Below are 57,671 nucleotides of genomic sequence, written 5' to 3'. Positions count from 1 at the left end.
ACGCGTGCGCTTCCGCCCATCGAAAAGGCAACTGCAACATCATCCAGTTTTTTGCCGCTTGCAACAATGTTCTTCATTTGATTTTGCAAGGCGGAATCGGCAGCATTTAAGGTAGTAAGCAATTGAATGCCTGCTGAATCTCCGGATGTCACTTGCGTGCCTTGCGGAATCAGGATCGAATTATTTCCTTTTACCGCTTCAATCCGCGGCAGCGCGGTGTTAAGCGGAAGACTAAGCTTTACATCGGATGTTTTGCCGCCAGGAATCGTAATGCCGATTTGTCTGCCGCTGTCTGCCGCCGTCACCGGTATTCGGTAAACTTCCGAATCATCCGGAACCGCTACTTGCGGCGTATTGCCTGCCGGAAGTATCAAATCACCGGGATTAGCCGGTTGTTCAGTAGACAGCGTGACATCCGTCATATCATAAAGCGATTTCTTCTGTTTCAGGAAACGGTCATAAGCAACAAGTGCATACGTACCTTGATCGGTCGCCAATCCATTGACGCCACCTGTCTTGGTATGACGGAAACCGCCATCAGGCAAAGCATAGAGTAAGAATGCATCAATCAGGGAATGGCCGTTCTTCACAAAACGGGGATCCGAGTTGGAATCGATTCCTAATGCGCTAAGCGCAACAATGACCTGCGCGATGCTCTCGCTCGAAGAATAACCGCCGTCAACGCTGCTTTGCGACTTGGACAACCATGCGACTGCACGGTCGGCAGCTGATTTGACATCAGGATTGCTGTTGTAATAAGGTGCCAAAGCTTGAAGCGCCATAGCCGTCAGATCCACATCAACAAAGCTGCCAAAGCCCCATCCGCCTGCATTTTCGGTACCTTTCTTAATTTCCATATCAACCATGTATTGAATAAGATTGGCTCTTGTAGACTGAACCGCTACGGCTGCTACGGCAGGAATATCGTAATTGTGGCTGTCCAGTGCAAGTAAGGCAAAGGTTGGCCCATTAATCCCTTGAGCAATAACTTTATTGAAATCTGCCAACTTCTCGAGCTGATTAAATCCACCGACATTCGTTACATCTTTGCCAATCGACGTCAGCGCCAGGATAACTCTGGAGTGCTCGGTATATTTATTTGGATCTAGAACGTTTTGTTTATCTTGAACAGCCGCTACGACCTTGTTGTAATAAGTGTCATAGTAGCCGTCCGGTACTTGGTAGTTGCCGCGTGCCAAGGTTAGGACCGACCATTCGCCGTTTAACGTTCCGAAGACGGGATTGCTTACCGTTGATAATAGATAAGCCAGATTGCGGTCAACGTATTGGTTGATTGTACCTGCAGCACTTGCCTTATATGTAACCGTATAAGTCTGCGTTGCCTGGTTGCCTGCACCGTCCGCTGCTTTGATAACAATCGTATTCAAGCCAGATACAAGACCAGCTGTATATTGTCCGCCGGATGGTTGCAGCAGGTTCCCGTTCAGCTTAACTTCAGGGTCAATTGTTTGCGGAACATTATCCGTAACCGATACCGAGAACGGAAGCTGTTGTTCCGTTACGATCTGATTGTTAACGAATCCGTTAACCGTTATGGAAGGAGAGGTCTTATCCTGAGCTCCTGCCAGCTCTGTCAAAGCCGAATTAACTTCCTCTTGCGTGCTTTCAATATTTTCCAATGTTGCGTATGCATGTTCGTACGCAGGTCCAATCTTCTCATCATTCAGTAATTCCTGTTTGTCAGGTGAGCTATTGATTTCGGCAACCGCTTCCGTTAAATCATCCTTGTTCGCAAGTCGGATATCTCCCCACTCGCTGCCAAGGTCAGTTCCATACCCGAAAACGGTAAATTGGACACGGATGACATCGCCGTTTTGCGGTTCATAATTCGAGAAGCCAACGGGAGGGAAGGCATTATTCACCGCATACATCCAACCGGACATAAAGGTATAATCGAATTCTCCAAGCCAATTCTCATCCACTTTGCCGCCAAACGCAGCATTGTTTTCTTCCATCATCTTTGTAAGATAGGATGGAAGCTGAACCGGACTGGAATCGTTATCTTTTACTTTGGATAAGTAAAAAGCGCTATCGATCGATCCCGAATGCTTGTAGTTCTCTTCCCCAAGGAGACGGTCGACCAAAGCCGCCCCATTGTCCCCTTCATAAAAAGGTACTTTTACGGGCTCTTTAATATAGCCCTGGCCAAGCGTAAATTTCTCCACATCCAGCGTGACGTATCCTTCCGGCGTGACTGCCGGGTCGGCGTAAGACACGCGGGCCGGCGTAGCCGCAACGGATAACGTTACCGCTATAACAAGCAGCCATACTAACCATTTATTCTTTTTCATTACAAGCTCCCTTTCTATAACTCTCTCATTCTCTCGGGCACAACTACTGATCAACACAGCAAAAAACCCTTCAACTCGTATAAGTTGAAGGGCTTGATCAAGTAGACATGTCAAAGTAAGCATGCATAATGAACACCCTCCTATCGCTCGTAGAATTGTGGTGTAAAAAAGAATCAGGCAGGTATTCTGGCTCGAGCGTCAATGCCTATGCACCCTTCCCGGTTGCCCAGTGGATATGCGCATAGACTCGTCTCTTACAGCGGCGGGACCGCGTGGGATTCTCACCCAACTTCCCTTTTAACCAATCCAATACCATCGCCCTAACCGGCGGAAGGTATCATTGGCACCTGATACTTATCTCGTATTCAATTTGCTTGCTCATCATAACGAATATTTTTCGTTTTGTCATGCTAAATTTTTCAATTCTATAGGCCTATTCTCTCAGCTGATCTCCGTGAAAGACTCGCAAAATAAACTCCCGGTCGGGTACATCCAGCTTTTCGTAGGAAGCAAGGAATGCCGAATTATCATATTCCGCCTCCTGCAGCTGCACCTCAAAACCCTGCTCGCACACCGTAACGATCGCGTACCTGGCAGTGGACTTATTGTTGCAGCCAAGGGAACCGGGATTAACAAATGCTTGTCTCTCGCTGCGGAAATAATGAACCGGATGATGATGGCCGAAACCGATCAATGCGTCTTCGTAACCGTCGAACAGCTTTTCCAGATTGGACAGGCTTGGCTCAACAATTGGGCTAAACGGATCTTTGCTTATCGGATCGCTGAACTTGTCCCGCGCAATATGATAATGGGTAAAAAGCATGCTTTTGCCGTACGCTTCGGTCCGGATCATGCGGGGCATTCGTTCCAGCAGCGGGACAAACGACTTGTCCATTCTATCCGCTATCCACTTATGATGCCGTTCCGAATGGAAATGGCTCTCCGGATAAGGTTCTCCGTTGATAATCGCGAGCACGGCTTCATCATGATTGCCGGACACAAAGGATATATCATCCCTGGAGAAAAGCGCATGAAGCACCTCATTCGTATCCGGCCCGATTCCGATCATATCTCCCAAGCAATAGATGGAGTCGACATCATGCAAAGTGTCGATCTCATGAAGGGCCGCTTTTAACGCAGGCATATTGCCATGGATATCCGTTATTAACGCAAACCTCATATTCATGCTTCTCTCCACCCTTCCTGCTTGTTAGGCTGGCTTATTCCTTCGTGATACTCCGGATCGAACCGTCTGCGGAGCCCACAATAACAAGACTTGCCATATGGATAAACAATCCGTTGTCTACAACTCCGGGAATCCGGTTCAGGTCGTCATGTAGCGCTTCCGGATCCGCAATGGCGCCAAACTCGCAATCCGCAATATAGTTGCCGTTATCGGTCACATACAGCTCTTCACCGTTCTTGCGGAGCTTCGGCTCGCAGCCCAGCTTGCGAAGCTTCCTCACCGTCAGCTCGAACGCAAACGGAACAATCTCGACAGGCAGCGGGAACTTGCCCAGCTGCTTCACGTCCTTGCTCTCGTCCACGATAATAATCAGCTGCTTGCTTGCAGCCGCTACAATTTTCTCGCGGAGCAGAGCGCCGCCGCCGCCTTTTATGAGGTGCAGGGCGGGATCAACCTCATCTGCTCCGTCAATTGTCAGATCAAGCACGTCCACGTCTGCGAATGGCATCATCGGAATGCCAAGTTCTTTCGCCAGCTGCTCGGATTGAACGGAGGTCGCGACCGCTTGAATGGTTAGCCCCTCTTCTTTCACCTTACGGCCAATGGCTTGGATCGCCCAATAAGCGGTAGAGCCGGTTCCAAGTCCTACTTTCATCCCGTCTTTGACGAGTTCAACTGCTTTTTCTGCTGCAATACGTTTCGATTCCATGAGATCACCTTATTTATTTAGAATTTGTACAAAGGATTTAATTTTTAGTATAACAAAGCTATGAATGTTAGGAAATATAGGGCAGTTTAAAAAATAAAAGGCACATCGCCACTCGATTTGAGCGGGAATGTGCCTTTAACCATTATTTCTTTAAATAAACCATGCCGATACCGGGCAAACTTTGTACATAGCCCTTCATTTATGAATCTTATACCGCGAAGATATGATTGCCAATGTGGACGGTTTGCTTGCGGGACCATATCCACTTCGATGTAGCCGTCTTCGGATTAAAATAGTACAACGCGCCTTGCGACGGATCGTTGCCGCCAAGCGCATCAAGCGCGGCTTTGTAGGCTGTAGAATCCGGCTTCATATAATATTGCCCGTCATCTACCGCCGTAAATGCGCCGGATTGTTCGATAACGCCTTTAATGGTTTTGGGGAAGCCGTCAGCATCCAGACGGTTCAATACAACCGCCGCAACGGCAACCTGGCCCTTGTAGGACTCTCCACGCGCTTCTGCATAAATGATACGTGCCAGAAGATCGAGCTCTTTCTGATTAGCAGAGACCTTTTTCAATTGGGTCCAAGTTTTCTCCTCCGCTACTCCATCCGATTTAAGTCCGTAATCCGCTTGGAATTTGCGAACGGCCTCTTCCGTCATTTTGCCATAAAACGTTGTAATCGCCGTATTATCGAAATAACCCAGCGTCTTCAGACGGAACTGCAAATCCGGAACATCCGGACCGTAGCTGCCGTAACTGAGCGTAGCTGGCGCCGCTGCTTTCGCAGCCTGAAGCGGCATGGCAACCGTCATCATAAATGCTAGAATAATGGAAATACTATATTTATAAATTTGATTATTAATCAACATTAATACTCCTCTCATTTTATTAATATTTGTATAAATCATTAATTGGAATAATTTTGTTATGCAACGGCAGGTTTTAAACGAGTTTAACATACATAAAAATTTATAGTAACCCAAATACATTAATTACATTTATTTGCTAATCTAACTTTTTCCTTACGCCGGAATCCTTTCGATTGTTCCCTTTCGCTTGAATTGGTACAATATAGGAAGATTCGAAGTGAGGTGAACAGCATTGAATGTGATCAAAATCAAGGATCGGCAGGAGCTTGACCGGGTGTTCCGATGATGCCCTGGTATGTGGAGAAATTTATCAACTATAAGCTTCCCGACCTCTCTCCCTCTTCATTGCTGGAGTATGTTAGAGATTATGAGACGTTTATGGGATGGCTGATTGCGGAAGGATTATCAAGCGCGGAAAAAGTAAAGGATGTCCAGCTTATCGAGCTTGAACGGCTGCATATGGACAGCATTGACACCTTCCGGATGTTCCTTGCGACGAACCCGAACCATAGCAATACCAGAACGACCATTACGCGTAAGCTGTCTTCTCTCCGATCGCTCTTTCATTACTTGAGCCAGATCGCCGAGGATGAGGAGTTCTATCCGTTATTGAAGCGGAACGTAATGGCCAAGGTATCCATCAAGCGGACGCATAAGCCAAAAGATACGGCGGCAAAGCTGGAAGGCAAGCTGTTGCAGGAAGAAGAAATTTATGAATTTCTGGCCTATATTCATGCCGATTACGAGAAGGATGTTGCCGAGAATAAGCAGGCGTTATATTCCTATCAGCTGAATCGAACCAGAGACAGCTGTATTATCAGTCTGATTCTTCATTCCGGCCTCCGCGTCTCCGAGATCGTAAATCTGAATACCGACGATATTGATGTGAAGAAGAAGCTCGCCTACGTTTACCGAAAAGGCAAGAACGATGACACCTTCAAGACTCCCGTCTATTTCCGTCAGGAAGCGGTTGATGATCTAACTGCCTATTTGCAAATGAGGGACTCTCATTATAAAGCGCCTAAACGCGAAAAAGCCCTCTTCCTTGCCATAGCTAACGGCAAAAAAGAAGGCTCTCGAATGACCAAACGCGCCATTCAGGAAATGGTAATCAAATATGCGAAACGGTTCGGCAAGCCTTACTTAAGCGTACATAAGCTCCGCCATTCGTTCGCAACCGATTATTACCTGCGTAACGATATTTATATGACACAGGAGCAGCTTGGGCACGCCTCTCCCGAGACGACCCAAATCTACGCCCATCTTACGGATAAAACGATGGCCGAAGCGATCGACCGGATTAAGAAAGCAAGCGAAGCCGCGAACTAAGCTTCAACTTGCGTTAACACAGCCTCTTGCATGTTAAGCTGCGTATTTACCAGCTTCGCATACAGGCCGCCCTGCTTCATCAATTCATTGTGAGAGCCTTGCTCCGCGATTCGTCCGTCCTGGACAACCAGAATAAGATCCGCGTCGCGTACCGTCGAGAGACGATGCGCGATGATAAAAGCGGTGCGTCCGTTCAGCAAAGTCTCCAGCGCTTCCTGGATATGCTGCTCCGTCTCGGTATCTACGCTTGAGGTTGCTTCATCCAGGATAAGAATCCGCGGATCGGACAGCAGCACCCTTCCGAATGCAAGCAGTTGCCGCTGGCCAACCGACAGCTTTGAACCCCGCTCCTCTACCTCCGTATCATAGCCCTCATTCATGGACGCAACGACACGGTCCAGACGTACGCTTTCCGAAGCTTGAATCATTTGCTCCATTGTTGCCCCGTCATTGCCGTAACGCAGGTTCTGTTCGATTGTTCCCGAGAAAATAAACGAATCCTGGAGTACGATTCCCATCTGTCTGCGTAGAGATTCCAGGGTTACGTCTTTGACATCTAGTCCGTCAATCGTAACTTTGCCCCCGGTTGCATCATAGAACCGCATAAGCAGATTAACGATTGTACTTTTCCCCGCCCCCGTTGGTCCAACAAGCGCAACACGCTGTCCCGGACGAACCTTAAAGCTGACGTTATGAAGCACATCCGGTTTCGATTCTTCATAGCGGAACGATACGTTTTCGAACGCCACTTCACCGCGGATCGCCGGCATACGGCGCGCATAGGCGGCATCTGTTACCTCTGCATCCGTATCCAGAATTTCAAAGATCCGTTCTGCGGAAGCCATCGCCGACAGCACTTGGCTGTACACCTTGGACAAAGCGCTGAGCGGTCCCCAGAAGCGCCACAAGTAATTGATAAAAGCCATAACAAAACCGATAGTAAGCGCACCGTCCATGACTTGTTTGGCTCCGAACCATACAACGATACAAGTACCGATCATTCCCACCAGCTCAACCAGCGGATATACGGTTGATTCCAGCATAATGGCGCGCATGAAAGCCTGCTTGTTCCGGAAGTTGATCCCTTCGAACCTTGCGCTGTTTTTATGTTGACGCGAGAATGCCTGAACGACGCGGATGCCTTGAATCGTTTCGTTCAAATGTCCGTTAATGGCCGACATCGTCTTGCGCGAACGGGTCCATGCCCCTTCAATTCTCGGGCGCAGCCGGTTCACGATAAGATACAGAAGCGGCATCATAATGAAGGACAGAAGCGCAAGCTTCCAGTCCATCCAGAGAAGAATCGCCACAATTCCGACCAGGTGCGTAACTTCCATAACGGTTGTGATCAGTCCGCCGTTTATCAGTTCGCCAATCGCGTTCGTATCATTGGTAATACGCGACATGATTTTCCCTGCCGGACGTCCGTCGAAGAAGCGGAAGGACAGCTTCTGCAAATGATTAAACAGCTGCTGGCGTAGATCGTACAAGATGCGCTGCCCGGTAAAGTTAATGTATTTGGTATGTACCCAGCCGCAGCCCCAGCCGATCAGCTTGATACCGAGCAAGGTAATACCGAACAGATGAATAGCGTGAAAATCCCCTTTTGTAATGCCATCGTCGATCAAATACCCAAGCAGCAGAGGTTCCGCCAGGCTTAAAATCATATTGACAAGGACAACGCCTATAATGATGGTCAGCGTCTTGCGATAAGGCTTTAAATATCCAAGAAGCCTCTTCATATACGCGGGATTAAAGGGTTTCTCCTCAATCTCGCTGTCGTCGTCCCATTCCACTTGACTCATGTGTTCCCCTCCTGTCCGTTAGCTTCCAGCCGCTAGCTTCTGCCGTTCAAACAGCTGGCGGAAGAATCCGTTCCGCTCGCTTAATTGTTTATGGGTACCCTGCTCGATCAGGCGCCCTTGCTCCAATACGAGAATGCGGTCGGCATGCTGAATCGAGGACAACCGCTGCGCAATAATGAATGTTGTTCTGCCTTTCATGACTTCAAGCAGTGCTTCGTGGATAGCTGATTCCGTTGCCGTATCCACGCTGGCTGTGGCTTCGTCGAGGACCAGAATCGGCGGATTCATCAGAATCGCTCTTGCAAGCGCTACCCTTTGTCTTTGACCGCCGGAAAGCCCAACTCCCCGCTCGCCAATCAAGGTATCGTAACCGTGAGGCATAGTCGTAATAAAATCATGGATTTGCGCTTTTTGAGCCGCATGCTCGATTTGCTCCATGGTCGCATCCGGGTAGCCGTATGCAATGTTATCCCGAATAGAAGCGGAGAATAGAAACGTCTCCTGCGGTACGATACCTACACTGCTCCGCAGGCCATCCAAGTCATAATCACGGACATCAATGCCGTCGATCTGAACCGTGCCGGACGACACATCGTAGAACCTGGACAAAAGCGCAATCAGGCTGCTTTTCCCTGAGCCGGTTGCACCTAATACGGCAATGACTTCACCCTGCTCCACCTCAAAGGAAATGTCGTTTAGAATCGGTTGATCCTTCGATTGATCCTGGTCATTAAAGAAAAAGCTTACATTGCGGAAGGAGACTTGGCCTCGCATTCGATCGGTTTGAATTCCGTTCTCCGGCGTTACGATATCGCAAGGCGTATCTAGAACCTCGAATACGCGCGGGGCTGCCTTAATCGCCTGCTGCATAATATTAATCTGCCAGCCCAGCATGTTGAGCGGCCAAATAATCCCCCATGTATACCATTGGAAAGCCATAAAGGTCCCGAGCGTCATCTCCCCGCGAGCCACGTATACCGCTCCCAGCCAGATCATCAGAACAAAGGTTAATCCCCCAAACAATCCCATCAGAGGGAATGCTTTCGCTTCCAATTTTGCGCGGTCCATATTGGTATCGAAGTTTTGTTTGTTCCTTTCGGCAAACTTTTGCTGCTCGACCGCTTCCGTCGCAAACGATTTCACAACTCGGATGCCTGCAATGTTTTCCTGAAGGGTTGTCGTTAGCCGTCCGGTCTGCTCCCGGATATTGGACCAGGCTGGACCAACCTTATTGCTGAACCACCATAAAATAAGCAGGATAAGCGGAATTGTAACCGTACTAATTAAGGTCACCTTCCAATTCATCCAGAGCATAAAGATCATCGTTCCCACAAAGGTCAATAAACCGGTCAGCAAGCCCATTGCGCCAAAGCCAACAAAGTTTTTGACGGCCTCGATATCACCGGTCATCCGGGACATCAGCTGCCCGGTCTGCGCCTTGTCGTAATACGAGAAAGATAACCGCTGCAGCTGTGCGTATAGCTGTTCTCTAAGCTTAAACACAACGTTTTGCCCGACAAGCTCCTGGGAATAGCCCTGCACGAACATCCCGGCGCTTTTTAACGCCTGGACACCGATCAAGAGCAAGGTTAGCCATAAAATAAGCGATACATTTTCCTTCTTGATTCCTTCGTCAAAGATCTCGCGCAAAATCCATGGCGCAACGAGGTCGAAGATCGTTGCGAACAGCATGACGACAATGGCTGCTGCCGCCCATTTCGCGCTAGGTCTCACGTACGCTAATACCCGCAATAATACTTTCACTCTTTTGTATGCCTCCCCTCTATGCTAAAAAGAACAAAAAAAGACCCCAAGCCGCAATTAGGCTCGGGATCCTTGCAAAGATGTAAACGCCATTAAACAGATAGTTATCCGCGTATTGACGTCACATCACGAAGGCGGCCTGTACGGCATGCATGGAAAAAACGAACCAGAACAATCATTGCCTGTTGTTGATTCCGCATACCGGACACCCCTTTCCCTTCGGATTTGTATTTCGTGTAATCTGTTCGTATCGTAACAGACGGACTCTCTCTCTTGCAATAGCTGATTTTGTCGAATCGCTATTAATTTTTCAGGAATCGCCGAACTGACTCGTATCCTTAATGGAGATGCCTTCTTCTACCGCAAACTCGAAATCTTCGATATCGTATACCTGGACAGGCACTCTTGCTTCGAGCAGCTTATCTTGAAATTCGAATTGATCGGACAACAGCGGAATTTGCAGCTTCGAGCTGGTCAGAAGCAGCTCAGTCTCGATCGGATCGAAATATTCGCCATAATGCGCGTTATCTACGGCATGTACAATCGTGAACTGAATCCTGTCGTTTAAGATTAGCGGAGAGCTTTCCCGCCAAGGCACCTGCATGGCGCGTTCGATTTTTTTCCGGTTGAGCGGATCCTCAAAGAACGTTATGAGCTCGCCGATTTTGCTCTTGACATGCGCGTCATCCTCCGGATCGTCCATTACCGGCTCTGCCCCGTCTCTCATATCGTACAACTCAAGAATGGATGAATAAGGCACGACGTAATCAATCGGACGGCTCGGAATAAGGAGATGTCCATACGTTGCCACCATAACCGCTTCTATAACAAATCGCCGTCGCATATTTGCCCCTCCTTCTCTAACCACGGTTCCACATTATTATACAATAATACCTCCCCTGTACAAGATAGCCATTAGCCAAATTTGCATAAAATCCGCGGGTAGCTGTACAATGAAAGTTAATGTTTACTAGCTTGAATAATAAGTAATACTCTTTTTTCGTTTAAGGAGGTTCCTGAGCAAGTGTTCAAAGAAGAAGCCATTATTATCGGAGCCGGTCCATGCGGTCTTGCCGCTGCCATTGAGCTTGAGAGGATCGGACTTCATCCCGTCATTATTGAGAAAAGCAACATCGCCCATTCCATTTCCATGTATCCTACATACATGCATTTCTTCAGTACGCCGGAACGGCTGGAAATCGGAGAAATCCCGTTTACGACGCCTAATGATAAGCCTTCCCGCCTTGAGGCGATTAATTATTACCGGACTGCTGCGCTGCGCAACAGCTTGCGCGTCAATGCATACGAAACGGTACTCCGTATTGAACGGCAGGACAACGGGCTATTCCATTTGACCAGTGCAGACCGCTACGGGGAAGAAAAACAATATGAGGCCCGCTACGTGGTTGTCGCGACCGGCTACTTCGATCATCCGAATTATCTCGGCATTCCAGGTGAAGAGATGGATAAAGTCACTCACTTCTTCCGCGAAGCCCATCCCTATACCGGCATGGAAGTCGCGATTATCGGCGGAAGCAACTCGGCAATCGATGCAGCACTGGAGCTGGAACGGGTAGGGGCAAAGGTAACGGTCATTTACCGCGGCGCTGGCTACTCATCGAGCATTAAACCATGGGTGAGGCCCGGCTTTGAAGCCAAAGTCAATAACGGCATCATTCGTATGTTATTTGAGTCTCGTGTTGTTGAAATTGATAAGCGTCATGTCATCGTCGAATCTCCGGAGGGGCGCCATCCGGTCGCCAATGATTTTGTGCTTGCCCTTACCGGGTTCCATCCTGACCGTGATTTCCTGACAAGCTCCGGTGTACGCATCGAGGAGGAAGGCTTCCCGTACTTTGATGAAACAACAATGGAGACAAACGTACCCGGCCTGTATCTGGCCGGTGTCGTTGCCTCCAAGCATGAAGCGAATGAAATTTTCATCGAATCCGGCCGCTTCCACGGCAACAAGATTGCTGAACATATTGTTTCGCTTCGTTAATTATTTACGCTGCTCGTCCAACTTCTTCTTAAGAGATTGGACGAGTTCTTCTTTTGGCTCCTGTCCTCCATAACGAACCTCGTCATATAGACGGGCAAGAGTATCGGCGTCTGCCTGTGAGCCGGATTTTCTGCCCCAGGCTCCAATATCCGATGTTGTTTCTCTAACCGTGTAGTGAGTCTTATAATCATACCCCCGGCCTACCGCCGCAGCAACATATCTCCGGTATAGATAACGGATTTTCTCCCCGGCTGTCGACAGCTCTTCCCAGCGTGCTTCCTTTTTCCGGCTTGATTTGCCAAGCCTTACGCTCCATTTGGTCCGGTCAACCAGACTCTCAACCTCATCCGTGTAACCAACGGCACCTTCCTTGCTGTCCGCTGCCCGTTCCCATATTCTGCCCAACACCTTGTTTAAGAGCCGATATAGCTTCCGGCCAATAAAGAACAAAAGTACGGCGACGCCAATAATCAGAAGCACGATGCCAATATATTTCGCAACCAGCTCCAATCTTTCCAGCCATGCCGGCGGATTATGAGCCTCAACGGGAGGCAGTCCGCTTGGAGGCGGCTGCGTATCGGAAGGCGGTTCTTCAATCGGTTCGCCCGAACCGTCCATCCAGCCCAAAATTTTGTTCAAAACCGCATGGAAAAACGATTCAATGGAAGACTGAAGCTGGCGGAACAATCCGGCTATAAGCAGTAGCACGGCTATTATCGTCAACATATAACGGTTTTGCCGTTTGAACACTTTTGTCGTCGAGGATTGGATAGCTCCTCCGGATTGCGTCTCATAGGACAGTAACCGTTCATTAACGATGTAAAGCATCAGAATAAGTGCAACAATGCCGCAAAGGGTCAGAAACGTAAAATAGGGCTGCAGCTTTTCCTGAAGATGGGCAACAATCGTTAATATCGTATACAAAATAATGCTGGCAAACATAAGCGTATTCGGAAAAGAAACATACCAGCTTTTTGTGCTTGCTCCCATTCCTCTAACCGCTGTAAAGGCTCCTAGCAGTACCGGAAGAATAGCCGCTGCTCCCGGCAGATCCGTCTGAAAGGAAAATAACACGGCGTAGATCACGCCCGTATGAAGCGCGCCAAGCAGAATCCCTAATAGCAGCCGGTATATTCTGCGGTTATTCTTCAACTTCCCGATCCACACTGCCCCCGCCATATATATGAACGGAACGGTTAGAAGCCATAACACCATAAACGCATCGGTTGACGTATAAAAAAGTGCGATAAACCATATAGGCAAAGCGAATAACGTTTCTATGCTCCCATGAAGCAAATGCAGCATTGGCTGATGCTTTTTCAATTGGTTCATCCTGCCTCACCTGCCTGCTCTTGAACCGGATTGGGAGTGAGCTTCCAATGAACTACCGCATTCCCGTTACGGCGAAGCCTGTCCGCCTGAAGCTCAAGCTGATCGTTCCAGAAGCTAGAGATCACAAGCACATCACGCTGGGAGTAACCGCTGTCCGCTTCACGCGTTAATAGGTCCGCAAATGGCTCCGTCCGGACAAGCTCGAGTTTTGCCATGACCTCGAAAATATCCGTCAGATGCCCTCCGCCGCTGCGCGGTTCAACGAAAGTACTTCCGAACTCCCCGATAATCGGCATGTTCGTGCAGAAGCCCGCTTCCATACCGCCTTGTATAACCGCTTGGGCTGCGCCGGCCGCCCATTCGATTCCGTGCTCAATCAACTCCTCGTCATTAATGGAACGCCACATGCTTTCGTTGTCTTCCGCATTCAGATAGACCATCAGCCTGCGGTCCGCCGTATAGTCGTACTGATGAACCTGAAGATTGCCGGCTCTGGCCGTTGCTTTCCAATTGACCATTTTGTACGTATCGCCGGAACGGTATTCGCGGGTCCCCATCACAACAAACGGATCCTCGACAATCCAGCGTCTGACCGACAGCTCCCCTTGCCAGCTATGGGAAGGCAGCTCGTGAACCGGCACCTCGGCAGGCGTCGGGTAGACGATTAACTCGCCATTTAATGCAATCTGCTTCGTCTGATGCAGAAAGCCCAGAAGATCGCCTGCCGTCATGGTCACCGACTGCAGCTTATACCAGCCCCGCTTCTGGCATACGATGCGGTGCCTTCTCGTAATTTTCGTATAAGGCATAAGGGTGAAAAAGCTTTTATGATTTTGCAGCAGCTTGCCGCTGCTTACTTCCAGATTATCCTGACGGTGGAACCTTAAATCCGACGATAACTGGGATTCGACCCGCATCCAGGGAACGGGCAGCCATTTGGCATTGGTCAACTGCTCGACCAGCTCGATTGTTTCGCCGCGAAAGCTTACTCTTTTTTGAAATTTCCGTTCATACCCGATTTGACGCAAGCCATACTTATGAAAGATTTTGGCCTGCAGGAAAAAGACAATGATTGCCGCAAATGCTACCCAGAATATAATCATCGATTGCCCCCCTATCGGGAGCCGATTCCAGCTTCCGCAGGCACCGCGGTTTGCCGGATAATATCTTCAATGATGTCTTCCGCATGCTTATGAGACCTCTGCATTCCCCTTAGAGACAAACGATGCGCCAGAACCGGCTTCGCCATCGCCTTCACGTCATCCGGCGTCACATAATCCCGGCCGCGCAGAATCGCGTGGACCTGCGAAGCTCTCAGGAGCGCTTGGCTGCCGCGGGGGCTAACGCCCACAAGAATATCGTCACGCGTACGGGTCCGTTCGATCAGCTGCAGCAGATAATACAGCACTTCGTCTTCTATGCGGACTTCCGCATAATGACGCTGTGCTTCCGCAATATCGGAAGCGGCTGCAACCGCATCCAAATGCGATAACGGATCGGCATTATTAAAGCGTTTAAGGATTTGAAGCGCTTCCTCCGTTGTTGGATAGCCCATCTGGATCTTGAATAAGAACCGATCAAGCTGTGCTTCCGGCAGCGGGAACGTTCCCTGATGCTCGACCGGATTTTGCGTAGCGATGACCATAAACGGCTTGTCCAGACGTTTCGTCTCTCCGTCAACGCTAATCTGCCGCTCTTCCATACATTCAAGCAGGCTGGATTGCGTCCTCGGAGTCGCCCGGTTAATCTCGTCTGCTAGCAACAGATTCGTAAAGAGCGGTCCCGGACGAAACTCGAAACCGCCCTCTTTCTGATTGTAATACTGGATACCGCTAAGATCGGAAGGCAGCAGGTCCGGCGTGAACTGTACCCGGCGGAATTGAAGCTTCAGCGATTGCGCCAGCGATTTGGCGAGCAGCGTCTTACCCGTGCCTGGCACATCCTCGAGCAGGACATGACCCGAAGTAATTAAGGCGATAAACAACAATTCGGTAACGCTTTCTTTTCCAACAATAACCTGGCCGATATTTGACTTCAGTCTCTCCGCTAATTGGTTAATCGATTGAAATGACATAAGTGCGTCTCCTTTGTCCGGTTATCGGATGACTCCCGTTGTGATAGGATGATGGCTTTGAACGATCTTGCGGAATATTTGTTCCTGCTCGGCATTCCGAAACGACTCTTTCGGGATGATCCAATACTGTCTCTTATTATGGAATAAAAAATAGTAGTGTTCGTTCTCCCAGATCTTCGCGAAATTACCCCAATTCACTTTGGATGTACCGTCCGCCACCGTTAATTCGAGATTATCGGAATTGAAGCTGTACTCGAACTCTCCGTTAAGCTTTCTGTCTTTGACGATTCTTCTTGGATGAACAATACAATGGGTTACATAGTTTAATAACGCTAATACAACGACCGCCGCCGCAATGACCGCAAGCAGCCTAGAATTCGTAACGGCGGCAAGCGAAACACAAGTTATAACCAATAAAACTTCGAAAACCCATGTTAGTCGAATTCGTAAGGTTTGAAAATATAGACTTTTCATCGCTCTAGCGACATGCTGGCCATATTGAAATCGTACGGTATCCAATGATTCTCCCCCGATAAAACAATTCCTGTTTCTATATTACGGTCTCCCATATACCGTGCTTTGGAGCTGCTGCAAATCTCTCCATCTGATCAGGCGAATCCCTTCCGACCGAAGTGCCTGCTGGACGTCCGGATCGCGGAACAATTGGAACTCCATGCCGCGCTTCTCCGGCTGGCCGTGGAAAGCTAGCAGCTCATCCGTCACGAGGGATGGATGGAATATGAGTTCGGTTACGCCCGGCTGCAGCTGCTTCAACTGCTGCTTCAGGTCCGTTTTTACCGTATCATAGGTATCTCCCGCCTTAAGCGGAAACGGAAGTCCTATCAGATAATCAAGTACGACAACTCCCATAGCATGGGCCAGCAAACCAAGCTGCCGGGCCTGCTCCTCCAGCTCGGGCGGAACCATCTGACCGCTTACCGCCGCTACCTTGCGCGGCATCCGAAACGGCAGTCCGTAAGCCGCGCATACCTCGAAAACTTCCTTCAGAAAATTTTTGCCCGTCTCCAGCCCATATAAGCTTCCCATGTGGTTATCCGCATGCGTAGGATTCATTCCCAATTGAAGCGCGGCTTCGATCTGGGCAATCATTTCCTTCTTCACCTGCTGCGGTTCAGCCTGAAGCTCGAAGCTTCTGCAATCCTTCGGGAAATACCCTTCAGCGGTTACCAGCGACTGCGTATCGCTGCCATTCAGAACCGGACCCCAACGGTAAGAATCCCATTCGCTTGTAAACGTAAAATGGATGCCTACATCGAATTGCGGACGGTTGGCACTCCAAAGAGCCGCTTCGCGAGAGGACTTGCACGGCATCATTAGGGTTGCCGAGCTTACCGCCTGTTCCTGAAGCAGCTGCTGTATTCCTTTATTGGTTGACTGACACAGTCCGTAATCATCCGCATTAATAATCAACAATCGTTCCTGGCTGCCATATCCAAGCGATGCTGCAACGTTCATCTCGGGCACATCCCCTCTCTAATTAGCAACATTAAGAATTGGGTTTTGACCTCTTATAAAAGCTGATGCCGGAATAATGCCAGCAGCTGCTCTTCGCTCCGGTCCACCCATTCGCAAATTTGATACGTCTGGTCGATAAAGCCTGCCACTAGCCCCGCATCATCCAGTCCTTCGTTATAGCGGCCCGCGAAGTGAAGAAACACATCAAGCATTCTCAGCTTTATAAGAAGCGGCAGTACCTCCACCTCTTCAGGCGTAAGCTTGTCAATACTTCCGTAACCTTCGCAAAATAACCGGAGCCGTTCCCATATTTCCGAATCTCCGCCTTTGAAGAAATCGATCTGTGCTACAACAAGCTCCATCGCCCTGACATCGACGGTACAAAACTCAAAATCCAGCACGCCAATGATAAATTCACCTTCGGCTACCGTATTGCTGAAGTTAAGATCGCCATGAATCCATTGATGAGGCAGCTCTTTTACGGCTTGCAAGGCGCCAGACAAATCTTTCACCTGGTTCAGGATTGCCGCGGCTTTATCCGCTTTCGAAAGAAACTGTTCGGAAGACTGCAAGATGGCAGGGAGCTCATGGTGGATAAGAGAGGAATAGGTCTCTTCCAGCAAGTAGTAAGGATCGTAGATCGGCTTATTCGAAATCTTCATGCCGCGCAGCGCCTTTGATACCCTAGCGGCCGTCTCGCCAAGAGAGCGGATATGCGCTTTCTGCTGAACAGTTGGCCGTTCTCCCGGAATGTACCGGTATAATGCGGCAAGCGCGCCGCTAGACGCAACGGTAATCGTATCACCCGACCGGTTCTCCACGGGTATGGGAACCTTGAAGCCCGGCTGCTGCCGGTAAAGAGCAAAGAGCACGTGATGCTCAAGCGATACAATGTTTGTGTCCCGGTGATTGTTATACACCCGAAGAACGTACCGATCGTCACCCGCCTTGATCATCCGTGTTGTGTTGTTCATCCCGCTGTCTCCCGGTACAACCGTCCATTTCCCATCGAACGGGTACTGCTCGATCAGCGCGGCGAGCTCGATATCTTTCAATCCGTATGGCCTCCCTGCGTCTCTTGCTGCAACCTTTCCATACGGCCGGATAGGGTCTGCTTCCAGCTCTCGGACAATTCCTCGACTGCAAGCAGCGCCGACATGCCTTCCAAATCCGACTTACCCTGGTACATAACGCGATTGGCTTCGGCCAGCGAGATTGCTGCCGGATGCCGTTCCAGAACCTTCAAGTCCTCGCCAGCCCCAACTTCGCCTTCCTTCAAGACTCGGAAATAAAATCCCGTGAATCCGGTTTGCTGAACTTGCGCGGTGAGCTCCGGGCGCTGATGGCGGATACCTAGCTTAAAGCATGGCTGTCTTGGCTGGCTTACCTGCACAACCACTTCCCCGGCTTGAATAACGTCTCCGATGCACAAATCATGCTCCGTCCAATCGGATACCGTCCAGTTCTCGCCAAAAGCGCCGTAGCTCAGCTTATTGCCCAGCCACTCTTCCCAATGCGGGAAATGACGCTCGAAGTAGACGCACACCGCTTTATCCGGACCGCCGTGATTAACCAAATCCGCCTGACCGTCGCCCGTTAACCCTGTCTTGCTTAAATAATGCCTGCTCCTCGAGGCCGTCTTGTAAATACCTGTTTGAATAGGCCTGCTTCCGTGCATCGCCTCTACCGGCGTTCCTACGTTCAGAGAGACAATGCGGCTGTTTATTATTTCCCGAGACATTTGCTTCTGATGGCCTCCTGTCCATTTCTATTCTTCCACTATTATAATCTGATAAGGGAGAAGATGGCAAAAACATCTTTTGGCTCTCGATTATTAATCTCGTTAATAAGCCGAAAACAGGTATAGATACGGGCTTTTCAGCCGTTTTTGAATAGTCTTTCAAGACTACTCTTCGACACCTTTTGTAACATTCGCGCCTGCGGTGTCGAAAACGTTTTCTTTGTGTAAGATTATGCGCTTCCCCGGGAAATAAAAGCGGTTGTTATTTCCTCATTTCCCGGAATCCGTTCCGTTATTTTTAATGTAGATGGAATTTTCGCTCAATTCGGATGATTTCCCCTTTTGGTCGTTTCAATCGGCTCTGAAGACTCGCCAGATGCTGCTTGCGGTATCTTCTGTCCATGGCCATCACGAAGATCAACCATATTCCCGTTCCAACCGCTCCCCATAAACCAAGCGCAAAGACAGATACCGCCCCGGACAGTAGCAGCCAGAAGAATGCGGCACGGTCTACGATGAAACCGTAAGATCCAATATGCCATGGCGCATCGTCCAGCAGCCGGTGTCTGCCATACAGCTTGATCTTAATCCAAATCGGAATCATATACGCCAGCTGCAGGCATAACACCGCGAAGCCAAGCAAACTTGGGACCCCGGCCTCTCCCCCATCCGCCAGCCTGCCCGCGCCAAATAAAATAAATGACAACATAGCAGCCGTTCCGATTGCCCGAAGCGGCGATTGCCGCTCGCGCGATACCCGGGACAACCCTCTGCTGAAGGGAACCGCCTGATCTCGCGCCAGACTAAAGATTGCGCGTGAGCAGATCAGAAGCTCGCTGTTCCCGCTTCCCCAGATGGCTGCTGCAATGACGAGCAAAACGAAAGAATTCCCCTGCCAGCCGTCTAGCGCAGCGGCGGCCAGCAGGCTGTCGCCGCTGCTGAACAAGACTGTTCCGACAATGGAGGGCAGAACAAGGGTCAGGCACATGAACAGAACGAAGCCCCCGATCATTGTATAAACCGATGACAAGTAGATCGCCCAAGGCACGCGGATCCGCGGATCGCTTGTTTCCTCCGAGGCTTGCGCGGCTCCATCCATCCCAAGAAACAACTTCTGCAGCACTAGCATTCCAACGATAAAAGCCCACGGCGTCACATGACCGTCCAGACTTGCATTTTGGAACGTATATAAAAGCTTCGGCGAGTACGCTTCGCCCGAACGCAATAAAGATTCCGCCGATTATCGCGGCCAGAACAACCGCGTGAAGCATAATTCCGGCTTCCTGCAAAGCTCCCGTCCGTCCTGTTCCCCAATGATTAACCGCCGCTTGAACGGCGGTAACGAAACACAGCACGATTCCCGTCGTCCACCAGGAGGTGTTATAGTTCAGCCATACGGACAATAGTTTATCTAGAATAAAAGCGCAGGCGCCATTCATAAGCGTCATCATCGCAAGATGACCGGCGAGATGAAACCAGGCTGCATACCAGCCCCATCTTCTCGTACCAAGCGCCGAAGCCCAATGATAGACGCCGCCCGCCGTCGGCACGGCCGAAGACAACTCCGCAAGCGAAGCGCTGACCAGGATGCCGAACAATGCGAGCACCGGCAGTCCGATACTGACAACAGAGGGTCCTCCCTTCTGCAAGGCAGGTCCCGCAAGCAGGAATGCAGCCCCGACCAAGCCGAGAGATTGAAACGATAGCCCAAATGAAGCAGCCGCTCCAAGACGCCTCCCAAGCTGCTGGGCGAGCCCGAACAGATTCAGATCATGCTTATCCTGCTGCGCTTGGGCATACGTGCCATATGCCGTCATACTAATATGCCTCGAAGCCCTAACACTGCGCTGAGCCTTCGCGGTCAGCATTAAAGCGCAGCCACAAACAACCGCAAACAGCAGCAATCCGATCCATACCGCCAGCATCATTGAACCCCTCCCTACGATAATGTATGAGGAAGGGCGTTTGGTCATGTCAGAGCGCCAAAAGGCTGCCCGCGTAGGGCAGCCTTTTGTTATGCCGGTTATCAGCCAGCTTATAGAAGTTTATTACTCCGTGAACCGAAGCATCGCAAACGATGCAATCGCCCCCGTTGCCCAGCACAGCGTGTGAATAACGAGCCAGCGCCATTTTGACCGTAAATCCAGCCGCCTTAAACTCCATAGATTTACACCGAGTATAAGCAAGGCATAGACCAGAACGATGACAATCCCGTAAGCCTTCTGGAAGCCTGTTGACGGGGCCATAAATCCATAGACAAGAACGATGCCGCCGATCAGCACGTAAGGAAACAAAATTCCGAGCAGCAGATGGGCAATCGCCCCGAACCATTTTTTTCCGTCCATCCACGGATCAGCTCCTTTGGTCTTCACCGCCCGGCATGTCCAGTGCTCTCCTAATTATTCGGCACCATAGCGCCAAGTGGACCGTTCTCGTTCACAATATCCTGAAGATCATAGGCGGAGATCGGGAAATACGGAAACCCGTAAGCATAAGGCGTTAACTCGTATAAAGCAAAATAAATGACAATCGACCGGTCTGCGATATAGTAATCCTGATCCGGCCGGATCGTTCCGAATGGCTCGAGCGTGCTTATGTCGCGTTCCTTAATCTGTTCGCTGACCATTTCGGATATGCGTTGGACATAAGCACTGCCAGGCTTGAACAGCTGAGGAAGACTGTAGGCGTGTCCGGTTGACACGCGAAAGGTCAGCGAAACCTGCAGCGTAAGGCCATGACTTCCCCCCGAATAGGCGTAATTGAATAACGAAAGGCTGAGAATATCCCTCTCGTTCGTCTTCACCTCGTAATACCCGCTCATTTCAGCCCGCGGATCATCAAGCGAGCCCTGCTCGTCTACCAGCTGCTGTGCCGCTTTCCGGATGGATTCATTGATTCGCTTGATTGCATTCTCGTTTGGCCCGCCGCTAACATATGGGATCCAAAGCTCCGCTTTCGGGAATGCCGCTCTTGCAGATTGGACAATGACTGGAGACTGAAAAGCCATATTCGAAGACACCTACCTATTTGGTCAGATGCTCCATTATATGCGGGGTACGTCTCATTTCATGCCATTTGATACCGCCATGCGACGATGCCGCTTCTCCAACGTAAGCAAACCCTGCTCTCTCGTAAAAGGGGATAAGATGGCTTTCGCACATCAGAATAATCGCATGGTGTCCGGCCTTATCGCAAGTTGAGACAAGACGCTCGAGCAGCATGGCTCCAACTCCCTGTCGCCTTGCCTCCTCGGCAACGGCAACGGTCAGGATGCAGAAGTTGTCGCCTGCCTTCTCATCCTGCTGGTCGCCCTTCATCTCGTCCCCGCAAGACCAGGCCGACGTCCGGATTCCGTTCGTAATGCCAAGGAGCTTCCCTCCGGACCAGGCTGACCAGAAATAACCCGGGTAATGCTCGAACCGGTATCGGAACCCTTCCCGGGTTGCAGCCGCTTCAGGAACGTAGCATTGCTGCTCCAGCCGAAGCGCCTCATCCAGTTCATTTTCCTTGATTAAACGAAGCTCAATCACAGCATCATTTTCTCCCGCTCGGTCAATCTTCTGCCCTTTACGTCAAGAACAAGCTCACCGTTATTCAGACCTATAATCCGGTCCGCAAACCGTTCCGCCCAATCTCCTTGGTCAAGCACGGCAATAACCGTAACGCCCTGCTCCGTAGTCAGTCTCTTCAGATCGGACAACACGCGATCCGCCGTATGCGGATCAAGACCCGCCACCGGCTCGTCTGCCGCAATCACCTTTGCTCCATGCACCAGTGCGCGGGCAATCGCAATACGCTGACGCTCGCCGCCGCTCATAGTGCTCGCCTTTTGATGAGCTTTATCCAAGAGTCCCAGCTTTTCAATCGTGTCCATCGCGCCCATGTAATCGTCGTTGCGCAGCATGCCTGTCCATCTTCGCCAAGCAGGCGTCTGGGCAACGGCACCGATGCTGACATTTTTTAGCCCGGTCTTGTTCTGATGCAAAGCAGGCTTCTCTTCCAGATAAGCAACCGCACGCCGGATTTTGAGCTTGCCCGCCAGCCCTTGCTTGAAGATGTCCTCACCTTCAAAGAAATAGCTGCCGCCGCTCCACTTGTTCTGCAGCGCCAAGCTTTTGAGCAGCATCGACTTGCCGCTGCCGCTGGCCCCTTTTATCGCAATAAATTGGCCTGGCAGGACTTCAAAGCTGATATTCTTCAAGATCGTTGGCCCACCGGGAATTTGTACTCTAAGATTCGATATTCTCAACATAAGTCCATGCCCCTTTTTTGTAAACGCTTCGCCATTCTATGAATCTAGTTTACGAGAAACAAAAAACAGTTTCCACACGAACAAATGTTTGCTATAATAAAATCAGAACAAACGTTCCCTAAATTATATCCCACAATCATTTAAAGGAGGCTGAATCACCATGAATAAAAGCTGCGAAAACTTTCGTTATTTAGAGAAAGGATGGCCGCGCCGGGACCTTACATTTAAGTTTTACACGGACGGAACATTAACGATTATTGATAATCGTGCAGAGGAGGTGATCTCGCCAAATGATTTGAAGGGTGACAGCATGGACTTCTATGTACGGAGGCGTATCGCCTTTATTAAAAATAAATTGATCGCTGCTCAGCAGAAATATGCTTAATGACGCTAATATTTTAAGACAGGCGGAATACAGGGCGCTGAAAGAACATCGCACCTGCATTCCGCCTGCGCTGTCTTACGGCAGCTGTTTATTAATTCCATTCATGCTTGGAGGACGGTTTGCGAGTTTGTTCAGCTTGAGGCCAATTGCTTCCGATTTAAAACTGGATTGGTTTTGACGGTTTTGCGTTTTGTCGGCTTTATTGAATGGCATGCTCATCACCTCCCTGCTCTTTATGAGAATGATTAGCATAAATCCCCTGAATTAAACATCCTGGGGGCTTCGTTGACGTAAGGCTTCGAATAAGGTAGATTGTTCATACGACGAACACTTCACCAAAGGAGCCGTGCTTTAGATGAAGCAAAACCTTTTCTTTGACCTAGACGACACCCTCATTCACTGCAACAAATATTTCTACTTTGTGATCGAACAGTTTGTGGACGCGATGACAACGTGGTTTGCTGGTTATGAAGGGGTAAGCGCTGATGCAGTGCGCAACAAACAGACGGAGATTGATATTGCGGGCGTAGCGGTGCTCGGATTCAAGAGCGAGCATTTCCCGCAGTCTTTTATTGATACATACCATTATTACTGCGACCTTACGGGCCGCAAAAAGTCCAAGACGGAGCAGGACTTTCTTTGGAAGCTTGGCTTAAGCGTATATGAGCATGAGACCGAGCCCTATCCTAATATGGAAGCTACTCTCGATAAGCTGGCCGGAGAGGGTCATACCCTTCATCTCTATACCGGAGGAGAAATTACGATTCAGCGCCGCAAGATTGAACAAATGAAGCTGGAGCGGTATTTCGATACGAGAGTTTATATCCGCCGGCATAAGAACAGCGAAGCTCTTGAGCAGATCTTGGCGGAGGGCGGTCATAACCGTCATTTAACGTGGATGATCGGCAACTCGATTCGGACGGATGTTGTACCTGCTCTTACGGCAGGCATTCACGCCATCCATATGAGAGCGGAATCCGAATGGCAGTACAATGTCATTAACATCGAAGTAGAGCCTAAAGGGGCCTTCCTCACCCTGAATAATCTGCTCGAAGTTCCGCCGGCGATCCATGACTATGTCAGTCGCAAGCAACCCTAATCTTAATGACATAAACAAAAGGAGTAAAACGGCAACCGCCGTTTTACTCCTTTTTCTGTTGAACGATTGCTCCCAAGGTTACACCCCTTGAACGGATACCGTGCCTTTATCCCGGTCCGTCAACACGAGCTTGGCCTTCGTGCTGCTGCCATCCTGGCGCTTGAAGGTAAGCTGGCTCGTTGCTCCTTTTTCAAGCAGGGAACGAACCATTGGAATCGAGATCGTCTTACCTTGCTGCTCCTTCCAGATAACAAACGTACAGCCATCCCGGAAGGAGCTGCAGCCGAATCCGCGCTTCCCCTCAATAATGTGCCCGCTGCAGCCAGCTCTTGGGCAGGCCGCGATCGGCTCACGCACAGTAGGACTTGCTGCCGTACGGGATGCGGCCTTTGGAGCGGCGGTTGCAGTTGCTGAAGCCGAGGTAGATGACCTAGTCGAAGATGGCCGTCCGCCGCCAGAAGGCTTCGAAGTACGGCTTCCCCGCTTAGTACCCGCAGCCCCTCGCTTGCCGCCGCTCTCCCGCTCCTCGAACGTTCCCGGCGCTGCCGGGCGCTGCTGGCGAACCTTATCCACGATCATCGCGGCAAACTGCTTCACCTTCATAATAAACTGGTCATCGGATGCTTCACCTCGCGAAATCTGGTGCAAGCGCTGCTCCCATCGTCCGGTCATTTCGGGTGATGCCAGCAAATCTACGCCAGCTCCGCGAATCAATTCGATAGCGGCACAGCCTTTGGAGGATATCTCCAATTTCTTGCCTGTTAGATCCACATAACCAACTTGCTTTAGCCGTTCAATAGTCGCCGCTCGCGTAGCCGGTGTGCCAAGCCCCGTATCCTTCATCGCCTCGCGCAGCTCGTCATCCTCCATCGACTTGCCAGCGCTTTCCATTGCCTTCAGCAAGGTGCCCTCGGTAAACGACTTTGGCGGTTGGGTCGTTTTCTCGAGCGATTCGGATTTCACGCATTTGACGCCCTGCTGAGGCTCAATGGCAAACGGTTTATCGGTGAGCAGCTCTTCATCATCGCTCTCCGCCTCATCCTTCTCGCTTGATTTTTTCTTGCTGGTCTTCTTCGCGGCTTGTCCCTGATCCTGCAGAACAACCTTCCACCCAAGCTCCAATAGCTCCTTCGCCTTTGTCCGGAAAATCTCGCTCTCCACCTCGGTCAGAACCGTATGGTTCTTATACACCGCAGGCGGATAATACTGAGACAGGAAGCGCCGGACGATCATATCATAAATATTTTGTTCCTCCGGGCTTAAACCGGAAGGCCGCTTAGGCGTTGGCATAATAGCATGGTGATCCTCGACCTTTGAAGGATTGCATACCGCCTTATTTCCCTTATGCACCCGGCCCCGGTCCGCGCCGTTTGCCAGCTCGCGGTAAGAATCCGACCCCTGCAGCATCGTCAGCACCTTTTGCATGACAGGCAGATTCTCTTCGGTTACGTAGTTGGAGTTCGTTCGCGGATAGGTAATGGCTTTATGCTTCTCGTACAAGGCCTGCGCAATATCCAGCGTTTTCTTCGCCGAATAGCCGTAGCGGCCGTTCGCTTCCCGCTGCAGAAGCGTCAGATCATGAAGACGGAACGGGTATTCCTTGCTCTCCGCCGTCTGATAATCCTTAATAAAGCCGGGTTTTCCCTGCGTCTTGGCGGCCAGCGCTTCCGCCTTCGCTTTATCCGTAATCCGATCCCCCTGCCATATCCCTGAATATTGAAATCCATTCTGATCGAATAACGCCTTTACGACATAATACATATCCGACTTGAAAGCCGTAATCTCTTTGTGTCGGTCATACAGCAGCGCCAGCACCGGCGTCTGTACCCTGCCAACCGAGAGCAAAGCCTTATGACGGATCGTAAACGCGCGGGAGGCATTCATTCCGATCAGCCAGTCCGCCTCGCTGCGCGCCCTGGCTGCCCTTGTAAGCGGGGCATAGTCCTCGTCGCTTCGAAGGGAGTCAAAGCCCTTTCGGATCGTCTCAGGCGTCAAATCCGAGATCCACAGACGGTCTGTAGGCTGGGGGAGCTTCAAATATTGCCGGATTAGATGAAAAATAAGCTGTCCCTCTCGCCCGGCGTCACAAGCATTCACGAGACGGCCGCATCGCTTCGCAAGCTCTCCGATCGTCTTTAGCTGATCCTTTGTCCGGGCATTTGGCCACAGCTTGAACTTATCCGGAATAATCGGCAAATCCTGATCGTTCCATCTTTTATAGCGAGCGTCATACTGGTCTGGCTCCGCCAGCGTAACCAGATGGCCAATCGCCCAGGTAATGATAAAACGGTCGCCTTCCAGGTACGTCCGCTTATTCGCCGCCTTTGGCTCTACAACCGCAGCAATCGTCCGCCCCATGTCGGGCTTTTCCGCAATAATTAATGTCTTCAACTAATCGCCTCTCATATCTAGCTTGTTCGTTCTACTTTGCTTTTCATCGATGCAAAAATTTTACTCACGCCATTTGCCCAGTTCTGATCCTCCGCGTATTTGCGGTTGATCCAGGCAATCGGGTCTTTGCCCTCCGGCCGGTTTTTGCTCCACTTCAATACGGTCTGGGAGGCAATTCGCGCCGAATCGTGTATGGTCGTATTGTAGTCTTTCCAGCTATAAAAAACATTGAACGGATTGTTGGCGATCTTCATCGCCTGTTTATTCGACTTCGGTACAAAAGCCTGCTCCTGTCCGGTAATCGCGAATAAAAAGAGGGGATGGATATCAAATGTTTTTGCTGCGTCGATGATGGCATCCAAATAAGGCTGTTCCGCGAGAAGGGAATCTTTGCTGTTCAAATAATCGACCAAGCTTTCCTTATCCACATCGGTATACCGAAGCTCATTCGGAAGCTCGTTGCCCGCAACAGCCGGCATTGCTTTCTCGAAGGACTGCAGCGTAACTGGCGGCTGCAGCTTGTTAGGAGAAGGCCTGAGCAGCGACCAGCCGTACAGGAGCGAAGCGCTCACCAGCATGATGGATAAAAGAGAATACATCAACGTCTGCTTTCGACGGTAAGGCTTCAGAGCCGGATTAATGTGCAGCTGGACCGGTAACGGAATAACCTCGGCCAGCCCAGCTGCCGCATTATTTTTTCCTTCTATCCGGTACTCGGATCCAAGCCACTCCTTTAACTGCTCCCATGAGGCAGAAGACCCGGACTCCTCTTTCTTCGCCAGCTTGTCCAACTGAATTCGGAACAAGTCCCACTCGAGCTGCGTGCCGCTCTGCTCTTCAACCCACTTATGAAGCGATGTAACGACATTGGAATCTGCCAAGTCAAGGGCAAGGCACGCTTCGAAAATATCGTCCGAGCGGACCGGCATTTGCCTCTCCAGTACGGTTGTCCGGATCAGCTTCGCCGTCACTTCCCGCTTCAGCTTGTCATCAAAGGGCGGAAGCTGTTTTTGAATAATACGGCTTACCGCATCGGCTACAATCTCAGCCCTCTTGTCCTGCGGCATCGCATCGTATTTATGTTGAACATACTGTCTGATTTTACGTACATCAATCGGGGTTAATACAAAAGCTTCATCGGCCGGCATGACGAACTCTCCCCTTTACGTCATCTCTAACCGATTTTACCACAATTTTCTTTAAATTGGGGAGGACAGATTTGCAATGCGCTGCTGAATTTCTTCGCTTTCGATAAAGGATTTGATCTGCTCTTTCTCGAACGCAGTAAATTGATATTCGCAATCAATATCCTCGTCCTGCGGGACGATTTGCGCAATCGCGCCGCCTAATGTGCATATCACGAGACCGCTGAAATCAATCAGGTCACCCGGCACAGGCGTCTCCTCCGTCACGTCAAACCGCAGCGCAATATCAACCCACTGGTTATCTCTGCGCTCTATAGATGCCGTAATCGATTTGAATCGCAGTTCTGTCACTCTGTCCAATCCGTATTTAATCATTCCCGCTGCCTCCAATACAGTCACACAAACAGCTTAATTCTAACATCTAATGTTAGGTTTACTTCAAAAACTTGTTTGGTAAGCAATGCTCACCTCACAGGTAAACAGGCATAATTCCCTATTCGACAAGAAAAGCGCCCGGAGGCGCTTTCTGTTATCGATTGTTATCTCGGGCTCCTTAAACCTTAAGGCAGCATCGACGATCCCATCAAATATTTATCCACTTCGCGAGCTGCCTCGCGGCCTTCGTTGATCGCCCATACGACAAGGCTTTGTCCGCGGCGCATATCGCCCGCTGCGAATACTTTATCAACGTTGGTTTTGTATTTGCCATAAGTCGCTTTAACGTTCGTACGGCGGTCTTGCTCAAGGCCGAACGAATCGATCAGCGTTTTCTCCGGTCCTTCAAAGCCTACTGCGATAAAGACAAGATCAGCCGGCCAAACCTTCTCTGTGCCCGGGATGTCTTTATAAATTCTGCGGCCGGTTTCTTCGTCAACCGTACGCTCGATTTGTACCGTGTGCAGCTCTTTCAGGTTGCCGTTGCCGTCGCCAACGAATTTCTTCGTCAGTACGGAGAATGCGCGAGGATCTTCGCCGTAGAGGGCCTTTGCTTCCTCTTGAGCGTAATCAAGCGTGTACACATTCGGGAATTGCGGCCAAGGGTTGTTTACGATATCGCGTTCCAGCGGAGCTTTCGCTACCGTACCGAATTGCGTAACCGACTTACAGCCATGACGCAATGCCGTTGCCACACAGTCCGTACCAGTATCGCCGCCGCCGATAACGATAACATCTTTATCTTTAGCGGAAATGTAATTGCCGTCTTCCAGGTTCGAATCCAAGTAGCTCTTGATTGTTCCGTTCAGGTAATCCATCGCCAAGTGGATGCCGTTCAGCTCGCGGCCTTCCATTTCAACATCGCGTGCTTTTGTTGCGCCGCCGCACATAATAACAGCGTCGAATTCTTTCAAAAGCTCGTCTCTCGAAATATCTTTGCCGATTTCTGTATTCGTTACGAACTCAATGCCTTCTTCTCTCATCAGGTTGACGCGGCGGTCTACAACATGCTTCTCAAGCTTCATTGTAGGGATGCCGTAAGTGAGAAGTCCGCCTAGACGGTCAGCACGCTCATAAACAGTTACCTTGTGACCTGCTTTATTCAGTTGGGCAGCTGCCGCAAGACCAGCCGGGCCGGAACCTACAACCGCTACTTTTTTACCAGTGCGTACTTTAGGAGGTTGTGCAACAACCCATCCTTCTTCAAAGCCGCGCTCGATAATAGCATTTTCGATGGTCTTAATTGTTACGGGCTCGCCGATCAAGCCAACTGTACAAGAGCCTTCACATGGAGCCGGACATACGCGACCGGTAAATTCAGGGAAGTTGTTTGTTTTGTGCAAGCGGTCAAGCGCTTCACGCCACAATCCACGGTAAATCAGGTTATTCCATTCCGGAATCAAGTTGTTCACCGGGCAGCCGGATGCCGAACCTGCAAGTTCCATGCCTGTGTGGCAATATGGAGTTCCGCAATCCATACAGCGAGCGCCTTGCGTACGCAGCTGTTCATCCGACAAATGCTTATGAAATTCATTCCAATCCTTGATCCGTTCAATAGGATCCCGATCAGCCGGCAATTCACGTTGATACTGCATAAATCCTGTAGGTGTAGACATGTGCGAATTTCCTCCATCCAATATTCCCGAAAAGCCTGTATAATTATTCTCTTAAAACTATATCGGGAATCTTTAAATATTTCAACAAAAAACTTCATTTCCTACGCGATTATCGTATAAAAAAGCCTATCATTCTTATTTTCTGTCGTTAATGGATTATCCGCACAATCATTTGCACTTATTAACACAACGTTCGTCATTTGTGCGATTTTCTTTATTTTATGCATTTCGGCGGGCAAATGTTTGGAAAGTGAAGGAGAATGCGTTACGCTCGTCGCTTTCAACCTTCTCTGCATCCACGCGTTCCCATTCGCCTTCGTTAAACGTAGGGAAAAACGCGTCGCCGCCTTCTATATTTGTATCCACTTCGGTAAGCCGGATTTTATCCGCGAATGGAAGAAACTGTGCATAAATATCCGCACCGCCGATTACCATCAGTTCCCCCTCACCGTACCGGTCAATCGCTTCCTGCACGGAATGTACAACCTCACAGCCTTCTTTGGCGTATTCCGGCTGTCTGGTTATTACGACATTTGTCCGGTCCTTCAGCGGCTTGGGCAGCGATTCGAACGTCTTGCGACCCATAACAACGGCTTTCCCTGTCGTATGGCGCGTAAAGTAGGCCATCTCAGCCGGAAGCCGCCATGGCAGCTTATTCCCGATTCCGATCGTGCGGCCACGGTCCATTGCTGCGATCATCGTAATCGACATCGTATTTGTTCCTGCTTTCTTATACGGCTACCGGAGCCTTAATAGTAGGATGCGGCTGATAGTTCTCGAGCTTGATATCTTCAACCTCCGCGTCGAAGATTGAACTCACATCCGGATTTATCGCAAGGACTGGCAGCTCCCGCATGTCCCGCTGCAATTGAATATCAATTTGTTCCAGGTGGTTCAAATAAATATGCGCATCGCCAAGCGTATGAATAAACTCGCCGACCCCAAGCCCGCACTCCTGGGCAATGAGATGCGTGAGCAGAGCATAGCTTGCAATATTAAACGGGATTCCGAGGAAAATATCGCCGCTCCGCTGATACAGCTGACAGCTCAGCTTGCCGTTAATCACATAAAACTGGAACATCGTGTGGCAAGGAGGAAGCGCCATCGACGGTACGTCCTCTGGGTTCCATGCCGATACGATCAAACGGCGGGAATCCGGATTTTTCTTGATCGTATCGATAATTCCCTTGAGCTGATCAATCGTTTCTCCTTGCGTTGTACGCCATTCACGCCATTGCTTGCCGTAAACGTTGCCCAGATCGCCGTACTTCTCGGCAAAAGCATCATCGGTCAGCACGAGATTCGTGAATTTGTCCATCTGCTCTTGATATACGACGTTGAAGGCCTCATCCGTCTGCGAACGAAGGCCAAAGTTCGTCATGTCCGGGCCATTGTAGTCGGTGCTCTCCACCCATCTTTTAAACGCCCATTCATCCCAAATATGGTTCTTATGCTTCAGCAAATACCGGATATTGCTATCGCCTTTGATAAACCACAGCAATTCACTGACAATAAGCTTGAAAGGCACTCTCTTCGTCGTCAGAATCGGAAAGCCCTTGGCAAGGTCAAACCGCATCTGGTAACCGAAAGTCGAGATCGTTCCGGTACCCGTCCGGTCCTCTTTCTTCACGCCGTTCTCAAGCACATGCCGGAGCAATTGCAAATATTCCGTTTCACTCGTTTGAACTGTCACTTTTTATATCAACTCCTTGTCATTCATCGGCACAACATCCTTCTCCCGCATGCAGCGCCGGTCCAAGGTTTTTCGAAAACTATTTAACCACAATAGTAATTATACATTTCCTAACTATTGGGAGGTGTAAAATACTATTTGGCGATAAAACCAACCTTTAAACGCGGTCGCTCATCTTCGAATAGCCTCGATAGAGGTTTTCTCACTAGTTTAACATTTTTCGCATAGGTTTGTCTTCACGTTTTCGCTGCGTGCTGACGTTCCCGTTTTCGTTTCATCCGAAGTTCATGCCGCTCCGGGGCAGTTGCAAACATGCGAATTTCCTCGTCTGTCTGCGGATATACTTTGGGCACCATTGCGGGTTTGCCTTTATCATTCAACGCCACAAAAGTAAAGAACGCCGTAACCGTTGTGGTCCGCTCGGCCGTATACAGGTTCTCCGATTGAACGGTCACGCACACTTCCATGGAGGAATTGTTCGTCCAGCTTACATAAGCTTCCACTTCGATAACTTCCCCTACTCTAATGGGCGCTACAAAATCAAGACTGTCCGTTGAAGCAGTCACTACCTGCATCCGGGCATGCCGCATCGCTGCAATGGCAGCCGCCTTGTCCATATACTCCATAACCTTGCCGCCAAACATCGTATCGTGATGATTCGTATCCAGCGGAAAAATGATCTGCGTCATTACCGTCCTGGATGCACTAGCCGGCTTTTCCATAAGCTTTCGCTCCTCATGTTATGTACAGTTATAATATGCAAAAAGAGGCCCGCATGCTGTTCAAGCCGCGGGACCTCTCTCACTAAATCTCAAATAACGCAGAACGGATATTACTTAGCAACCGTATGGATTGGATGTCCGAGCGCTACTTCAGCAGCGTCCAGAACGATCTCACCCAGTGTTGGATGCGCGTGGATAGTCAGGGCGATATCTTCAAGAGTAGCACCCATCTCGATAGCCAGAGCAAGCTCAGCAATCATGTTGGAAGCTTCCAGACCGATGATTTGTGCGCCCAGAACAAGACCAGTGTCAGCATCGGATACGAGCTTCACGAAGCCTTCAGTCGCGTTAAGCGACATTGCACGGCCATTGATCGCAAATGGGAACTTGCCCACTTTTGTTTTGTAGCCTTTGTCTTTTGCTTCTTTCTCGGAAAGACCAACTGCTGCGCATTCCGGATCCGAGAAGCAAACCGCAGGTACGCATTTGTAATCGATAACGCTTGGCTGACCGGAGATTGCTTCTGCAGCAATGCGGCCTTCGTACATCGCTTTGTGCGCAAGAGCAGGACCAGCGATGATATCGCCGATTGCATAGATATGCGGGTTGCTTGTGCGGCATTGCGCGTCAACTTCAACCAGACCGCGCTCGCCAACTTTTACGTTAGCCAGTTCAAGACCAAGGTCTCCGTCAGTGTTTGGACGACGTCCAACGGTAACGAGCAGGTAGTCTGCCGTTACTTTCTCTTCTTTGTCGCCAACTTTATAAGTCAACGTTACGTCTTTATCGGTTTGCTCAGCGCCTTGAGCCATTGCGCCAGTAACGATGTCAACGTTCGTGCCTTTCAATTTCTTAGCAACGATCGAGCCCATATCTTTATCGAAGCCTGGCAGAATCGCGTCGCCGCCTTCGATAATAGTTACTTTCGTACCGAACTTGGAGTACATTTGGCCAAGCTCGATGCCGATGTAGCCGCCGCCGATAACGATGATGCTTTTCGGAATTTCAGGCAGCGACAAAGCGCCTGTCGACGAAACGATACGGCCGCTGAACGGGAATGCTTTCAGCTCGATTGGACGGGAACCTGTAGCGATGATACAGTTTTTGAAACGGTAGCGCGGTGCTTCTTGATCGTTGAAGACACGTGCTTCGTTCTCGTTGATAAACATAACTTCGCCGTTGAAGTATTGCACTTTGTTCGCTTTCAAAAGCGATGCAACGCCGCCGGTCAGTTTTTTAACGATACCGTTTTTGAACTCTTGTACTTTGTTCCATTCCACTTTCACGTCGCCGGCTGTGATGCCGAAAGCCGATGCATGGCTAATGGATTCGTATTGATGCGATGCCGAGATAAGCGCTTTGGAAGGAATACAACCAACGTTCAAGCAAACGCCGCCCACATTCTCTTTCTCAACAACAAGAACGTTTTGACCCAGCTGTGCAGCACGGATTGCTGCAACATAACCGCCGGGACCTGCACCGATGACTAGAGTATCAATATCTAAAGACGGATCTCCTACTACCATTGTAGTTACACCTCCATGATGAATAATTCTGGTTGACCCAGAAGTTGTTTAATGTAGTTCATAAAGTTTTGAGCAGTTGCGCCGTCGATCAGACGGTGGTCGAAGCTCAGCGACAGAGCCATTACAGGAGCTGCCACGATTTCTCCGTTGCGAACAACCGGTTTCTCGGAGATACGGCCAGTACCCAGGATCGCAACTTCAGGGAAGTTGATTACCGGAGTAAAGAACATACCGCCAGCGGAACCGATGTTGGAAATTGTGATCGTGCTGCCTTTAAGCTCTGCAGCGGATAATTTTCCTTCGCGGCCTTTAACAGCCAGGTCGCGGATTTTGTCGGCAACCATGAAAATATTTTTACGGTCAGCGTCTTCGATAACAGGAACGATCAGGCCGTTGTCTGTATCTGTAGCAATACCGATGTTATAGAACTTCTTGTAGACGATCTCTTGGTTAGCCTCATCCAGCGTAGCGTTCATGATCGGGAATTGACGGCAAGCCGCAACGAGTGCCTTCACGATGAATGGCAGGTAAGTCAGCTTGGAACCTTTTTTCTCTGCATACGGCTTGTATTTCGCGCGCAGAGCAACCAGTTCAGTTACGTCAACTTCATCCATGATTGTTACGTGAGGAGCTGTGTATACCGATTTAACCATCGCGTTGGCAATTGCTTTACGGATGCCTTTGAACGGTACGCGCTCTTCCGGACGGTATGCGTCAACTGCCGCTGCTGCCGGTTTAGCTGCTGGTGCTTCTGCTGCTGCAGGAGCTGCCGCATCCGTTGCCGGAGCTGCCGCCGCTGGTGCTGCACCGCCGCCGTTTGTTACGTCTTCACGAGTAATACGGCCGTTTTTGCCAGTGCCGGTAACCGTCGTCAGGTCAACGCCTTGCTCGCGGGCAAATTTACGAACGCTAGGCGTAGCCAGAACCAAACCGCCTGTTGCTTTCGGAGCTTCTGCCGGTGCAGCGGGAGCTGCCGCTGGTGCCGCTGCCGGTGCAGCAGGCGCCGCCGCTGGTGCTGGTGCCGCCGCTGGAGCTTCAGCAGCAGGAGTATCTTGCTCTGGAATATCACCTTCTGCATCAATGATGGCCACAACTTCGCCAACATGGCAAACCTGGCCGTCTTTCATGCGTACTTCGAGTACAGTACCGTTAACCGGGCAAGGCACTTCTACAACTGCCTTATCGTTTTGTACTTCCATGATGATATCGTCATCCGTTACTTTGTCGCCGGCTTTAATGTGCACTTTTACGATTTCGCCTTCGTGCAAGCCTTCGCCAAGCTCCGGAAATTTGTATTCAAATTTCGCCACTGTAGTATCCTCCTTAAAAGAATTAGCGCTTACTTGCGGTAATTCTTACCCCGTAAGCATGAGCTTAAAGAATTAGCGCTTGCGGTAATTCTTACCCCGTAAGCATTCATTGCGTTTGCCGCCTATTGACGGCTTTGCCCGCTGTTAAGCGGGCATATATATCCATCATCCGTTAGGATGAGTAGCATTAGAAGCTCAGTACTTTATTAACCGCATCTACGATACGAGCTGGAGTTGGCAGCCAAGTATCTTCGATTTGCGCGAAAGGATACACTGTATCCGGACCAGCAACGCGAAGAACTGGAGCTTCGAGGTGCAGGATCGCTTTTTCGTTGATTTGAGCAATTACTTCTGCAGCTACGCCGGAAGTTTTTTGCGCTTCTTGAACAACGATTGCGCGGTTTGTTTTTTTAATCGAAGCTACGATTGTATCGATATCGAGCGGTACCAGGGAACGCAGGTCGATAACTTCCGCGTTTACACCGTTCTTCGCCAGCTCGTCCGCCGCTTTCACGGCTGTGTGAACCATCATGCCGTAAGCGATGATGGTTACGTCCGAACCTTCGCGAACGACGTTTGCTTTACCGATCTCGATTGTGTACTCACCTTCAGGTACTTCAGCGCGGAATGCGCGGTATAAGTTAAGGTGTTCCATGAAGAATACTGGGTCATTGTCGCGGATTGCGGCAATCATAAGACCTTTTGCATCATAAGGATTGGAAGGAATAACAACTTTAATACCTGGAGTCTGAACAGCCAGACCTTCCAAGGAGTCTGTATGAAGTTCTGCAGCTTTAACGCCGCCGCCAAATGGCGTACGGAATACGATTGGCGAGTTGTAGCGACCGCCGGAACGGTAACGCATACGAGCTGCTTGAATGAACATTTGGTCCATTGCTTCATAAATGAAACCAACGAACTGGATTTCGGCAACCGGGCGGAAGCCTTGAATACCCATACCCACTGCCAGACCGCCGATCGCGGACTCGGCAAGAGGCGTATCGAATACGCGCTCCTCGCCGAATTCTTCTTGCAAACCTTCAGTTACGCGGAATACACCGCCAACTTTACCAACGTCCTCACCGAAGATAAGTACGTTCTCATCACGTTTAAGCTCCACACGCATAGCGTCGCGGATTGCTTCCAACATATTCATTTGAGCCATGATCGTCAGATCCTCCTTCATTTTTGCTCGTGCAAAATCCCATCGTCAGGCAAGGGTATTATTGAAAATCAGCCTTTTGCTCTTCCAGATGCTGAGGCGTTGTTTCGAACATGGAGTCAATCAAGCCGCCAACTGTCATTTTCTCAGTTGCTTCCGCTTTCTTGATGTTCTCGTTAACAGCCGCTTTCGCTTCTTCTTTCACACGGTTTGTATCTTCTTCCGTCCAGAGGCCTTTCTTCTCCAGGAACTTGCCGAAACGAATAAGAGGATCCTTAAGGCCCCATTCCGCTTCTTCTTCTTTCGTACGGTATTTCGTCGCATCGTCAGACAGGGAATGCGGACGGAAACGGTAAGTCAACATCTCGATCAGAGTTGCGCCTTCACCGTTACGGCCGCGTTCAGCTGCTTCGGATACTGCTTTAATAACAGCAAGAACGTCCATGCCATCGATTTGAATACCTTTGATACCGGCAGCAACCGATTTATGAGCAACCGAAAGAGCAGCAGTTTGTTTCTCGTAAGGAGTTGTGATGGCATAACGGTTGTTTTGTACAACATAGATAACTGGAAGCTTGAATACTCCAGCAAAGTTCATAGACTCGTAGAAGTCGCCTTCAGAAGAGCCGCCGTCACCTGTATAAGTAATCGCTACGCGTTTCTCGCCGCGTTTCTTGAATGCCATTGCTACGCCGGCTGCATGAAGCACTTGCGCGCCGATGATGATTTGCGGCATAAGCACGTGTACGTCTTCAGGAATTTGACCGCCATGCTGATGACCGCGGGAATACAAGAAGCCTTGGTACATAGGAAGACCATGCCATACAAGCTGCGGAATATCGCGGTAGCCCGGGCAAATGAAATCATCTTTATTAAGCGCGTATTCGCTGCCGATCATTGATGCTTCTTGTCCGGATACCGGAGCATAGAAGCCAAGACGGCCTTGACGGCCAAGATTTACAGCACGCTCATCCCAAGTACGGGTGAATACCATACGGTACATAATTTCTTTCAATTGTTCGTCAGTCAGGTCCGGCATATATTCCGGGTTAACCACGTCGCCATCGAGCGACAACACGGATATTGGTTTTACAGGTTCCGTTTGAACTTCATATGGCAGTTTGTTAAGCACTTTGCTCATTTTGAACGCTCACCTCGATCATTAATATTTGAAAATCGGAGCTCTCTGTTATAGAATCATAATACACCTGTTTGCCGAATATGGTCAAAGAAAAAAACAAAAAAACCGTTGTTTTTCGCTAATCTGGCCGATTTTACTGATGAATTGTATGTGTAACAGATTTGATTTTTCTGTATAACAGCATAATACACTCAGGGTCCCATACCAGACAGAGACTTGCGAACGGGCAGATTCACATTACCTTACTATTGTTTACCCACATGCCAACCATTCCATTCAGGGGGATTCACATATGACTGATGAACGTTATTTAAAACGCACCGTAGTTAAAGAAATTGTAAAGAGCAACTATTTGCTCGAAGGCGAACGCAGCTTGCGCGTCTATTTGCCGCCCGGTTATAACGAGGTGCTAAGCTACCCTGTCGTGTACTGCCAGGATGGCGAAGACTTCTTCAATTTCGGAAGGATTGCCACGACGGCAAACCGCATTATTCTCGATGAGGGCGTTGAACCTTTTATTATTGTTGGCGTAGATGTCGACAAAACGTACCGAACAGCGGAGTACTCGCCTAGCGGCGACCGTCATGAGGCTTATGTCCGGTTCTTCGGGCAAGAGCTGATTCCTTTTATTGAAGGTAAATATCCCGTACGTACCGCTCCCGAGCATCGGCTGCTTGCCGGCGACTCCTTGGGCGGAACGATTTCTTTCCACCTCGCTTTGACCTATCCTGAGCTGTTCACGCGCATTTTGTCGCTATCCGGTGCTTATTATGACCGTTCCCGTGAAATTATGGAAGCTCAAAAGGACCTATCTTGGCTGGAGATCTACATGATTGCCGGCTTCCAAGAGACCGCTTATGATACCGGCCATGGCATCTTTGATTTCCTCGACATCAACCGGACGGCCCGTTCTCTTCTGGAAGGACGCGGCGCTAAGGTAACCTATGCCGAAAAAGAAGGCGGCCATCAGTGGGGCTTCTGGCAGCAGGAGCTGCCTGCCGGCCTGATGCATTTTATCGAAGTGGAATAAAAGCCAAAAAGGCCTTCCCGTTTGTCTTTAGACAAGGGAAGGCCTTTTCTATTTGCCGCTGCACTTATTTCAGGTCGTTAACGATCTGATCGAGGAGCCGTTTGCAGCCTTCGGTTACAAGCTCGTACACATAATCGAAGTTGCCTGTGTAATACGGATCAGGCACATCGTCCTCAGCCGCTTGAGGCAGCATGTCCATAAATTTGAAAATTTTCGCCGAATGAGATGCGTCTCCGATGATGCGGCGTACATCGGCTTCATTTTTCGTATCCATGCAGACGATATAATCAAACGTTTGGTCCTGAGCGGTGAATTGTCTCGCTTTCATCCCGGCATAGGAGATGCCGTGAAGATCTAGCTGCTTGCGCGTCCCTTCATGGGGCGGTTTTCCGATATGCCAATCCCCTGTACCTGCGGAATCAATCTCGATGACGTCCGTCAGCTTACTCTTCTCTACCAGGCTGCGGAATACGGCTTCCGCCATGGGCGAGCGGCAAATGTTGCCAAGGCAAACAAACAATACGCGTGCTTTATTCATATAATGCCACCCTCCTTCTGTTTAAGCGATCTGCGGGGCAGTCTCCACTTATAATAAACCGACAGCATGCGGAACACGATAACGATAACAAACAGCAATAAAAGCTGTATGGTCGTATGGAACCAGCCTTCACCTACTGCCAGGCCCGCGAGCATAGCCCATACCGCATAGATTTCATCCTTCAATACGAGAGGCTTCCTGCCTGCCAGCACATCGCGGATAATGCCGCCCCCAATCCCGGTCAACATCGCGGCTACCAGCACGGCACTGATCGGGTGATTCATCTCCGTTGCATATAATGCACCCTGAATTGCAAATGCGGATAAGCCGATGGCATCGAAGAACGCTTCGCTTTTTTTCCATTTGTTAATCCAGGATACAGGCAGCAAAAACGCAATCGTCATGGCAATAACCGCAATTTCCAGCAAGCTGCCCTGGTTCCATAACGTTGTAACCGGCCGGCCGATCAGCAAATTTCGTATAACCCCGCCCCCAAACGCGGTTACAAGCCCCAGCACGAATACGCCTAGAATATCATATTCTTCCTCCATGGCAACGATCGCGCCGCTGACCGCAAATGCAACCGTACCGATAATACTGAAAACGCCAAAGATGTCCAAGCTTCTAACTCCTCCGCTTCCATGATGACCGTCCATTCGCGCATGCTCCGCCACTCCTGTCGGTATGTCCTTCATCATTTTAGCCGCGTATATCCGGTTTGACAATTGCTACTTTTGCCACTTCTTCTTTCTTTTTTCTCAAAAACCTAGTTTTATACCCCGGCTTCGCATTATACTGGCTTCAGCACTATGCAGGCAGAAAGGAAGATTAACCATGAACAACCGGATTATTATCTGTACGGGCGGCCGTTTAGGCGAATGGGTGCGTCCCTATATCCGTCCAGGCGATCGGTTAATAGGAGCTGACCGCGGCGCTTTGTTCCTGGTACAGCACGGATACACGCCGGATCTGGCGCTTGGCGACTTCGATTCCGTAACTCTGGAGGAGCTTGAGCTTATTCGTTCCGTCAGCCGGGAAACGGTCACGTACGATCCGATAGACAAGGACTATACGGATACTGAGCTTGCCTTCCGTTATGCGCTTGAACAATCTCCTTCCGAGATCCGAATGCTTGGGGCACTGGGGAGCCGGTTCGACCATTCCCTTGCAAATGTCCACTTATTGAAGCTTGCAATCGAACAAGGCATTCCGGCATCGATTACCGATGAGCATAATACGATTTCCCTTGCAGAGGAAGGAACTACCGGGCTGCAACAAAGCGAATACAGTCATATTTCGCTCCTTCCGCTGTCCGAAGAGGTAAAGGGAATTACGCTGCGCGGATTTGTCTATCCGCTGCATGAAGCAACGCTGCGGATCGGTCAATCCCTCGGCATAAGCAATATTCTCGCGGAGCCAGACGGTACCTTGACCGTCCGCGCAGGCACCTTATTAGTTATTCAAAGTAAAGATTAACGGGGCGAAGCAGGTTATTCCCCGGTTGCATCCGGCTTCGTCTCGATCGTTAAGCCCTCTACATACTTACGGCCCATCAGCTTCCTCTTCTTCCGGTTTTCCTTCGTATCAAATACGATATCCATATCATAGTCAGCGCCGGGATACAGTTTCTCCCTGTTGATATACGGCTTGATCCGTTTCCGGTTGAAGGACATCTTTTTCCCCTGAACCTGAACGATTACTTCTCCCCGCTCGTCAGCGGGCTCAAACACAATCCCGGCACGCTTCAGCGGATAGATCCATACGGCGTCTCCTTGGGCGTAGGCTGGAGCAGGGGATTTCTCCTTCGGGTTGCTCGTCTCGTCCGGCTGCTCTGTTTGTTTCGGCAGAGCAGACTGTTCGATAAACAATTTCTCCTCGTCTTGGCTCTCTTCTTCGGCCGGTTCATCCAATTGGATCTTCACTCTTCCCTCCGCAAGCTTCTCGGCCCGCTGCATTACATGCCCGGGAAGACCGAACCTTCTCGCAATCGCAAAAGCATGACTCTCGCCCGCTTCCCCAATCTCCAACCGGTATAGAGGACGCAGCGTTTCGGAATCAAACGCCATTCTGGCATTCATGCAGCCGCGCGTTCTGGAAGCAAATTTCTTAATCTCGTTAAAATGCGTTGTTGCCCCCGTTAAAGCTCCGCGTTTCAGCAGCTCTTCCAGCACAGCAATGGATAAAGCGATTCCTTCGCCGGGATCCGTACCCGCAGCGAGCTCATCCAGAAGAATAATCGTCCGCTCGTCAGCTGAACGAAGCATTTCCTTCAGTACGGCGATATGCGAGGAAAATGTGCTGAGCGACTGCTCCAAACTTTGTCCATCCCCAACATCGGCCATAATATGGCGGAAGACGCCAAACCGGCTTTGCGGAGAAGCCGGCACAAGCAGGCCGGATTGCACTAACAAGGTCAGCAGGCCAATAGTCTTCAGCGCTACCGTTTTGCCGCCTGTGTTAGGTCCCGTAATAATAAGCTGCTTCCACCTGATGCCCAGCTCGACGTTAATCGGTTCGGCGTGACCGCCAAGCAGAGGGTGACGGGCTTCTACAAGCTTAATGATTGGTTCTTCGCTAAGCGTTACGGGCTGACCGTCATAGGACAGCGAGAGCTTACCTCTGGCCAGCATGAAGTCAAAAGACGCCATAGCTTCCCGGTTCTGAAGCAGTTCGTATTTATACTGCTCCGCCTCCTCCGACAATCCGGATAAAATAATCGTCCGCTCCCGCTCCTCCTCCGCCGACCATTCCTGCCATTCCTGCTGCAGCTCCGCAACGTCTATCGGCTCAATAAACAAAGTCTGGCCGCTAGCCGATTCATCCCATACGGTCCCGGGAACCAGCTTTCGATGCTCACGTTTGACCGAAATGACGGATCTTCCTCTCCGCTTGCTGATTATCGGATCCTGAAGCGCCGACTTATATTTGGAGAGCGAGGCCTCCAGCTTTTTGTGAATTCGGTCCTCAATCACGATGAGATGGCGACGGATCGTCCCAAGATCGGGACTGGCTTGATCCGTCAACCTGCCGTACCGGATACAACGGTCTAGCTCCTGTCTGAGATTCGGACAGTCATTCATCGAATCGGCATAACCCGCAATCGTTGGGGCGATCATTCGTTTATTGTTCATGTAACGTTTCATCTGCCCAATGGAAACAAGCCAAGCCAGCAGCTGGTCAAGCTCCGTCTCCGTATAGATCCTGCCTTTCCCGAGCAAGGCTAGGAACGGATCGATTCCGTCCATTGCGGACAGCGGTACGCTTGCTCCGCTCGCCAGCAAAGCCGCAGCCTCCTCCGTTTCGTTCAGCCATGCCCGGATTTGTTTCGGATTGGTGCTTGGTACATGCCGCTCTGCCAAAAGGCGACCTGCGGGGGATACGGTGTAGCCGATCATCTTGTCTTTCAATTTGTCATATTCCAATCTTTGAAATACGGCTTCGTTCATGCGTAGATGCTCCTTTATCTGTTTTTGGTTATAAAAAAAACAGGAACAGAACGCAGAAGCGTTCCGTCCCTGTATCGGCTGCACCTATCCCGTCATAGGCTCCGCAGCGCACAAAAAAACCGTGCTGCAAGAGCACGGGTGATTGGCCGCTGCCGAATAGCATTCAGGCGGAAATCCTCATGTCCTTAACTCATGGCACCGGTCCTTGTCAAAAGACGTCGCAATAAAAGCATGCGATACGATGCAAATTTTGCATCCGCAAGCCGTTCAAGCTCATCTAACAAGACCGATCTATCCAATTAAGAGTTAAGAACACCAGCAAACATTAAAATTTCCCCTTTCGGAATAAGCAAAAAAGCTATGAAATAGCTAAATCCGTTAGCTATACACACAATGTACGCTAACGGATTACCATTTGTCAATCTATTTACCTACAGAAACTTCCATACCGGTTAACGCAAACTCCGCATAGGAGGGCATAGGGTACGTTTTTCTCAGATCAATATCATGCGACATATGAGTAAACAAAGTCTTCTTTGGTCCCCATACGGGAAGGAGCTCAAGCGCCTCCGTCACATCATAGACGGATCTTGTTTCGTAACGGAAGTTCTCCTTGTAAAAGCTTGTGCCAAGCACCAGCAGGTCAAGCCCGAACAACGGCTTCTGCTGCTCGCCCGTAAGTCCGATGGAATCGGAGCAGTATGCCCATGACGTTCCCGAATTCTTCTGGTCAAACCGAAACGCGTATGCGTATCCGTTCTTCCCGTGATTCACTTTCCAGGCTAATACCTCCCAATTCCCAAAGGTGCAGGGCTGATCAATCGGGACAAAAGCGATATTCCGCCCCAGCCAAGGAAAACGCTGCAGGATCTCGGCGATTACTTCGGAAGGAGCGTACGCTTCCCCTTTTACGCCCAACCACCGGCAGGCATCTGCCCATTCCGGCAATCCGCCGATATGGTCGAAATGGGCATGCGTGACAAGAATGCGGTTCACGAACCGCAGCCCCGCAGATTCCATTTGTTTGCCCCAATCCGGTCCGCAGTCGATCATCATTGTACCAAAGTCTGGGGAATCAAGCTGGACAAGGGCGCGGTACCGGCGGTTGGCGCCGCCTGTTCGTGCCTCGCTGCATACCTCGCAGTCGCAGTACACGCGGGGCACCCCCATCGCATCCCCCGTTCCCCGGAACGTAATGGTGATCATATCGGCAGCAGCTCGAGTTGATCGCGTCCGCGAAGCCCTTCCACCATATCGATCCATTGCTGCGGCTTGTTAGGCAATGCCGAGTAGTAAATCTCGAGGAATTGGACAACTAGGGCTGCAGGAATTGCAGCTAAGTCTTCGTCCGCCGGCAGGAAGCATAGGTTAAGTCCTTCAACCGCTTCTCCGTTATGTTCCCAAGATGGGTGAACGTAAGGAAAGTTAATCATTTTATAGCCGATATGGGACAAAACTTCGCGGCGTACGAACGGATTCATCGGCGTTACACCGCCGAATTCATGCTCGCCGCTCTCGTACGGGTTGTAGATTTCGGCAAACATGCCTATTGGCGCCGTACCGGATTCGCGTGCCAGTCTTGCCAGGTCATTCTCACGGCCACGCATCAGGAAACGGCCAATCCCCTTGTTCGCCACGCCGATAATCGTAAAGTCGGTCATCGCAACGCGAAGATCGGGATAATAGCGATATTCGGTCGATCCAACAACTTCGCCATTGTCTACCGCAACATAGACATGAATGCTTGGATCTTCAAGAGGCTCTTTCCATAGCTCGTAAGCCAATACCTCTTCGGGCGGGAAAATGCGTTTGAGCAGCGCATGAAGCGATGCGAAGTAAGGATCGTTGATGGAAGTAATGCGGTGGTAAATTAATGACATGAAAAAACCTCCTACTAAGCTAATCGCACTTTGAAAAAGCTTGGGCCATCGGCCGCTGTTGTTTTTGAATGGTCTCTTGATTAGATTTCCAGAAGTAGACCTTCAAAAACAAAGGCGGACGCTACCGCTCCGAAAGCTCCAAGCTTTTTCGCCGTGTCACGGCTCAAAAATTATGTTTTAACCATGTAATTCTAAAGAAAAGGATTGCGCCATTCCATCAAAGCCGCGTAATTGCAGGACTCTTCATCGTCCAGATAGTCTGACGCAATTCCGACCGGTGTGCGGCCGCAGCGCAGAAGGAACGTAATGACCGGATCCTTGTAGATCCCCTTCATCACTTTATCCAGGTATTGCTCCGGAGTCTCTTCCGCTGCGAACTTGTGGTAGCCCGGCATTCTGCCGGCTCCAAGCAGGCGCTTTAGCCGCAGATGAACAACGGTTTCGTACATGGACTGCAGCAGCCATTTGCCGATGCCCGCTTTGCGGTAGGCGGGAATAACGCAAATGTCCGCAACGTATAACGTATCCCCTTCGGGATTGTGGTTGCGGATATAACCGCCGTCCGTAATTTGCTCCCAGCTGTGCGATCCATGATATTGATTCATATCCACGATAAGCCCTGTCATGGATCCGATTACTTTGCCGCCGATTTCGCAGCATAACGCGCCTTCAGGGAAACGGCTAATATGTTCATTCAGCTGCTCCACGCTCCACCACAGCTCCTCCGGATACGGAGGCGGGAAGCATTCGCTTTGCACCGCAATCAAGCCTTGAAAGTCTTCACTCGTATACGAACGTATAATAGCTTCTGTTGGAACACCGTCATGAATAACGTATAATTGCTTAAGCATTTCACGCCTCCTTCCACTCCCGCAGCTTATGCCCAGTCCGTATACAAGTCTGTACGGCGGTCTCTCCAGGTCGTTACAGAGCCGGCAGCACGGACATCCTCCAGCAGCTTCAGGTCAAGATCCGCTACGATCAGCATGTCATCGTTAATGACGCCTTCACTCAAAATCCCTGCAGGCGGGAACGGAATATCGTTAGGCGTGATCACGGCAGCCTGACCGTAGTTCGCACGCATAAAGTCAACCTTGCGCAAGGCCCCTACCGTACCGGTCGTTACAATGTACACCTGATTCTCCACCGCTCTTGCATGGCAGCAGTACCGGACTCGGTAGAAGCCATGGCGGTCATCCGTGCAGGATGGGCAGAAAATAACGTCCGCGCCTTTAGCGCGCGCCATCCGGACGATCTCTGGAAATTCGATATCGTAGCAGGTCAGCATGGCGATTGTGCCAAACGGCGTCTCGATAACCTGCAGACCGTCGCCCGGCGACATATTCCATTCGCTGACCTCGGTAGGCGTAAGGTGGATTTTCGCCTGACGATCAATCTTCCCGCCCGGATGGAATAAATGAGCCGTATTCTGACGCTTGCCGTTACCGGCATCAACCACATGCGTCCCGCCAACGATATGCATGTTATATTCGGCAGCAAGAGAACGGAACAGGCTTTCATACTGCTCCGTAAATTCAGGCAGACGGTCGATCGGCAAGGCTTTGCCCGTGCCGTCGCCAATCGATAACAGCTGAGTGGTAAGAAACTCCGGGAACAAAATAATCTCGGTTCCGTACTCGGACGCATTACGAACGTAATGCGTTACCTGAGCGGCAAAATCTTCGAACGATCCAATATCTTCAAGCTTATATTGCACAGAGGCAACCCGGTATTTCAACGACCTCTCCCCTTACTTTCTTTGTTTGAATTGCAGCGTAATGGTTGTCCCCAGATCAGGCAAGCTGAATACATCAATCTTGCCTTCGTGCAGATCCACAATACGCTTGGCAATCGACAGGCCAAGTCCCGCTCCGCCGGTCGCGCGGCTTCTTGCCCCGTCTACACGGTAGAAACGCTCGAACATATGCGGAATTTCGTTTTCCGGAATGCCGATCCCTTTGTCCTTCACTTCAATCTTCACGATATTTTTCGCCACGCTGACGGAGACATCGATCGGATCTTTACTGTATTTAATCGCATTGTCCAGCAAGATGACAAGCAGCTGCTGGATTTTGTCCTTATCCCCATACATTCGGACAGACCGCGACAATGCCTTCACTCTTATCGGACGCTGGAAGGTTGTCTGGAGCATAACCGCCAGTTCCTCGACGACCAGCACCACGTCGAACATCTCTTGATTCAGCCAATCTTCCTGCTCGGCTTCCGCCAGCATCAGCATCGACTTCGTCAAGGTTTGCAGTCTGCTTGCTTCTTTATCAATGGCTTCAATAGCCTCGTCGCGAACGCTTGCATCGTCGCGTCCCCAACGTTTTAACATGCCCGCGTAGCTGCTAATAACCGTAAGTGGGGTTTTCAACTCGTGGGAGGCATCGGCAACAAACTGCTTTTGCCGCGCGAACGTCCGGTCAAGCCGGTCGATCATCTGGTTAAAAGCACGGACCAGCTGCTGGAGCTCTGCCGACTCCTCATGACTGGAAGGCTCGATTTTTCGCAGCTTACCGCTTCTGTCGATCTCGCGCATCGTATTAATCATCTGCTGCATCGGCGAAGTAAGCCGCGAGGTGAACCAATATGTCCCGAAGATGGCGAACAGAATGGCTCCCGCGCTGGTTACCGATAAAGCGGCAACCAGAATTTGCAAGTAATCGTCCAGTTCATTCAACACGCGATTGATTTCCAGCATGGCAACCACGTTAGGTCCGTCATAGATTGGCACACGCATGTACATGATGCGCTCGCTGCCTTTTTTGATCATCCCGGTATCATGATGGCCCTGGAAAGACGCCGGAAGATTGAGAAGTACGGGATCTGATCCGGTAATATTGACGATTTTGTTATCCGGCCTAATAATTCGTATCATTTCATTGACATTGTAATATTCGCTTAGCAGATCGGCATCATAGATCCCTTTGCCGTCCTGTATCTTCGGATTTTCCAGCATCAGATTCACTTTATTCCCGATCACGCGCTCTTCGCTTTCCGTCGTAATCTTGATAACGTAGAAATAAACAAAGATATTAAAGAGAATTAGAATAAAAATGAGCCAGAAAATCGTAAAAAGCGTGAATCGTTTGCGAAGCGTCATGCGTCAGGCTCCTTTATCATATAGCCGACGCCCCTTACGGTATGAATCAGCTTATGACGGTAGCCCTTATCCAGCTTTTGGCGCAAGTACCGGATATAGACGTCCACCAAGTTTGTTTCCCCGATAAAGTCATAACCCCATACTTCCGATAAAATGTCTTCCCGCGATTTCTCTTCGTTTTTGTTCTCGACCAGATAGACAAGAAGCTCGAATTCGCGAGGCGTTAGCTCAATAACGATTTCCTTGCGGTATACCTTGCGGGTACGCAGCTCGATCGTTAAATCTCCAACCTTAATCAGGTCGGATCCTTCGGATTCTTTCGGGTACTGCTGGAAGATACGCAAAATATTGCGGACGCGGGCAAGCAGCTCTTCCATCGCAAACGGCTTTGTAATATAGTCATTAGCGCCGTGTTCAAAACCGCTGACCTTATCCGGTACCGTATCTCTTGCCGTCAGCAAAATAACGGGAACCGGGTTGCCGGCCTGCCGCAGACGGCGAAGCACTTCAATGCCGTTTAATTCGGGAAGCATCACATCGAGCAATACCAGCTCCCATTCGCCTGTCGAGGCCATTTCATAACCTGTCCGTCCGTCGGCTGCTGTACCGACCGTATATCCTTCATGCTCTAATTCAAGCTGTAAAATGCGGGAAATACCCGCCTCATCTTCAACGACCAGAACTCGTTCATTCATTACGAATGTCACCTGCTTCTAAATATGCTATGGACTCGTATTCATCATAAAGAAGGTTTATTTCAATTGCAAGCAAGGTCAGCGTCAAAACCTGACATGAGCAGCATTCCTTTGCATTTCGTGCGAAATAAAGTCAAGGAGAGGCTTAAAAGCTTTCTCCAGCGGCTTGCCCATCGCTTTTATATCCGTGGCCCATTTTCCGTGCCAAATCGCATCCAGCCAATCGGTTGCCGGCAGCAGCGGAACAGCGGCAATCGGAAGTTCGGGCATCATTCCGATCCATTCGTTCCTGCCAGAAAATTTTGCATCCTTGTTGGCGATCCACTTCAGGGAAGCACCGCGAGCTTCAAGCTTCCTGCTTATTTGCTCCAGCTCCAGAATTTGATCCGCCTTCCACCTCGATGGATAGGGATCGGCTACAACAAGCACAAGTTCTGATTGGAGCAGCCATTCCTTGTGATGGATTAACGCTCCGACGGATACATCGGTAACGGACACGGCAATTTCCTTCGCTCTTAATCGCAGCTGAAGCTTATCCAGCTCATCTCTATAGTCTTGGGTAACCGGATGCTTCTGGGCATGCCACCATACCCCCTGCTCGTTCCAGCTATAATACCTGTCTTCCAGCTGATCTCGTCCTCTCATATTACTTCGCAGCAATGCCGCCCATTCAGGCCGTTCGGAAGGAAATTCAGCGGCAGCGCAAGGGATTCCGCCATTTGCAAGCAGCTTTGCCAGGGTAATGGCCACAAACGTGGCCCCCGCTCCGGATGAGACCGGAACGACCGCAATCTTCATCGTACGGCAATCTTCCGGATTACCTCCTTGAACGAGCTTGGAAGTTCCGGCAAAACGGACAGGAATGTCTCTATTAGCCGCAATACCGGCACAAGCATGCAGTTCCCTCTCCACCTCAACCATCGTATTATACCGGTCCTCGATACGGGGCTGAACCATTCTCCACAGCAAATCGGCGAACCGGCTTGGAACATCTGTCCGTAATCCCCGGATAAACCTGTTGCTTCGGTTCATCATTTCTGCATGGTTTAAGTAACTCCCTTCGCTGAGCAAGTAATAGAGCAAGGCACCAAATCCGTATATGTCAGTCCGGGTCTCGCTCCGTCCCATATGCTGCTCAGGAGCTGCAAATCCCGGCGTTCCCAGCTTCATGGTCGTCTGCGTCTGCAAGGCGGTTCTAGATTTGGCGATTCCAAAATCGATAAGCCGGACATGTCCGTTGTTTTCAACCATGATATTCGAAGGCTTAAGATCACGATGAATGATTGGCGGAAATTGGCTATGCAAGTAAACAAGCGCCGAGCAAATCGGCAGCGCAAGCTTTATTGCTTCCCCGAAAGAAAGCTGCCGATTATGCCGGTTGAACAGTTCTCCCAGCGTCACTCCATGGATATAGTCCATAACGATGGCTTCAGCTCCATAACCCGTTAGTGTAAAGCTGTCCATAATATGAGGCAGATTCGGATGACTGAGTCGCATCAGCATTCTAGCTTCCTCTGATGCGCGGTCTGAATCCGTCACTTTAATCGCGCGCAGCTTCCCTTGAAGCTTCAAATCCTCCGCGGCGTACACATCCCCCATCCCCCCGCTTCCAAGCTTCCCTACCAGAGTGTACCGCTCTCCGAGTATCATTCCGGATTCGAGATGAATCAACCTGCCTTCATTTTGCATGAAAGAATCCTCCTTAAATTAAACATGATCAACAAAAAAATCCCGGCTTGAAACAAGAGTCTTCTTGGACTCCTGTTCAAACCGGGATGCTTTCCCTGTTGTATTCCGTTATATCACGCCTACTGCTTCTTTTCCAGGTATAACGTAATCTCCTCGCGGTTATGGAATAACTGCTTGGCGCGTTTAATGATAAATGCGGTTGAAAAACGTTCCTTGACCTCGCGAATGGTCTGAAGAGGCTTTTTGTGCATCAGCTTTATCGTAATAATAGCCGAGGCATGCGGTGCCAGCGTCTCTTCCAAATCAAGCACCAGACGGCACATCTGCATGGGGCTCCAGCTCATATCGCATACAAGCAGATCAAAGGAACCCGGCTTGAACTTGACCTCCGATGCATTCCGTTTCAGGTACGTCAATGCAGGATGACCTGCCAGCGACGGGTGCATGTCTCCCGGATCAATCGCCGTTACCCGCAGACCCCGTTCAAGCAGCAGGGATGTCCAGCCGCCAGGAGCCGCTCCAATGTCCACGGCACTACGGAACATGGAATAATCCAACCCAAACTCCCGCTCCGCTTCAAGAAGCTTGAATTTGGCGCGCGAGATTTGCCCTTCCTCCCGTTGGAATCGTATCGCTCCGCCAGGCCAATCGGACAGCATGTCCTCCGGCTTGCCAAAGCCGATAAACAGCTCGCTTGCCGCGGCATAAATGGCAATGATAATATCCGGATGCTGGACGACGGGTTCCGCATCCAGCTCCTCCAATACCGCATCCAGCACTGCCTTTGTGTCCGAAGCGGAATACGGGAAGGCCGTCTTGTTCGAGCGGCGGACATGGATAGCCACCTGCTTGTCCTCAAACAGCAGACGCGAACGTCTTATCGTCTCCGACAGCTCCTGCAGATCATCCGCATTGCCTTTGATCTCTACCGTACGGTCAACAGGCTGCAAATGTCGCAGGAAAATCGGCTTGTCCGACGCAACAGCAGCGGTAACGTCTTCCGCAGAAAGCTCGCTGTCGAATAAAAAAGTTTCTCCGGCGGCAAGCTGCGTTACTTTAACGCCGTCTAACAGCCGCCGAAGCTCTTCAATTGCATAGGGAGAATACCCCTGATTAGCCGTACCAATCCATCGGCTCACTTCAACACCTCCGTTGTTACACCAACCCAAAAAACATTTATTATCAGCTGCCAGCCGCAATTTCGTCAAGCAGCGAGTCCGGCATTGGCCCGTTCATTATTTTCATTTCAATCGGCGCATGGGACGACAGCATATGATACATGTGCATTCTTCCCGCAGTGCTGGAGGTATGCAAATAGACTTTTTTCGGATAACGGGCAGATTCCACCAAATGACGGACAACCTCGTAACCCGTCGGCTCATTCCAGCCCAGATCATAGTCCAGCGACAAGATATCTATGGATTCGGAATCAATCAGAAGCTTGCATTCCTCCGCATTCCGAGCGAGCACGAAACCTTTCGGACAAGGACGATAGTCATCCAGATATACATGTATCATTGTTCATGTCCCCCATTCGCGCATCAGGTTTAATTGTCTTCCATAAGAACCGTCTTCGTCTGAAGGCGTTTCCAGTATAAAAGGAACGCCAGCAAGTGCGGGCACGGACATCAGCCACTTCAGTCCTGCTTCGCCGATATGGCCGCTCCCAAGCGCCGCATGCCGGTCCCGCCGTGCGCCAGCCGCGAACATCGAGTCATTGAAGTGCACAGCCGCAACATGCTCCAGCACCCCTAATGAGACGGCTTTCTTCAGCCATTCCGCATCAGTCTCACCATGCCATAAACCGCTCGCAAACATATGGCAGGTATCCAGACAAAAAGCCAGCTTCGCAGGCTCCGCGCATAATCCCCGGATTTGGGCTAACTCCTCAATGGTCGTCCCCATAAACGTATGCTCGCCAGATTGAATCTCAATCAGCAGCTTGGCATTCCCGTTCCACCTGCTTGTCACTTCATTCAGCGATTGAATAATGGATTGGTAACCGGCAAGCGGTTCTTTCCCTTTATAGACGCCAAAATGAACGACAACGCCAATGGAGCCGCAGCTGTTTGCAATATCCAGATCATTAAGCAAGGATTCAACGGTACGCTGGCGAACATCCTCCCGTTCCGAAGCCAGATTCGTCGGATAGGGGGAATGCGCGATGGTCAGTATATCGTACTGCTTGCACAGTTCCGCGCAGCGCTCAGCCTCTCTCCGGTCGAAGGATTTAAGTCCAAGGCTGCGGGGGTTTTTCGGAAAATACTGAAAAGCATTAATGCCGCCCGAATAGGCGGCTTTGGCGGCGGAGGCATAGCCTTCCTTTATGCTGAGATGACGGCCGATGTACATCGTTCTACTGTTCCTTCTGGCAGACTGGGCAAACGAAAGCTTTGCGCGACGAGATCTCAAACTGCTCGATAGCGGTACCGCAGACAAAGCATGGCTCTCCCCCGCGGTCATACACCTGACAATGATCGTTGTAACCGCCGGTAATTGCATCTCCTGCTGTTAACGGCTGCTCCATGTAGCCACCCTTTGAAATCGCTTCCTTTAACACACTATGCATGGATTCATAGACTCGTTCCCATGTTTCGTCTGTCAAGGAAGGAATTTTTGCATCGGGACGGATTTTTGCCGCGAAAGCAATCTCGTCCGCATAGCAATTGCCGATTCCGGACAACACATGCTGGTCTACAAGTGCTGTTTTGAGCGCGCCTCTCTTCTTGTTGAAGCGTGCTTTAAAGCGCTCAAGCGTCAATCTTTTATCGAATGGATCCGGCCCAAGCTCAGAGAGCTTCGCATCCGCTTCCTTTACGGACATAAAATGCAGGTAACCGAGCCGCAGACCGATAAAATACAAATTGCCAGTCGCAAAACGGATCGTTACCTGAACCGTGCGGTCAGGACGCTCTTCTTCGCTGCCGAAAAACAACGTGCCTCCAAGCATCAGATGGAGCACGAGACGTTTGCCGTTATCGAGGTGGAATAACAGATGTTTGCCTCTGCGTTCCACAAACCATATCGTCCGGCCAACCAATTCCGCTTCGAACTGCTCGGCGCTAATGTTAATCGATTTATCTCGGGTAACTTCCGTTCCCGTAATCGGCGAGCCGATAATCAGCTCCGATAATCGTAATCGGTAATGTTCCATTTCCGGTAGTTCCGGCATGCAAGTTCGCTTCCTTCCTGTCGGCTCTATTGCTTTCTCTTATATCCCGATTGAGGACGAAATATACGAGAGAAGCTTATGTAAATCATCGCAAATAACGTCGGGCCTGCAGCCTGCGCGTTCTGCATAGTAGTCAAGGTTATCCCGTGTCGTTAATCCGGTAAGCACGAGTACCGTTCCACAGCCAGAGGCATGCCCGGCTGCGATATCCGTAGCCAGGTTATCGCCGATGACCCAAGTATCTTCGGCTGTCAGGCCAATCTGGCGAAGGGAATAATCCATTAAGATCTTCGACGGCTTGCCGATCAGCGTAGGCTCCTTGCCTCCAGCCGCCGTCAGCATGGCGCCTATCGATCCGGCGCCGGGGAACAAGCCGCCTTCTCCGGGCAGCAATAGATCCGGATTGGTCAACACAAATTCGGCTCCCTGAAGTATGGATCTAACCGCTCTTGTCAGCTGTTCGTACGACAGCTGCCGATCCAGTCCCTGCAGGACAAAATCCGGCTGCTCTTCGGTAAGCTGCAAGCCCGCAGCTTCAACAGCTTCAATGAGCCCGCTTTCGCCAATGACCAGTACAGAGGCGCCGGGTTTTTGGTTTGCTATGTATTGCGCCGCGGCCTGCGCGGAGGTGCATACCTCGCGCGGCTCGGCGTCGATCCCCATTTTGCGCAGCCGCTCAGCAACCGCCTCCGGGGATACGGTCGAATTATTGGTTACGAACCGGTAAGGCAGCTTCCATTCGCGAAGCTGCCTGATTAGCTGATCCGCACCTTCAATTCGCTGGGTGCCATGATATAAAGTGCCGTCCAGATCAAGGAGCAAGCCTTTCATCGGCGCTGATTGTTCGTTCATTCCGCTAGCTTCCTTCCCGTCTTGCGCAGAAGCCGCTCCCTCCTCTTGCGAAGGCTTTCGATTTCGGCGCGGCGCTTCGCGTCCCTTCTCCCGAGAGGATCGATAAGCGCCAATTCCAATGCTTCTGACACATATGATAGAGCTGAATCAAATTCCTTCAGCTTATGCTCGTAATACATAGCCAGCTCAATGCTCGCATTCAAGCCAGCCGATCCATGCTGGACCGACTGTATAACAGCCTTCTGCCACAATAACACAGCTCGTTGCCAATTGCCAGCTTTCTTGTCTCTTGCAGCCAGCATGTTGAGCGTGGCGGCTGCGGTGCGGTCACCTCTTAACGCGGCTTCGAACATAAGCTCTGCCCGGTCGGCATGTCCCATCTTCTCCAGCCACAAGCCTGTACGAATAAGCTCTTCCGATTCGGCAGGCATCGGCAGCTGGTAGCCGCCATCCGTGTTCCCGTTCAACAGATGTCCAAAGCGGATAGACAGACATACCAGCGACAGCATATCAATCTCATTATGCTGATAGACGCCTCGCAGCGGCTCCGGATCGCCGTCGGCGAGAAACTGAAAATACAGCTGAGGCGCAAGCGAGCCGGGTACATCGTCGACCCGCTCGATTCCGAGCCGTTCCTCTTCAACATGGCTTAACCGCAACGACGCAAGGGTATTCTTCCATATACTGCGGGAAGGATGCAGAAAATCAAGATGAAGCGGCTCCCACAGCTTCCGGCTGTATCCGTTTAGAATGAACCGTGTCTGCATGACCGGCCAGTCGAAGGTTTTGCCGTTATAGCTCACCAGATAGCGGTAGTTGCTTAATTTGCTGTTGAGGTAATAAAGCATTGCCCGCTCCTCGGCGGGATGCCGAATAACCGCCTGTTCCACGATCAGCTCGGAGCCCATCCAATAGGCCAGACCAACCATAAACGGCACGTTGCCCGTGCCAACGCCAAGCCCCGTCGTCTCAAGGTCGAGATACAATAGCTGTTCCGCGTCAATCGGTGCCTGGTGGAATGCCCTCAATCCGGCAGAAGCGGATGGCAGCTCACCTAGGCAATGAATGCCATGCTGGTGACCGGCCGGATATACAAGCCTTCTGATCAGAAAGCTGCCCGCTTCGTTGTGAAGCAGCTTCACCCCCATGGAAGACCATTCTTCCGACAAGGTCTCCAGATGGTCGTCATCCGTCGCAGGCGAAATTTCCGTTTCCGGTGCCTGCACGACAGTTACGGCTTCTTCGGAAGGAGAAGCTGAGCTGCTGCTCCCGCGAAGCCGGTTCATTTTATCGCGAAGACTACTCATTGCCTGCTCTTCCTCCCTTCTTGTAGCTCAGCGCGCAGAATTATAACATCGATAAGAGCTGCACGCTTTTCTGCTTCCCGTTGATTCCTTCGATTTCGTTTCCGATACATGATGGACATCCATCCTTGCATGAGCATTTTTTGATTAGATTGGCGGCGGCTTGCTTCACATCATCAAACCGTTTGTAGACGTCGTCGGCAAGCCCGATTCCGCCGGGATAATGGTCGTAAATAAAGATTGTCGGCAGACCCGTATGGGCGGCCTTGATCTGAGAGGTCACATGGACGTCGCTCCGGTCGCACATCACCATCACCGGCACGATATGCTGAATAACGTTGGCGATGCCAAGCAGCAGCTGTTCCAGCACCTTGGTTCCCAGCTCCGGATCGGTGTCTTTCAGCTCAAGCCAGGTTGCACGGGTATGCAGCTCCTGCTCAGGCAGATGGATCGGTCCGGATCCGATATTTTCAAACGTAGTGAGCTTGATTTTCTTGAAAATCGTCGGAATCATCGTAACCGCTACATCCCCTTGATGAACGGCGCCGCTGCCCGATATTCTGGACTTGTCGATCTCCAGAACCTTCAGATTCACCGCAAGATTGGCGTCTGTATAATACTCGACATCCACCTCGCGCACGTAGGCCTTCTTGTGGTCCCAGTCCAGCTTCTCAACCTGATACTGCACCCCTTCGTGCAGATAAATAGCTTCGTCATGAAGAAGCGTCATTGCGCTGAACCGGTCCATCTCGCCAATAATACGGACATCTGCCACACTCGTCTGATCAACGATCACGACATTTTCCTGCGATGCGGAGCGCAGGCTGATCTCGCTTGCCGGGAAAGCCTGGTTCGCCCAGTAGAACGTGTCGCCGCTTCTGTGCAGCACGCGTTCCTCCTGAAGGTATTCCAGAATTTCGCTGATCTCAAGCGGTCCGAATTCCTCCGTATTCTTAAAAGGCAGCTCGTACGCCGCGCAGCGGACATGATCGACGAGAATAATCAAATTCTCCGGATTAATCCTTGCGGACTCCGGGTTGCGGTCGAAGAAGTATTCCGGATTCTGGACGATATACTGATCGATTGGCGTCGAGCTGGCCACCATCAGAATAAGCGCTTCGCCATGTCTTCTTCCGGCGCGGCCCGCCTGCTGCCAGGTGCTTGCCACGCTGCCCGGATATCCGGTCATCACGCAAACCTGAAGCTGCCCGATATCCACGCCAAGCTCCAAAGCATTAGTGCTAACAACCCCCAGAATCTCGCCTTCCCTGAGACCCTTCTCGATCTCCCTCCGCTGCTTCGGCAGGTAACCGCCCCGGTATCCCCGGATCGACTTCGTGCCGATTTCATTTTTGACCAGCTCTTGTATATGACTAAGGATAATCTCTACCCTCACGCGGCTGCGGGCAAACACAATCGTCTGTATCTTATTCTTTAAAAACTCCCTCGCCAGATGATTCACTTCAACGGTCGCGCTTTTCCGAATGTTCAGAGGCACATTAACAATCGGTGGATTATAAAAGACAAAATGTTTCCTGCCTCTTGGTGCGCCGTTATCGTCAATTAGCCGCATCGGACTGCCGGTCAGCTGCTCCGCCAATTCTTTCGGGTTCGCAATGGTTGCGGATGTGCAAATAAAGGTCGGATTGCTTCCGTAAAACTTGCAGATGCGCTTCAGCCTGCGAATGACATTAGCCACATGGCTGCCAAATACGCCTCGGTATGTATGCAGCTCATCGATGACGATATACTTCAAATTCTCGAACAGGCTGACCCATTTCGTATGATGAGGCAGAATGGCTGAATGGAGCATGTCGGGATTCGTTATAACGATATGGCCGGCCTTGCGGACGATCTGGCGGATCGTCGGCGAAGTATCGCCGTCATAGGTGTAACTCTTGATGTCGATGCCCATCTCGCTTATGATCTCGTTCAGTTCGCTCTTCTGGTCCTGTGCCAGCGCTTTGGTTGGGAACAAATACAACGCACGGCTTGTATCATCCTTTGCAATCGCCTGCAGAACGGGCAGGTTATAGCATAACGTCTTGCCGGACGCCGTTGGCGTTACCGCGACGATATTTTCTCCTTTGGACGCAAGCCGGAAAGCTGTTCCCTGATGGGTGTAAAGCTCGGAAATGCCGCGTTTCCGCAGCGCCTCCCGGATACGCGGGTCCACACTGTCGTCAAACGGCGTGGTTTTGGCCTCCTGCGGCTCCATTTCATGCCAATTCACTATATTTTCATTTGAGCGTAATTCCTCAATTAATTCAGGCAAAGTTTTTTTCTTGAACATAAACGTTCGTCACCCCTTGATACCAACAGTTTAGCGAATATTTGTTCGCTTGGCTAGAGGATTCAGGGAAGACATATTTTGGAGACCGATAAAAAACCCGCCCCTGAATGGGGCGGGTAATGATTATGGATTATACATGAGGCGATTCCCATGAGCGTTTGCTCCAGCCGACATGATGGCCAAGC

At 50.5% G+C, this 57,671-nt stretch carries 53 protein-coding genes, 2 pseudogenes and 1 riboswitch (2 of these 56 cut by a window edge); of the genes and pseudogenes, 6 read left to right on the top strand and 49 right to left on the bottom strand.

What is annotated here, in order from left to right; all coding sequences use genetic code 11:
- The 4 genes from PJDR2_RS31930 to PJDR2_RS13590 all read right to left on the bottom strand — a co-directional run.
- Positions 1–2,312: the 5' portion of an S-layer homology domain-containing protein gene (locus tag PJDR2_RS31930; protein WP_015844281.1), read on the bottom strand. Its footprint begins 2,242 nt before the window's first position; 2,312 of the gene's 4,554 nt are visible here — the first part of the coding sequence; its start codon is at positions 2,310–2,312; its stop codon lies beyond the left edge, outside the window.
- A 158-nt stretch (positions 2,313–2,470) separates the two neighbouring features.
- Positions 2,471–2,650: riboswitch (cobalamin riboswitch) on the bottom strand.
- Between the two features lie 95 nt (positions 2,651–2,745).
- On the bottom strand, positions 2,746–3,498 hold the full coding sequence (locus tag PJDR2_RS13600; protein WP_015844280.1) for a metallophosphoesterase family protein: 753 nt from the start codon (positions 3,496–3,498) through the stop codon (positions 2,746–2,748).
- A gap of 34 nt (positions 3,499–3,532) precedes the next feature.
- Positions 3,533–4,207 (bottom strand): ribose-5-phosphate isomerase RpiA, encoded by a 675-nt coding sequence (gene rpiA / locus PJDR2_RS13595; RefSeq protein ID WP_015844279.1) that lies wholly within the window; start codon positions 4,205–4,207, stop codon positions 3,533–3,535.
- A 208-nt stretch (positions 4,208–4,415) separates the two neighbouring features.
- A complete protein-coding gene (locus PJDR2_RS13590) occupies positions 4,416–5,081 on the bottom strand; it encodes a cell wall hydrolase (RefSeq protein ID WP_015844278.1) in 666 nt (221 codons plus the stop codon).
- A gap of 232 nt (positions 5,082–5,313) precedes the next feature.
- Here PJDR2_RS13590 and xerS point away from each other — a divergent pair.
- A pseudogene (xerS, locus tag PJDR2_RS13585) lies at positions 5,314–6,410 on the top strand (tyrosine recombinase XerS).
- On the opposite strand, the gene PJDR2_RS13580 reads toward xerS, so the two are convergent.
- The 3 genes from PJDR2_RS13580 to PJDR2_RS13570 form a co-directional block, all read right to left on the bottom strand.
- The gene (locus tag PJDR2_RS13580; RefSeq protein WP_015844276.1) at positions 6,407–8,215 is read right to left on the bottom strand and encodes an ABC transporter ATP-binding protein; all 1,809 of its coding nucleotides are present in this window, start codon (positions 8,213–8,215) and stop codon (positions 6,407–6,409) included. The pseudogene xerS and the gene PJDR2_RS13580 overlap by 4 nt on opposite strands.
- A gap of 18 nt (positions 8,216–8,233) precedes the next feature.
- Entirely contained in the window at positions 8,234–9,979 is a 1,746-nt protein-coding gene (locus PJDR2_RS13575) for an ABC transporter ATP-binding protein (protein WP_015844275.1), read from the bottom strand.
- A gap of 310 nt (positions 9,980–10,289) precedes the next feature.
- Entirely contained in the window at positions 10,290–10,823 is a 534-nt protein-coding gene (locus PJDR2_RS13570) for a hypothetical protein (RefSeq protein WP_015844274.1), read from the bottom strand.
- A gap of 180 nt (positions 10,824–11,003) precedes the next feature.
- On the opposite strand from PJDR2_RS13570, the gene PJDR2_RS13565 reads away from it, so the two are divergent.
- Positions 11,004–11,981, top strand: coding sequence for a YpdA family putative bacillithiol disulfide reductase (locus PJDR2_RS13565; RefSeq protein ID WP_015844273.1), 978 nt, complete (start codon positions 11,004–11,006; stop codon positions 11,979–11,981).
- Here the strand turns inward: PJDR2_RS13565 and PJDR2_RS13560 are convergent, their stop codons facing one another.
- The 12 genes and pseudogenes from PJDR2_RS13560 to PJDR2_RS13500 all read right to left on the bottom strand — a co-directional run bounded on the left by PJDR2_RS13560 (position 11,982) and on the right by PJDR2_RS13500 (position 22,856).
- Positions 11,982–13,313: a DUF4129 domain-containing protein gene (locus tag PJDR2_RS13560; protein WP_015844272.1), complete on the bottom strand. Its 1,332-nt coding sequence runs from the start codon at positions 13,311–13,313 to the stop codon at positions 11,982–11,984. It abuts the gene before it with no gap.
- Entirely contained in the window at positions 13,310–14,416 is a 1,107-nt protein-coding gene (locus PJDR2_RS13555) for a DUF58 domain-containing protein (RefSeq protein WP_015844271.1), read from the bottom strand. Before PJDR2_RS13555 ends, PJDR2_RS13560 begins: the two co-directional genes overlap by 4 nt.
- 11 nt (positions 14,417–14,427) lie before the next feature.
- Entirely contained in the window at positions 14,428–15,387 is a 960-nt protein-coding gene (locus PJDR2_RS13550; RefSeq protein WP_015844270.1) for an AAA family ATPase, read from the bottom strand.
- A 21-nt stretch (positions 15,388–15,408) separates the two neighbouring features.
- Entirely contained in the window at positions 15,409–15,906 is a 498-nt protein-coding gene (locus PJDR2_RS13545) for a YcxB family protein (protein WP_015844269.1), read from the bottom strand.
- A gap of 36 nt (positions 15,907–15,942) precedes the next feature.
- Positions 15,943–16,863: a polysaccharide deacetylase family protein gene (locus tag PJDR2_RS13540; RefSeq protein ID WP_015844268.1), complete on the bottom strand. Its 921-nt coding sequence runs from the start codon at positions 16,861–16,863 to the stop codon at positions 15,943–15,945.
- A 53-nt stretch (positions 16,864–16,916) separates the two neighbouring features.
- Positions 16,917–17,918 (bottom strand): phosphotransferase, encoded by a 1,002-nt coding sequence (locus tag PJDR2_RS13535; RefSeq protein ID WP_015844267.1) that lies wholly within the window; start codon positions 17,916–17,918, stop codon positions 16,917–16,919.
- The gene (locus tag PJDR2_RS13530; protein WP_015844266.1) at positions 17,915–18,604 is read right to left on the bottom strand and encodes an MOSC domain-containing protein; all 690 of its coding nucleotides are present in this window, start codon (positions 18,602–18,604) and stop codon (positions 17,915–17,917) included. The genes PJDR2_RS13535 and PJDR2_RS13530 overlap by 4 nt, the downstream gene beginning before the upstream one ends.
- Positions 18,605–18,902: 298 nt before the next feature.
- Positions 18,903–20,315: pseudogene (locus PJDR2_RS33850) on the bottom strand (amino acid permease); the annotation flags it as partial.
- A 337-nt stretch (positions 20,316–20,652) separates the two neighbouring features.
- Positions 20,653–20,949: a hypothetical protein gene (locus PJDR2_RS13515; protein WP_015844265.1), complete on the bottom strand. Its 297-nt coding sequence runs from the start codon at positions 20,947–20,949 to the stop codon at positions 20,653–20,655.
- Positions 20,950–20,999: 50 nt separating this feature from the next.
- The gene (locus PJDR2_RS13510; RefSeq protein WP_015844264.1) at positions 21,000–21,611 is read right to left on the bottom strand and encodes a DUF3298 and DUF4163 domain-containing protein; all 612 of its coding nucleotides are present in this window, start codon (positions 21,609–21,611) and stop codon (positions 21,000–21,002) included.
- Between the two features lie 16 nt (positions 21,612–21,627).
- Positions 21,628–22,134, bottom strand: coding sequence for a GNAT family N-acetyltransferase (locus tag PJDR2_RS13505; RefSeq protein ID WP_015844263.1), 507 nt, complete (start codon positions 22,132–22,134; stop codon positions 21,628–21,630).
- Positions 22,131–22,856: a phosphonate ABC transporter ATP-binding protein gene (locus PJDR2_RS13500; protein WP_015844262.1), complete on the bottom strand. Its 726-nt coding sequence runs from the start codon at positions 22,854–22,856 to the stop codon at positions 22,131–22,133. Before PJDR2_RS13500 ends, PJDR2_RS13505 begins: the two co-directional genes overlap by 4 nt.
- 160 nt (positions 22,857–23,016) lie before the next feature.
- Between PJDR2_RS13500 and PJDR2_RS13495 the strand changes: the two genes are divergently transcribed.
- Complete coding sequence (locus tag PJDR2_RS13495) at positions 23,017–23,241, top strand: hypothetical protein (RefSeq protein ID WP_015844261.1); 225 nt, start codon at positions 23,017–23,019, stop codon at positions 23,239–23,241.
- 75 nt (positions 23,242–23,316) lie between these two features.
- Here PJDR2_RS13495 and PJDR2_RS33160 read toward each other — a convergent pair whose 3' ends face one another.
- Entirely contained in the window at positions 23,317–23,454 is a 138-nt protein-coding gene (locus PJDR2_RS33160; RefSeq protein ID WP_015844260.1) for a hypothetical protein, read from the bottom strand.
- A 142-nt stretch (positions 23,455–23,596) separates the two neighbouring features.
- Between PJDR2_RS33160 and PJDR2_RS13490 the strand changes: the two genes are divergently transcribed.
- Positions 23,597–24,340: an HAD family hydrolase gene (locus PJDR2_RS13490; protein ID WP_015844259.1), complete on the top strand. Its 744-nt coding sequence runs from the start codon at positions 23,597–23,599 to the stop codon at positions 24,338–24,340.
- Positions 24,341–24,418: 78 nt separating this feature from the next.
- Here PJDR2_RS13490 and PJDR2_RS13485 read toward each other — a convergent pair whose 3' ends face one another.
- The 11 genes from PJDR2_RS13485 to pdhA all read right to left on the bottom strand — a co-directional run bounded on the left by PJDR2_RS13485 (position 24,419) and on the right by pdhA (position 37,481).
- On the bottom strand, positions 24,419–26,731 hold the full coding sequence (locus tag PJDR2_RS13485) for a type IA DNA topoisomerase (RefSeq protein WP_015844258.1): 2,313 nt from the start codon (positions 26,729–26,731) through the stop codon (positions 24,419–24,421).
- Between the two features lie 17 nt (positions 26,732–26,748).
- Complete coding sequence (locus PJDR2_RS31925; RefSeq protein WP_015844257.1) at positions 26,749–27,879, bottom strand: glucosaminidase domain-containing protein; 1,131 nt, start codon at positions 27,877–27,879, stop codon at positions 26,749–26,751.
- A 51-nt stretch (positions 27,880–27,930) separates the two neighbouring features.
- Positions 27,931–28,251, bottom strand: a complete 321-nt coding sequence (locus PJDR2_RS13475) for a hypothetical protein (RefSeq protein WP_015844256.1) — start codon at positions 28,249–28,251, stop codon at positions 27,931–27,933.
- 185 nt (positions 28,252–28,436) lie between these two features.
- Positions 28,437–29,927 carry a glutamate synthase subunit beta gene (locus PJDR2_RS13470; RefSeq protein ID WP_015844255.1) on the bottom strand — a complete coding sequence of 497 codons (1,491 nt, stop codon included), beginning with the start codon at positions 29,925–29,927 and terminating at the stop codon, positions 28,437–28,439.
- A 219-nt stretch (positions 29,928–30,146) separates the two neighbouring features.
- Positions 30,147–30,638, bottom strand: a complete 492-nt coding sequence (locus PJDR2_RS13465; RefSeq protein ID WP_015844254.1) for a dihydrofolate reductase — start codon at positions 30,636–30,638, stop codon at positions 30,147–30,149.
- A 19-nt stretch (positions 30,639–30,657) separates the two neighbouring features.
- Entirely contained in the window at positions 30,658–31,620 is a 963-nt protein-coding gene (locus tag PJDR2_RS13460; protein ID WP_015844253.1) for a thymidylate synthase, read from the bottom strand.
- A gap of 236 nt (positions 31,621–31,856) precedes the next feature.
- Entirely contained in the window at positions 31,857–32,342 is a 486-nt protein-coding gene (locus tag PJDR2_RS13455) for an acyl-CoA thioesterase (RefSeq protein WP_015844252.1), read from the bottom strand.
- A gap of 110 nt (positions 32,343–32,452) precedes the next feature.
- A complete protein-coding gene (gene lpdA / locus PJDR2_RS13450) occupies positions 32,453–33,868 on the bottom strand; it encodes a dihydrolipoyl dehydrogenase (protein ID WP_015844251.1) in 1,416 nt (471 codons plus the stop codon).
- 5 nt (positions 33,869–33,873) lie between these two features.
- Positions 33,874–35,178: a dihydrolipoamide acetyltransferase family protein gene (locus PJDR2_RS13445; RefSeq protein ID WP_015844250.1), complete on the bottom strand. Its 1,305-nt coding sequence runs from the start codon at positions 35,176–35,178 to the stop codon at positions 33,874–33,876.
- A gap of 187 nt (positions 35,179–35,365) precedes the next feature.
- The gene (locus PJDR2_RS13440; RefSeq protein WP_015844249.1) at positions 35,366–36,343 is read right to left on the bottom strand and encodes an alpha-ketoacid dehydrogenase subunit beta; all 978 of its coding nucleotides are present in this window, start codon (positions 36,341–36,343) and stop codon (positions 35,366–35,368) included.
- Between the two features lie 58 nt (positions 36,344–36,401).
- Entirely contained in the window at positions 36,402–37,481 is a 1,080-nt protein-coding gene (pdhA, locus tag PJDR2_RS13435) for a pyruvate dehydrogenase (acetyl-transferring) E1 component subunit alpha (protein ID WP_015844248.1), read from the bottom strand.
- A 292-nt stretch (positions 37,482–37,773) separates the two neighbouring features.
- Here pdhA and PJDR2_RS13430 point away from each other — a divergent pair, with 292 nt between their 5' ends.
- Positions 37,774–38,511 (top strand): alpha/beta hydrolase, encoded by a 738-nt coding sequence (locus PJDR2_RS13430; RefSeq protein WP_015844247.1) that lies wholly within the window; start codon positions 37,774–37,776, stop codon positions 38,509–38,511.
- A 64-nt stretch (positions 38,512–38,575) separates the two neighbouring features.
- Here PJDR2_RS13430 and PJDR2_RS13425 read toward each other — a convergent pair whose 3' ends face one another.
- Both PJDR2_RS13425 and PJDR2_RS13420 read right to left on the bottom strand, forming a co-directional pair.
- Positions 38,576–39,049: a low molecular weight protein-tyrosine-phosphatase gene (locus tag PJDR2_RS13425; RefSeq protein ID WP_015844246.1), complete on the bottom strand. Its 474-nt coding sequence runs from the start codon at positions 39,047–39,049 to the stop codon at positions 38,576–38,578.
- Entirely contained in the window at positions 39,046–39,669 is a 624-nt protein-coding gene (locus tag PJDR2_RS13420; RefSeq protein WP_015844245.1) for a trimeric intracellular cation channel family protein, read from the bottom strand. The genes PJDR2_RS13425 and PJDR2_RS13420 overlap by 4 nt, the downstream gene beginning before the upstream one ends.
- Positions 39,670–39,883: 214 nt before the next feature.
- On the opposite strand from PJDR2_RS13420, the gene PJDR2_RS13415 reads away from it, so the two are divergent.
- On the top strand, positions 39,884–40,525 hold the full coding sequence (locus PJDR2_RS13415) for a thiamine diphosphokinase (protein ID WP_015844244.1): 642 nt from the start codon (positions 39,884–39,886) through the stop codon (positions 40,523–40,525).
- A gap of 14 nt (positions 40,526–40,539) precedes the next feature.
- Here the strand turns inward: PJDR2_RS13415 and PJDR2_RS13410 are convergent, their stop codons facing one another.
- The 16 genes from PJDR2_RS13410 to PJDR2_RS13335 form a co-directional block, all read right to left on the bottom strand.
- On the bottom strand, positions 40,540–42,495 hold the full coding sequence (locus PJDR2_RS13410) for an endonuclease MutS2 (protein ID WP_015844243.1): 1,956 nt from the start codon (positions 42,493–42,495) through the stop codon (positions 40,540–40,542).
- Positions 42,496–42,918: 423 nt separating this feature from the next.
- Positions 42,919–43,701: an MBL fold metallo-hydrolase gene (locus PJDR2_RS13405; protein ID WP_015844241.1), complete on the bottom strand. Its 783-nt coding sequence runs from the start codon at positions 43,699–43,701 to the stop codon at positions 42,919–42,921.
- On the bottom strand, positions 43,698–44,375 hold the full coding sequence (locus PJDR2_RS13400; protein ID WP_015844240.1) for a GNAT family N-acetyltransferase: 678 nt from the start codon (positions 44,373–44,375) through the stop codon (positions 43,698–43,700). Before PJDR2_RS13400 ends, PJDR2_RS13405 begins: the two co-directional genes overlap by 4 nt.
- Before the next feature lie 191 nt (positions 44,376–44,566).
- Positions 44,567–45,226, bottom strand: a complete 660-nt coding sequence (locus PJDR2_RS13395) for a GNAT family N-acetyltransferase (protein ID WP_015844239.1) — start codon at positions 45,224–45,226, stop codon at positions 44,567–44,569.
- A 26-nt stretch (positions 45,227–45,252) separates the two neighbouring features.
- Positions 45,253–46,113 carry a carbon-nitrogen hydrolase family protein gene (locus PJDR2_RS13390; protein ID WP_015844238.1) on the bottom strand — a complete coding sequence of 287 codons (861 nt, stop codon included), beginning with the start codon at positions 46,111–46,113 and terminating at the stop codon, positions 45,253–45,255.
- 12 nt (positions 46,114–46,125) lie between these two features.
- Positions 46,126–47,481 carry a HAMP domain-containing sensor histidine kinase gene (locus PJDR2_RS13385; protein WP_015844237.1) on the bottom strand — a complete coding sequence of 452 codons (1,356 nt, stop codon included), beginning with the start codon at positions 47,479–47,481 and terminating at the stop codon, positions 46,126–46,128.
- Positions 47,478–48,176: a response regulator transcription factor gene (locus tag PJDR2_RS13380; RefSeq protein ID WP_015844236.1), complete on the bottom strand. Its 699-nt coding sequence runs from the start codon at positions 48,174–48,176 to the stop codon at positions 47,478–47,480. The genes PJDR2_RS13385 and PJDR2_RS13380 overlap by 4 nt, the downstream gene beginning before the upstream one ends.
- Positions 48,177–48,260: 84 nt before the next feature.
- Entirely contained in the window at positions 48,261–49,865 is a 1,605-nt protein-coding gene (locus PJDR2_RS31920; protein ID WP_015844235.1) for a serine/threonine-protein kinase, read from the bottom strand.
- 119 nt (positions 49,866–49,984) lie between these two features.
- Positions 49,985–51,004 carry an SAM-dependent methyltransferase gene (locus tag PJDR2_RS13370; RefSeq protein WP_015844234.1) on the bottom strand — a complete coding sequence of 340 codons (1,020 nt, stop codon included), beginning with the start codon at positions 51,002–51,004 and terminating at the stop codon, positions 49,985–49,987.
- A 43-nt stretch (positions 51,005–51,047) separates the two neighbouring features.
- Positions 51,048–51,383, bottom strand: coding sequence for a cyclic-phosphate processing receiver domain-containing protein (locus PJDR2_RS13365; protein WP_015844233.1), 336 nt, complete (start codon positions 51,381–51,383; stop codon positions 51,048–51,050).
- 3 nt (positions 51,384–51,386) lie between these two features.
- Positions 51,387–52,217 (bottom strand): deoxyribonuclease IV, encoded by an 831-nt coding sequence (locus PJDR2_RS13360; protein ID WP_015844232.1) that lies wholly within the window; start codon positions 52,215–52,217, stop codon positions 51,387–51,389.
- A gap of 4 nt (positions 52,218–52,221) precedes the next feature.
- Entirely contained in the window at positions 52,222–53,037 is an 816-nt protein-coding gene (gene mutM, locus PJDR2_RS13355; RefSeq protein ID WP_015844231.1) for a DNA-formamidopyrimidine glycosylase, read from the bottom strand.
- 39 nt (positions 53,038–53,076) lie between these two features.
- On the bottom strand, positions 53,077–53,889 hold the full coding sequence (locus PJDR2_RS13350) for a TIGR01457 family HAD-type hydrolase (RefSeq protein ID WP_015844230.1): 813 nt from the start codon (positions 53,887–53,889) through the stop codon (positions 53,077–53,079).
- Positions 53,886–55,196, bottom strand: coding sequence for a ribonuclease H-like domain-containing protein (locus PJDR2_RS13345; protein WP_015844229.1), 1,311 nt, complete (start codon positions 55,194–55,196; stop codon positions 53,886–53,888). The genes PJDR2_RS13350 and PJDR2_RS13345 overlap by 4 nt, the downstream gene beginning before the upstream one ends.
- A gap of 40 nt (positions 55,197–55,236) precedes the next feature.
- Positions 55,237–57,486 carry a DEAD/DEAH box helicase gene (locus tag PJDR2_RS13340; RefSeq protein WP_015844228.1) on the bottom strand — a complete coding sequence of 750 codons (2,250 nt, stop codon included), beginning with the start codon at positions 57,484–57,486 and terminating at the stop codon, positions 55,237–55,239.
- Between the two features lie 130 nt (positions 57,487–57,616).
- Positions 57,617–57,671, bottom strand: the final stretch of a protein-coding gene (locus tag PJDR2_RS13335) for a metal-dependent hydrolase (RefSeq protein ID WP_015844227.1). 917 nt of this gene lie beyond the right edge of the window; only the last 55 of its 972 coding nucleotides appear in the window; the start codon falls outside the window, past its right edge; its stop codon occupies positions 57,617–57,619.

Source organism: Paenibacillus sp. JDR-2 (assembly GCF_000023585.1).
Classification (GTDB): domain Bacteria; phylum Bacillota; class Bacilli; order Paenibacillales; family Paenibacillaceae; genus Pristimantibacillus.
Note: the sequence above shows the minus strand (reverse complement) of the source record. Positions and strands in the feature narration are given on the sequence as shown.

Coding starts and splice junctions, on each gene's coding strand:
- PJDR2_RS13345 (WP_015844229.1), bottom strand. CDS start 55,196: ATGAGTAGTCTTCGCGATAAAATGAACCGGCTTCGCGGGAGCAGCAGC.
- PJDR2_RS13540 (WP_015844268.1), bottom strand. CDS start 16,863: ATGAACGTTGCAGCATCGCTTGGATATGGCAGCCAGGAACGATTGTTG.
- PJDR2_RS13400 (WP_015844240.1), bottom strand. CDS start 44,375: ATGTCATTAATTTACCACCGCATTACTTCCATCAACGATCCTTACTTC.
- PJDR2_RS13340 (WP_015844228.1), bottom strand. CDS start 57,486: ATGTTCAAGAAAAAAACTTTGCCTGAATTAATTGAGGAATTACGCTCA.
- PJDR2_RS13555 (WP_015844271.1), bottom strand. CDS start 14,416: ATGATTATATTCTGGGTAGCATTTGCGGCAATCATTGTCTTTTTCCTG.
- mutM (WP_015844231.1), bottom strand. CDS start 53,037: ATGCCGGAACTACCGGAAATGGAACATTACCGATTACGATTATCGGAG.
- PJDR2_RS13440 (WP_015844249.1), bottom strand. CDS start 36,343: ATGGCTCAAATGAATATGTTGGAAGCAATCCGCGACGCTATGCGTGTG.
- PJDR2_RS31920 (WP_015844235.1), bottom strand. CDS start 49,865: ATGCAAAATGAAGGCAGGTTGATTCATCTCGAATCCGGAATGATACTC.
- PJDR2_RS13600 (WP_015844280.1), bottom strand. CDS start 3,498: ATGAATATGAGGTTTGCGTTAATAACGGATATCCATGGCAATATGCCT.
- PJDR2_RS13500 (WP_015844262.1), bottom strand. CDS start 22,856: ATGTTGAGAATATCGAATCTTAGAGTACAAATTCCCGGTGGGCCAACG.
- rpiA (WP_015844279.1), bottom strand. CDS start 4,207: ATGGAATCGAAACGTATTGCAGCAGAAAAAGCAGTTGAACTCGTCAAA.
- PJDR2_RS13475 (WP_015844256.1), bottom strand. CDS start 28,251: ATGATTAAATACGGATTGGACAGAGTGACAGAACTGCGATTCAAATCG.
- PJDR2_RS13415 (WP_015844244.1), top strand. CDS start 39,884: ATGAACAACCGGATTATTATCTGTACGGGCGGCCGTTTAGGCGAATGG.
- PJDR2_RS13380 (WP_015844236.1), bottom strand. CDS start 48,176: ATGAATGAACGAGTTCTGGTCGTTGAAGATGAGGCGGGTATTTCCCGC.
- PJDR2_RS13425 (WP_015844246.1), bottom strand. CDS start 39,049: ATGAATAAAGCACGCGTATTGTTTGTTTGCCTTGGCAACATTTGCCGC.
- PJDR2_RS13465 (WP_015844254.1), bottom strand. CDS start 30,638: ATGTCGATTACGATGATCGCAGCAATGGACCGTGGCCGCACGATCGGA.
- PJDR2_RS13495 (WP_015844261.1), top strand. CDS start 23,017: ATGAATAAAAGCTGCGAAAACTTTCGTTATTTAGAGAAAGGATGGCCG.
- PJDR2_RS13590 (WP_015844278.1), bottom strand. CDS start 5,081: ATGTTGATTAATAATCAAATTTATAAATATAGTATTTCCATTATTCTA.
- PJDR2_RS13510 (WP_015844264.1), bottom strand. CDS start 21,611: ATGGCTTTTCAGTCTCCAGTCATTGTCCAATCTGCAAGAGCGGCATTC.
- lpdA (WP_015844251.1), bottom strand. CDS start 33,868: ATGGTAGTAGGAGATCCGTCTTTAGATATTGATACTCTAGTCATCGGT.
- PJDR2_RS13490 (WP_015844259.1), top strand. CDS start 23,597: ATGAAGCAAAACCTTTTCTTTGACCTAGACGACACCCTCATTCACTGC.
- PJDR2_RS13470 (WP_015844255.1), bottom strand. CDS start 29,927: ATGTCTACACCTACAGGATTTATGCAGTATCAACGTGAATTGCCGGCT.
- PJDR2_RS13395 (WP_015844239.1), bottom strand. CDS start 45,226: ATGCTTAAGCAATTATACGTTATTCATGACGGTGTTCCAACAGAAGCT.
- PJDR2_RS13405 (WP_015844241.1), bottom strand. CDS start 43,701: ATGATCACCATTACGTTCCGGGGAACGGGGGATGCGATGGGGGTGCCC.
- PJDR2_RS13360 (WP_015844232.1), bottom strand. CDS start 52,217: ATGTACATCGGCCGTCATCTCAGCATAAAGGAAGGCTATGCCTCCGCC.
- PJDR2_RS13560 (WP_015844272.1), bottom strand. CDS start 13,313: ATGAACCAATTGAAAAAGCATCAGCCAATGCTGCATTTGCTTCATGGG.
- PJDR2_RS33160 (WP_015844260.1), bottom strand. CDS start 23,454: ATGCCATTCAATAAAGCCGACAAAACGCAAAACCGTCAAAACCAATCC.
- PJDR2_RS13570 (WP_015844274.1), bottom strand. CDS start 10,823: ATGCGACGGCGATTTGTTATAGAAGCGGTTATGGTGGCAACGTATGGA.
- PJDR2_RS13410 (WP_015844243.1), bottom strand. CDS start 42,495: ATGAACGAAGCCGTATTTCAAAGATTGGAATATGACAAATTGAAAGAC.
- PJDR2_RS31925 (WP_015844257.1), bottom strand. CDS start 27,879: ATGCCGGCCGATGAAGCTTTTGTATTAACCCCGATTGATGTACGTAAA.
- PJDR2_RS13580 (WP_015844276.1), bottom strand. CDS start 8,215: ATGAGTCAAGTGGAATGGGACGACGACAGCGAGATTGAGGAGAAACCC.
- PJDR2_RS13530 (WP_015844266.1), bottom strand. CDS start 18,604: ATGTCTCGGGAAATAATAAACAGCCGCATTGTCTCTCTGAACGTAGGA.
- pdhA (WP_015844248.1), bottom strand. CDS start 37,481: ATGAGCAAAGTGCTTAACAAACTGCCATATGAAGTTCAAACGGAACCT.
- PJDR2_RS13515 (WP_015844265.1), bottom strand. CDS start 20,949: ATGGACGGAAAAAAATGGTTCGGGGCGATTGCCCATCTGCTGCTCGGA.
- PJDR2_RS13550 (WP_015844270.1), bottom strand. CDS start 15,387: ATGTCATTTCAATCGATTAACCAATTAGCGGAGAGACTGAAGTCAAAT.
- PJDR2_RS13430 (WP_015844247.1), top strand. CDS start 37,774: ATGACTGATGAACGTTATTTAAAACGCACCGTAGTTAAAGAAATTGTA.
- PJDR2_RS13365 (WP_015844233.1), bottom strand. CDS start 51,383: ATGATACATGTATATCTGGATGACTATCGTCCTTGTCCGAAAGGTTTC.
- PJDR2_RS13455 (WP_015844252.1), bottom strand. CDS start 32,342: ATGGAAAAGCCGGCTAGTGCATCCAGGACGGTAATGACGCAGATCATT.
- PJDR2_RS13350 (WP_015844230.1), bottom strand. CDS start 53,889: ATGAACGAACAATCAGCGCCGATGAAAGGCTTGCTCCTTGATCTGGAC.
- PJDR2_RS13385 (WP_015844237.1), bottom strand. CDS start 47,481: ATGACGCTTCGCAAACGATTCACGCTTTTTACGATTTTCTGGCTCATT.